Here is a 56,815-nt window from a genome sequence, read left to right on the forward strand (position 1 = left end):
TGATGCGCAATGTGCGCACCGAAAATGTCTCAGAACATAGTCTGCAGGTTGCAATGGTCGCGCATGCCCTTGCGGCCATTAAAAACCGCAAATTCAACGGTCAGGTCAATGCGGAACGTATCGCGCTGCTGGCGATGTATCACGATGCGTCCGAAGTGCTGACCGGGGATCTCCCCACGCCGGTGAAATACTTCAATTCGCAGATTGCACAGGAATATAAGGCCATTGAGAAGATTGCCCAGCAGAAACTGATTGAGATGGTCCCGGAAGAGCTACGTGACGTCTTTGAGCCGCTGATTGACGAACATCAGTATACGGAAGAGGAAAAGTCACTGGTGAAGCAGGCGGACGCGCTCTGCGCCTACCTGAAATGTCTGGAAGAGTTGTCTGCGGGGAATAACGAGTTTTTACTGGCCAAAACGCGTCTGGAAAAAACGCTGGAATCCCGCCGCAGCGAAGAGATGGATTATTTTATGCAGGTGTTTGTGCCGAGTTTCCATTTATCGCTGGATGAGATCAGCCAGGATTCTCCGTTGTAATTTTTCGCCGGGTGGCGGCTTCGCCTTACCCGGCCAACGTTTCTGCGCTCACGCTAAAACGGGAATAACACCGGAATCAGCACCACACATACCAGCATCACCAGTATGGTGAACGGTACGCCAATCTTCACGAAATCGCTAAAGCGGTAATTCCCCGGCCCCAGTACCAGCGTGTTAACCGGCGAAGAGACCGGCGTCATAAAAGCCGCAGAGGCCGCCATCGCCACCATCATCGCAAAGGGGTACGGCGACACGCCCATTGATTTCGCCATCGCCAGTGCAATGGGCGCCATCAGCACCGCCGTGGCGGTATTGGAAATGAACAGCCCTATCGTGGCGCACATCACGAACAGGCACACCATCATCATATACGGACCGTATCCCCCGCCGATGTCCATGAGCCCTTTAACCACTAAATCCACCCCACCGGTTTTTTGCAGGGCAAGGGCAAATGGCATCATCCCGACAATCAAAATGATGCTTGGCCAGTGAATTGCTTTATAGGCGCTCTCGGCATCAATACAGCGAAACTTGCCCATTAACAGGCAGGCAATAATCGCCGCCACCGGGTTCGGGATCTCGTCGGTGAGCATTAGTGCCACCATCAGCACCAGACAAAAAATGGCGTGAGGCGCCTGGCTGTGGGCCGGAGAGGCATCGCTCTCCTCAACGGGCATGTTGAGTACCACAAAATCGCGGCCTTTTTGGCCGAGCTGGCTGATAAGCTTCCAGTTACCCACCACGAGAAAAATATCGCCCAGCAGGATAGGTTCATCCACCACGGCCCCTTCCATCGCCACACCATCACGCTTCAGGCCGACGACATTAAGACCGTAGCGGGTACGGAACCCCATTTCACGCACGGTTTTGCCCAACAATTCCGATTCCGGGATCAGCGACACTTCCGCCATACCCACATCCAGCGCCTGGTCGGAGAAATACTCTCCGCGTAGCACCATCGGTTCCAGCAGCTGCTCACTGCAAAACTCACGCAGATCGACCTCTGCGGTGGACATATCGATCAGCAGAACGTCACGCGCCCGGAATTCGGACACCCCGTTCACGTTGACGATGACCCGGCGAAAGCGACGCCAGCGCTCCACGCCGATCACGTTCGCGCCATACCGCTCGCGCAGCTTCAGGTCATCCAGGCGCTGGCCGACCATTGGCGAACCGGGACGAATGGCCAGACGGCGGGCGCGGCCGGCCAGACGGTACTCTTTGATCAGATCGCGGAAGGTGCGTCGTTTCCAGCCATCTTTAGTTTTGTCCTGCTTCTCGCCTTTCAGGGCGAAGCGAGTCAGCAGCATATACACCACACCCATCAACAAAATGACCAGCCCAAGCGGGGTGACGCTGAAGAAGCTAAAGCCCTCCAGCCCTTCACGTATCAGCTCGCTGTTGACCACCAGGTTTGGCGGCGTGGCCACCAGGGTCATCATACCGCTGATGAGCCCGGCAAAGCTCAGGGGCATCATCAGGCGCGACGGTGAGGTTTGCATGCGCATGGAGACGCTCAACACCACCGGGATAAAGATGGCAACGACGCCCGTCGAGCTCATAAAGGCTCCCAGCCCGGCGACCGTTAGCATGAGGTAGATCAGCATTTTGGTTTCGCTGTTGCCAGCCACCCTCACCAGCCATGTCCCCACGAGGGTCGCCACGCCGGTGCGCACCAGCCCGTCGCCGATAATAAACAGCGCGGCAATCAGAATGACGTTGGGATCGCTAAACCCCGAGAAGGCTTCCGGCAGCGTGAGCGTACCGCTCAGTGCAAACGCAACGATAACAAACAAAGCGACGGCATCCATGCGCACTTTGCCTGTAGCAAACAGAATGATGGCGATTAAAAGCAGGCTGAGCACCCAGATCAGTTCACCGTTCACAACATGTCCTTGTCAGAGAGAGATGCGAAATTGTGCCATAAAAAAGCCCCAGCAGCGTGGGGCTAAATCATGGGATTACACTTTTAGCGAGACGGTTACAATACCGTCTGGCGCCTTAGCGATATCAAGCGCGGTCAGCGTATTGAGCACAAAGTCCGCTTCGTCCAGACGGGGAGAATTGGCCGGAACGTTGACGGCAATAACGTGGCTGCCGGCGTTCAATCCGGCCAGCACGCCCGCTGCCGCATCTTCCACCACCACGCACTCCGCCGGGGGGATGCCCAGCAGTTCTGCACCCAGCAAAAAGGCATCAGGTTCCGGTTTGCCGCGTTTCACGCGCTCAGCGGTAATGAACACGTCCGGCGTGGGTAAACCCGCCGCCTTATGACGAGCGTGGGCCACAGGAACCGAGCCGGAGGTGACAATGGCCCACGGAATTTGCGCTTCATTCAAATGCTCAAGCAGTTCACGAGCACCGGGTAACGCAGTAATGCCGTCCGTATCGGTGGCTTCAATGTGTTCCAGATATTTAAACTCCGCCTGAATTTCGTCCTCAGAGCGTCCCGCCAGAAAATGGCGGAGCGAGGTTATGGCCTGTTTGCCGTGGATAAAATTCAGCACGTCCTGATGGTCGATGCCATGTCTGTCCGCCCAATGGCACCATGAACGCTCTACAACCGGTAGCGAATCCACCAGCGTACCGTCCAGATCAAACAGAAAACCTCTACACTGCACACGCACCTCCGTCAGGCATTAATGATTTGTTGAATTTCGTTGCTGCTTAAGTGGTACTGGCGCGGGCAGGCGTGCCATGCGCTCAGCATGCGCTGGTATTTTTCCCACATAGGGGTCTGCGCGTTAAAGCCGTGGGTGCCCGCATCAAAGTGCGTATAACGCCCTTCTGTATTCACCATAAAGCGGACATAGCTCAGATAGCGCGCTTCCGTTGCGGCATCAAAGCCTAAGAAAGTGACGCGGCGCTCGTCAATGGACTGCTGATCTTTCAGGTTGGTCCAGGACACGTGAAGCGCGTGGTACATCTCCATAATGTCGATCACGATGCGGCAGGTTTCTTCTTTCAGCTCGCCAAACTCGCGGTCCAGTTCACGCATCTGCAAACCAAAGCCGCGTTCGACGATGGTCTGCAGGCGGCTGTAGCGCTCAGCGTTATCGGGATCAAGCATAGTCATCATTTTGTACTGGTTGGACAAAATCAGACGTTGAGCATGGGTCATTTCCATCTTTCGACTCCTGTAGCGCATGGCACTTGAAAAAAAAGACACGGTAACGGTGTGTTACTGTGCCTTCTTTTATTAGTCGTTTCGATGATCAATCACAAATCATCGAGGAATGTTTTATCAAGTTGCTTAAAAGCTCGCTTAAGCGTGTCAGCCAGCGCCTGATAATCGGGCTTGCCTTCAACCGGAGCGAGCGCCTGACCGGCTTCTTCCAGTTTCCCGCGAACATCATAAAACCAGTGTAAAATAGAAGGCGGCAGAGGCGTGATTGAACGCTTACCTAACCACCACAGCCCTTGCATCGGCAGGCTCAACGCAAAAAGCGCCGTCGCCACGGCAGGGCCGAGCTGTCCGCCCAGCGCAATTTGCCAGCAGAGGGTGAAAATAGCGACAGGAGGCATGAAGCGAATCGCGTAGCGCGTGGCGCGGATTGTGCGATTCTCAATGAACATGGGCGCAAGGCGTTTTTCCATCGGCCACGTCTTCGCGTAATGCTGTCCCCGACGAAACAGACTAAAAAAATTCACGGACGGGATCTCAGGTGTCGACATGGCATACCTCAACTTCACATATAAAAATTAAAATTTTCGTGCAAAACCACAACAAGCTATGACAACGTTCAAAATATTTTGTCATCACTACCCCGTATCGGGTATCCTGTGCCAGCCTGATAGGGCCGTAGACGAGAATCGTTAACTCGTCAAATTATCGCATATTATGCCATTGTCTGAAAAATGTTCAAAATGGCTTAAAATCATAGGTATTTCTTCCATCCTGCCAGAATGTTCGTTTGGCATGATGTTAATCATAAATGTCTGGGTCAGCATGCGTTACGCTTTTAGACTCTTTGACGTTTTTTTAGCCACGTATCAATTATAGGTACTTCCATGTCGAGTAAGTTAGTACTGGTTCTGAACTGCGGTAGCTCCTCACTGAAATTCGCCATCATCGATGCGCTCAACGGTGACGAGTACCTCTCTGGTTTGGCCGAATGTTTCCATCTGCCTGAAGCACGTATCAAGTGGAAGATGGACGGCAGCAAACAAGAAGCGGCTTTAGGTGCAGGCGCCGCTCACAGTGAAGCGCTGAACTTTATCGTTAACACTATTCTGGCACAAAAACCAGAACTGTCTGCTCAGCTGACTGCGATTGGTCACCGTATCGTCCATGGTGGCGAGAAATACACCAGTTCCGTCGTGATTGACGACTCTGTTATCCAGGGCATCAAAGACTCTGCATCTTTTGCACCGCTGCACAACCCGGCGCACCTGATCGGTATCGCTGAAGCGCTGAAATCCTTCCCGAATCTGAAAGACAAAAACGTGGCCGTGTTTGACACCGCGTTCCATCAGACCATGCCGGAAGAGTCTTACCTCTATGCCCTGCCATACAGCCTCTACAAAGAGCACGGTGTTCGTCGCTATGGCGCGCACGGCACCAGCCACTTCTATGTGACTCAGGAAGCGGCAAAAGTGCTGAACAAACCGGTTGAAGAAGTGAACATCATCACCTGCCACCTGGGCAACGGTGGTTCCGTTTCTGCAATCCGCAACGGTAAATGTGTTGATACCTCCATGGGTCTGACCCCGCTGGAAGGTCTGGTGATGGGTACGCGTTCCGGTGACATCGACCCGGCGATTATCTTCCACCTGCACGACACCCTGGGCATGAGCGTTGACCAGATCAACAAAATGCTGACCAAAGAGTCTGGCCTGCTGGGTCTGACCGAAGTCACCAGCGACTGCCGTTACGTTGAAGACAACTACGCAGAGAAAGAAGACGCTAAACGTGCAATGGACGTTTACTGCCACCGTCTGGCGAAATACATCGGCTCTTACACTGCGCTGATGGATGGCCGTCTGGACGCTGTTGTCTTCACCGGTGGTATCGGTGAGAACGCGGCAATGGTTCGCGAACTGTCCCTGGGCAAACTGGGCGTTCTGGGCTTTGAGGTTGATCACGAGCGTAACCTGGCTGCCCGCTTCGGCAAGTCTGGCTTCATCAACAAAGAAGGCACCCGCCCTGCTCTCGTTATTCCAACAAACGAAGAGCTGGTCATCGCGCAAGACGCGCACCGTCTGACTGCTTGATTCCACACCGCCAGCTCTGCTGGCGGTGCTGTTTTGTCACCCGCCACAATCAGGCGGTAACGAAAGAGGATAAACCGTGTCCCGTACTATTATGCTGATCCCTACCGGAACCAGCGTCGGCCTGACCAGCGTCAGCCTTGGCGTGATCCGTGCTATGGAACGCAAAGGCGTTCGTCTGAGCGTCTTTAAGCCAATCGCCCAGCCACGTGCCGGTGGCGATGCGCCAGACCAGACCACCACCATCGTTCGTAAGAACTCCAATCTGCCAGCGGCCGAACCGCTGAAGATGAACCACGTTGAATCTCTGCTCTCCAGCAACCAGAAAGACGTGCTGATGGAAGAGATCATCGCCAACTACCACGCCAATACAAAAGACGCGGAAGTGGTGCTGGTTGAAGGCCTGGTTCCGACCCGCAAACACCAGTTTGCCCAGTCGCTGAACTTCGAAATTGCGAAAACCCTGAACGCCGAGATCGTCTTTGTGATGTCTCAGGGCACAGATACCCCAGAGCAGCTGAAAGAGCGTATCGAACTGACCCGCAGCAGCTTCGGTGGTACTAAAAACACCAACATCACGGGCGTTATCGTCAACAAACTGAATGCGCCGGTGGATGAGCAGGGCCGTACGCGTCCTGACCTGTCCGAGATCTTCGACGACTCTTCCAAAGCGAAAGTCATTAAAGTTGACCCGGCTAAACTGCAGGAATCCAGCCCGCTGCCGGTTCTGGGCGCGGTGCCGTGGAGCTTCGATCTGATTGCCACCCGTGCCATCGATATGGCGCGTCACCTGAACGCCACCGTGATCAACGAAGGCGACATCAATACCCGCCGCGTGAAATCCGTGACCTTCTGCGCCCGCAGCATTCCGCACATGCTGGAGCACTTCCGTGCTGGTTCCCTGCTGGTGACCTCCGCAGACCGTCCAGACGTGCTGGTTGCTGCCTGCCTGGCCGCGATGAATGGCGTAGAAATCGGCGCTATCCTGCTGACCGGTGCTTACGAGATGGATCCACGCGTCAGCAAGCTGTGCGAACGCGCGTTCGCGACTGGCCTGCCGGTATTCATGGTCAACACCAACACCTGGCAGACCTCCCTGAGCCTGCAGAGCTTCAACCTGGAAGTGCCGGTTGATGACCACGAGCGTATCGAGAAAGTTCAGGAATACGTTGCAAGCTACATCAACGCAGACTGGATCGAATCCCTGACCGCAACCTCCGAGCGCAGCCGTCGTCTGTCTCCTCCGGCCTTCCGTTACCAACTGACCGAGCTGGCGCGTAAAGCGGGCAAACGTGTTGTTCTGCCAGAAGGCGACGAACCACGTACCGTGAAAGCGGCAGCTATCTGTGCAGAGCGCGGCATCGCGACCTGTGTGCTGCTGGGTAACCCGGATGAGATCAACCGCGTTGCGGCATCCCAGGGCGTTGAGCTGGGTGCTGGCATCGAAATCGTTGATCCAGAAGTGGTTCGCGAAAGCTACGTTGCCCGTCTGGTCGAACTGCGTAAGAACAAAGGCATGACCGAAGCCGTTGCGCGTGAGCAGTTGGAAGACAACGTGGTGCTGGGTACGCTGATGCTGGAGCAAGACGAAGTTGACGGCCTGGTGTCCGGTGCGGTTCATACTACCGCGAACACCATTCGTCCACCGCTGCAGCTGATCAAAACGGCTCCAGGCAGCTCTCTGGTTTCCTCCGTGTTCTTCATGCTGCTGCCTGAACAGGTTTACGTTTACGGCGACTGTGCGATCAACCCGGATCCAACCGCAGAGCAGCTGGCTGAAATCGCAATCCAGTCCGCGGACTCCGCGATTGCCTTCGGTATCGAACCACGCGTCGCGATGCTCTCCTACTCCACCGGCACCTCTGGTGCAGGTAGCGACGTAGAGAAAGTGCGTGAAGCGACCCGTATTGCACAGGAAAAACGCCCTGATCTGATGATCGACGGCCCGCTGCAGTACGATGCCGCAGTTATGGCTGACGTTGCGAAATCCAAAGCGCCAAACTCCCCGGTTGCAGGTCGCGCTACCGTGTTCATCTTCCCGGATCTGAACACCGGTAACACCACCTACAAAGCGGTACAGCGTTCAGCAGACCTGATCTCCATCGGGCCAATGCTGCAGGGTATGCGCAAACCTGTGAACGACCTGTCCCGTGGCGCGCTGGTAGACGATATCGTCTACACCATCGCGCTGACGGCGATCCAGTCTTCTCAGCAGCAGTAAATAAGGTCTTGCCGGATGGCGCTTCGCTTATCCGGCCTACAGGACCGTAGGCCCGGTAAGCGCTAGCGCCACCGGGCAACAAAAAGGCGACCGCTCACGGGTCGCCTTTTTTATTTACAGCAGCTCTCGCGCCGCTGAAACAATGTCATGCGCCGTCAGGCCATACTCCTTCTGCAGGAAGTCCTGCGTCCCTACCTGGCCGTAACGCTCCTTCACCCCCACGCGACGCATCGGCACCGGGCAGGTCTCCACCAGCACTTCCGCCACCGCCGAGCCCAGCCCGTTGTGAATGCTATGGTTTTCGCAGGTCACGATCCGCCCGGTTTTCTCGGCGTAGTTTTTCACCAGCATCCGGTCGATGGGCTTCAGGGTAAACATGTCTATCACTGCCGCGCTAACGCCCTCCTGCTCAAGCTGACGGGCCGCTTCCAGCGCTTCGGCCACCATAATGCCGTTGGCAATCAGGGTAATGTCGCTTCCTTCGCGCAGAACATTGCCTTTGCCGATGGTAAACGTTGAACCCGGGGCATACACGCTCGGCGCCTGCTTACGGATAGTACGTACCCAGTAGAACCCGTCGAGGTCGATAAGCTGGCGCAGTATGTCTTCAAACATCACCGCGTCAGTCACCTCCAGCACTACCGAATGCGCCAGACCGCGCACAATGCCCATATCCTCGAACGACATATGCGTCCCGCCGTTGTGGCAGGCCGTCACGCCCGCATCCGAGGCAATAACCTTCACGTTATTTCGCTGGTAGTCCAGGGACATAAACAGCTGGTCGAAGCAGCGACGGCTGGCAAAGGCGGTAAAGGTATGAACAAACGGCTTGCGGCCGGTGAGTGACAGCCCGGCCGCGGTACCGATCACGTTGGCCTCCATAATGCCGCAGTTGATCACATGTTGCGGATAATCGCGCGCCACGCCGTCCATCGCCATTGAGCTCATCAGATCCGCTTCCAGGGCGATGATCTCGCTCCCGGCTTCAATCTGTTTTGCCACAAAGCCCGCGTATATCTTACGCATCTCTATGGCATCTTTCTGTCCTGCAGGTGCAACCTTAATCATGAGTTACCTCCAGCTGGCGGATCGCCTCGTCGAGGGCCGCTTTGCTCTCCGGGGTCAATCGCAGATGGTGCGAGTTACCCAGCTGTTCCAGATACGCCACTCCCTGTCCTTTGATGCTGTCGAGGATCACCACCCGCGGACGCGCATCCGCTGGCGGAACCGGTGCGGTGACCTTCAGCAGTGCCGGGATGTCATCTCCTTTCACCGTCACCACGTCAAAACCAAAGGCGCGGAATTTCCCTTCCAGATCGAACGCGCAGATGATCTCATCCAGCTCGCCATCAAGCTGTTGTTTATTCCAGTCCACAAACACCGTCAGGTTGTTAAGACGATGGTGGGCAATAAACTGGAACGCTTCCCAGCACTGCCCTTCGTTCAGCTCGCCGTCACCGACGATGCAAAAGACCCGATTTGACCGCCCGGCCAGCTTGTGCGACAGCGCCATGCCGCCCGCGATGGAGATCCCCTGGCCAAGCGAACCGGTCGTGGCATCCACACCGCGTGTTTTTAGCCGGTCCGGATGGCTTGGCAGGCGTGTGCCGTTCTGGTTAAGCGTGCTCAGCTCTTCCATCGGGAAATAGCCCTTAATCGCCAGCGTACTGTACAGGGCCGGTCCCGCATGGCCCTTCGACAGGACAAAGTAGTCTCGTTCTGGCCAGTCCGGGTCTGCCGGGTCAATTTTCATTACCGCGCCGTACAGTACGGCCAGGGTTTCGACGACCGACATACTGCCGCCGTAGTGACCAAATCCCAGCTGCGTCAGCGATTTCAGGGTCTCGAGTCGAATTTGACGCGCGAGTTCGGTTATCTCATTCTCGTTCATGATTTGGCTCCGGTGTTTTCCTGCGCATTACCACCCGCAGATTTGTTTTTCGCGAACACGTTGTACGCCACCAGCAGCGCGAACAACGCAACGACAAGCCCGGTGATGGCCAGCGGTGACAGGAAGCGCGCCAGGTTGCCAAGCACAATCCCGACGGCGCCGAAGTCAGCGTCCGAGAAAGTGGTATTGGCAAAGCCAATGGCTCCCAGTACAGGCAGCAGCAGCACCGGCAGGAAGGTGATTAAGAGCCCGTTGGCAAAGGCGCCAATCATTGCCCCGCGACGTCCACCGGTGGCGTTTCCAAACACGCCCGCGGTTGCGCCGGTGAAGAAGTGCGGCACCACGCCCGGCAGGATCAGCACCCAGTTAAACTGGCCGCAGATAATTAACCCCACGATCCCCCCGAGGAAGCTGAACAGGAAGCCAATCAGCACCGCGTTGGGCGCATACGGATAGACCACCGGGCAGTCCAGGGCCGGACGCGCATTGGGCACCAGTTTTTCTGAGAAGCCGGTAAAGGCCGGGACGATTTCTGCCAGAATCAGGCGTACACCCTGCAGGATGATGAACACCCCTGCGGCGAAGGTGATTGCCATGATAATGGCGTAGACCAGGTAGTTCTGACCGCCGCTGAAGGTCGCCTCGACGTATTCACGCCCGGCGCTCACCGCCATGATCAGGTAGATAATCATCATGGTCAGAGAGATGGAGATCGAGCTGTCACGCAGGAAGCTCAGGTTCTTCGGCAGGTTCATCTCTTCGGTTGAACGTGAACCTTTGCCGACCTTGCTGCCAATCCAGCCGGACAGCACGTAGCCCAGGGTGCCGAAATGGCCGAAAGCAATATCATCGTTGCCGGTAATGCGCTTCATGTAACGCTGCGCAATCGCCGGGAAGAAGGCCATGACCAGCCCGAGGATCAGCGACCCCGTAAAGACCAGCCCTACCCCTTCAAAGCCCGCAACCGTGAGGATCACCCCAATCATGCACGCCATGTAGAACGTGTGGTGTCCGGTCAGGAAGATATACTTCAGACGGGTAAAGCGGGCGACGAGAATATTGGCCACCATCCCGAAGGCCATAATTAGCGCGGTCGAGGCCCCATATTTTTCCAGCGCAATGGAAACAATCGCTTCATTATTGGGAATAATGCCCTGAATATTAAAGGCGTGTTCAAACATACCGCCTAATGGATTTAATGACCCCACCAGCACGGTGGCGCCACCGCCCAGCACAATAAACCCGAGAATAGTTTTAATGGTCCCTTTTACAACGTCAGAAAAGGCTTTTTTCTGCGCAACGAGACCAATTAAGGCAATCAGGCCCACCAGCACGGAAGGGACTTTTAAAATATCGACAACGAAATTCAGCGTTTCAAGGATAAACATATCCACCTCGCCTTATCAGGGTTATTGTCTTTCGAACCAGGCACGCAGCTGCGCTTCAAGTTCGTTGATATCGATGATGTTGTTGATCACCACCAACTGGTTTTCCGGCACGCTGGCGCTGGAGGCAATATCTTTCGCCATCACGAAAAGATCGGCCGCACCGGGCGTGGCTGAAGAGAGATCGGAGTGCTCAACCTCGGCGTCAATGTCCAGCTTCTTAAGCACTTTTTTAATATTCATTTCGACCATAAAACTACTGCCCAGGCCAGAACCGCATATAGCCATGATTTTCATTGTTGTCCCCTTTTTTGCGTAGAGTATGTCCCATCACGCTTGCGCGTAATGTGTGTGACGAGTCGGATTAAATAATTAAATCAGAAGCGGTTGATTATCGTTTTAATTTCCTCCAGGGTATTCGCCTGATGTAATTCCGCCATATCCTCATCGCTTGAAAATAATTCAGCCAGCGCAGAGATCATTTCGATATGGCTGTGTTTATCCGGTGCCGCCAGCATAACGATCACATCGACGGGATCAAATTCGCCTGCACCGAATGAAACGCCCTTCCTGAGTTTTAATAATGAGAGGCCCAGTCCTTTTGCCCCCTCTTCCGGCCGCGCATGCGGCATGGCCAGCCCTGGTGCCAGCACATAATAGGGTCCTAAAGTGTGGTGCTGCTCAATGATGGCCGTTACGTATTCCGGCGCAATGACCTGCAGCTCCAGCAACGGTTTCGCGCATATCTCCAGCGCCTGCGGCCAACTCTCAACGCTATCCTGCAGCGTGATGGTTGTATCATATATCCACTTTTTGAGCATTTTCCCTCCCGACATCGCGCTAAAGATGAACAAACTTTATTCAACGCATAACGAATTGGCTGCGATCGGGATCACAAAGATAGCGCTACCAAGATCTAACATTCAGAAGTGTGATAGCGCTATCAAATTAACATCCTGGCGCGAAATCACAGCAAAAAAAGGGATTTAAGGCGTATACTGCCTGTCACGTTAAGCGAAGGATGAAATGAGTGGCGTCCTGTCAGCAGGAAGGTGTATGTCTCTAACCCGAAAACGGCGCAGTACCGGTAAAGTGACACTTGCCGATGTCGCACAGCTTGCCGGTGTGGGCACAATGACCGTGTCCCGTGCTCTCCGCACGCCTGAACAGGTTTCCGATAAACTGCGAGAAAAAATAGAAGCCGCGGTACAAGAGTTAGGCTATATGCCGAATCTTGCAGCCAGTGCGCTGGCTTCGGCCTCGTCATGGACGATCGCGATGGTCGTCCCCAATCTTTCCGAAGCCGGTTGTTCCGAAATGTTCGCCGGGCTCCAGCAGGTGTTACAGCCCGCCGGCTATCAGATCATGCTGGCCGAATCCCAGCATCGTCTTGAACAGGAAGAGAAATTGCTGGAAACGCTGCTGGCGTCAAATATCGCCGCAGCGATTTTGCTCAGCGTCGAACATACTGACACCGTGCGTCACTGGCTAAAAAACGCCTCGATTCCGGTGATGGAGATGGGCGCCATGCGCGCCGATCCTATCGATATGAATATCGGGATTGATAACGTCGCGGCCATGTATGAACTCACGGAAATGGTCATCAAACGCGGCTACCAGAACATAGGCCTGCTGTGTGCCAACCAGGAGCAGTGGATTTTCCAGCAGCATTTGCAGGGCTGGTACAAAGCGATGCTGCGCCACCATATGTCGCCTAACCGGGTGATTAACGCCGCCATGCCGCCGAGCTTTTCGACGGGGGCCGCACAACTTCCTGAATTTCTGCTGGCGTGGCCGGAGCTGGATGCGCTGGTTTGCGTTTCAGATGAACTGGCCTGTGGCGCGCTGTACGAGTGCCAGCGCAGGCGTATCAAGGTGCCGGACGATTTGGCCGTGGTCGGGTTTGGCGACAGCGACGTCAGCCGTGTCTGTCAGCCGCCGCTTACGACGATGGCAGTACCCCATCGTAAGATTGGTATTGAAGCGGGACGTGCATTGCTGGAACGTCTGAATGACGGAGACTGGCGCGATCAGAAACCCATCGCATCCAGTCTGTGTCTGAGGGAGAGCTGCTAAAGCTTATTCGGCCTCTTCTTCTTTCTCGGATTTGGTCGATTCGTTTTTGGCGTTGCGGGTCATCCACAGCGCCAGTGCTTTTAACGAATCCGGCGTGAACTCGTCACAACGCGCGGTGATCTCTTCCGGCGTCATCCAGCTCACTTCGCTTACTTCTTCTTCCTGCAGGGCGAACGGCCCGTGGGAAACGCAGCTAAACAGCCCGCCCCAGACACGGCAATGTTCGTCTTCAAAATAGAACTGTCCATGCTCGGCAAACGGTACGCCCGCAATGCCTAGCTCTTCTTCCGCTTCACGGCGTGCGGAATCCAGCAGGACCTCATCCGCCTGAACGACACCGCCCGCAGTGGCATCCAGCATACCAGGGAGAAAATCTTTGGTGTCCGTGCGGCGTTGAACCAAAATTTTGCCCATGCCGTCATGAACAACAATATACGTCGCACGATGACGCAGGCGTTCAGCGCGCATTTGTTCGCGGCTGGCCTGCGCGATCACTTCATTCTCTTCGTTGACAATGTCAACCCACTCTGTACTTGCCAAATGACTCTGCTCCACCATCGGGAAACCTTCTCGTCTAAGCGCTCTTACGGCGCGTTTACAGTTGAGGTGTAACTTACGGATTAATCGCTACCTGTGCAATAACTTGCTGATCATTAAGTGCGATAACGCTTAACGTATGCTCATCAAGCATGCCATAGCTCGCCGGGTATCCGCCTTTCGGAATGCTGACCGAACCTGGGTTGAAGTGATAAATCTCCCCGCGTTTTTCTGCTACCGGAATATGAGTATGGCCGTAAACCAGGACATCGCCAGCGGCCAGCGCCGGGAGATTATCCGGGCTAAAAAGATGACCATGGGTGAGGAACAGACGGCATTTTTCCAGCAGCACCTGTTGCCACGGAGCGGTCATGGGGAAGTGCAGCAGCATCTGGTCCACTTCGCTGTCGCAGTTACCGCGCACAGCAATAATGCGCGAGGCATACGGGTTGAGTTTTTCCGCCACCTGCGCAGGGGCATAGCCTTCCGGCAATGCGTTACGTGGGCCATGGTTCAACACGTCACCCAGAATAACCAGCCACTGCGCCCCACTTTGTGCGAACAGGGAAAGAACGCGCTCGGTCGCGGGCAGCGATCCATGGATATCCGACGCAAACATCAGTTTCATCAGTCACTCCTCAGAAAAACAGACTGCCCTTATCATACCTTAAGCGCCAGGGCTTATCAGCCGACGCGCTTAGCGGAGAGTGCCACATAGCGCTGCACCGACGCACGTTGCCACTGGAAAGTGGCGTAATCCACCAGCAGCTGGGGAACGTCATCGCCGTTAAGGATCAAGCGGTTCAGCATCAGCGCCAGGTCGGTATCGGCAATACACCATTCGCCAAACAGGTTCGGGTTACCGTGGGCCAGCAGCGAGGTGGCGGTGTCAATCAGCTTTTGCGCGCTCTGCGCCCCCTCAGTACTCAGGGCGGGCTTTTTCACACCCGCAAATACCACATCCGTGGAGCGTTCAACGCGAATCGGCACCAAATCGCTGCGTAGCCACGCCTGGATTTGCCGTGCCCGGGCCCGCTTTTGCAGATCGTGAGGATAAATACGCTCCCACTCTGGTGGCGCGAACCGATCTTCCAGGTATTCATCGATCGCCGACGATTCACTCAGCGCGAAGCCATCAATGTCCAGTACTGGCACGCGCCGGGTCAGATCGTAACCCTGCCACTGCGGTTTCAGGTGTTCACCGCCGTCCAGATCAACGGTTTTCAGGCTAAATGACAGCCCTTTTTCCGCCAGCGCCACGTACACGCTCATGACATAGGGTGAAAAGAATTGGGCATCGGACCACAACGTGATTACAGGCTGGTTCATAACATCCTCATCGGCTGATCGGTATTCCCTCAACATATAGTCTCTTTACGCCGCTGTCACTTGATGAAAACTCACGATTTTGCACAACCACCTATACTGATTGGTCATGGCATTACACTTCACACTGACAGGAGTTGAGAATGATCGACCTTTATTACGCCCCTACTCCAAACGGCCATAAGATCACCCTCTTTCTTGAAGAAGCCGAGCTGGAATACAGGATCATCCGCGTGGATATCAGCAAAGGCGATCAGTTCAGGCCTCTCTTTCTGGCCATCTCACCGAACAACAAAATCCCGGCCATCATCGATAACCTGCCAGCTGATGGCGGCAAACCGTTGAGCCTGTTTGAATCCGGGGAGATTTTGCTCTATCTGGCGGAGAAAACCGGCAAACTGCTGAGCGGGGAACTGCGCGAGCGTCACCACACGCTACAGTGGCTGTTCTGGCAGACAAGCGGCCTGGGCCCGATGCTGGGGCAGAACCACCACTTTACCGCTTACGCGCCACAACCCATCCCGTATGCGATAGAGCGCTATCAGGTGGAAACGCAGCGGCTGTACGGCGTACTGAACCGTCGGCTGGAAAAATCACCGTGGCTCGGGGGCGATCATTACAGTATCGCCGATATCGCCTGCTGGCCGTGGGTCAATACCCATGAACGTCACCGTATTGATTTAGCCTCTTACCCGGCGGTTAACAACTGGTTTGAACGTATCCGCACCCGCCCGGCGACCGAGCGTGCGATGAAAAAAATCCAGGAGATTTAGGCCTGCGCCCGGTTGGGCGCGTGTCAGGCTCTCATGTATTATGGGGAGGAAATACTGACACGGAGAAGACCAGCAATGTCGCAGCATGACGCTATTATTCGTATAAAAAATTTACGCTTACGTACTTTTATCGGTATCAAAGACGAGGAGATCGCCAACCGTCAGGATATCGTGATTAATGTGGTTATCCACTATCCGGCAGACAAGGCGAGAGGCAGTGAAGATATCAATGACGCGCTGAACTATCGCACGATTACGAAAAGCATCATTCAGTACGTGGAAAATAACCGATTCTCTCTGCTGGAAAAATTAACTCAGGATGTGCTCGACATCGCACGCGAACATCACTGGGTCACTTATGCTGAAGTAGAGATCGATAAACTTCACGCCCTGCGTTATGCCGACTCCGTCTCCATGACGTTAAGCTGGCAGCGCCGGGCGTAAACCTGGAGGTTGTATGAAGATTCTGCTGACCGGCGGTACAGGCCTGATTGGCCGTCATCTCATTGCGCGCCTGCAGGCGTTACATCACGACATTACCGTGGTAACGCGCAGCCCTGAGAAAGCGCGCCAGGTGCTGGGTGCCGGTATCGACATCTGGAAAAATCTGGCTGACCGGCAGAATCTGGACGGCTTTGACGCCGTCATCAACCTGGCCGGTGAACCCATCGCCGACAAACGCTGGACGGAAGAGCAAAAACAGCTGTTGTGCAGCAGCCGCTGGAACATCACCGAAAAGCTGGTCGAGCTGATCCGTAACAGCCATACCCCGCCATCGGTACTGATTTCCGGTTCTGCGGTAGGCTATTACGGCGATCTCGGTGAGGTGGTCGTGACCGAAGAAGAGCCGCCGCACAACGAGTTTACCCATAAGCTCTGCGCCCAGTGGGAACGTATTGCCTGTGCTGCCCAGAGCGATAATACCCGCGTGTGCCTGCTGCGTACCGGCGTCGTTCTCGCGCCGAAAGGCGGCATTCTGGCGAAAATGCTTCCTCCGTTCCGGCTCGGACTGGGCGGCCCCATCGGTAATGGCCGTCAGTATCTGCCGTGGATCCACATCGACGATATGGTCAACGGTATTCTCTGGCTGCTGGATAACGATCTACGTGGGCCGTTTAATATGGTTGCGCCGTACCCGGTACGTAACGAGCAGTTTGCCCACGCGCTGGGCCATGCTCTGCATCGCCCGGCGATTTTGCGCGTGCCCGCAACCGTGATTCGTCTGATGATGGGTGAAGCGTCCGTGCTGGTGCTGGGCGGGCAGCGTGCGCTACCGAAACGGCTTGAAGCGGCCGGGTTTGCGTTTCGCTGGTATGACTTAGAAGAGGCGTTGAGGGATGTGGTGGGATGAATATGTTACATTTGTACGCCATGTCCCGATGAAATGGCGTAACAATGGCAACCATTACCACACCCCGGCTTCACCTCACCCCTTTCGAACCCACTGACTGGGCCTTCTTCCGCTCGTTGCGGGAAGATCGCAATATCATGCGTTACATGGCCGCCATCGCGCCGGAAAAAGAGACCCGGCGCGTATTTGCTGCGCGCTTAACGGCGGCGCACGTTTTTGTGATTCGTTTTCATGATGATGACACGCCGCTGGGCGATATCGGCCTGCAGATCAGCCCGGAGAATCGAGAAGAGGCGGATATTGGCTATACGGTTGTGCCTGCCGCGCAGGGGCAAGGTATCGCCAGTGAGGCGTTGCGCGCGGTATGTGAATATGCGTTTAACCAGACCGGCGTGAAAGCGATTAACGCCTACGTACTGGCGGACAACGGCGGGTCGGTGCGGGTGCTGGAGAAAGCGGGGTTTGTGCGTACGCAGGTGCTGGAGAAGGCGTACGAGATTGACGGCGTACGGTATGACGACTGGGTGTATCGGCTGGAGTGCTGTGCGGTCTGATGCCCTCACCCCGGCCCTCTCCCACAGGAGAGGGAGAAAACCCAGCCTGTAGGCCCGGTAAGCGAAGCGCCACCGGGCGATTGGGCTGCACCGCAGCCTGATGCCCTCTCCCACAGGGAGAGGGAGAAGGGCAAAACCTACTTCAAAGAACCCTTCAGGAACTGCTGCAAACGCGGGCTTTGCGGATTCGCCAGCACCTCATCCGGATGTCCCTGCTCTTCGATTTTCCCCTGATGCAGGAAGATCACGTGGTTCGAGACGTTGCGGGCAAAGCCCATCTCGTGCGTTACCACAACCATGGTTTTACCCTCTTCGGCCAGCTTCTGCATGATGCGCAGCACTTCGCCAACCAGTTCCGGGTCAAGTGCTGAGGTCGGTTCGTCGAACAGCAATACTTCAGGCTCCATCGCCAGCGCACGGGCGATAGAGACACGCTGCTGCTGACCACCAGAGAGATGCACCGGGTACTTTATCTGCTGTCGCTCATCGATACCCACTTTCGCCAGGTATTTCACCGCGCGCTCACGGGCCTCCTGCTTGCTTAAACCCAGCACCTGAACCGGTGCTTCCATCACGTTCTCCAGCACCGTCATGTGGCTCCAGAGGTTGAAGTGCTGGAACACCATTGTCAGTCGCGTGCGCAGCAGGCGCAGCTGGTTCTTATCTGCCACCTTCAGCTGGCCGTCTTTATCCCTGGTCAGATTGATATTCTGCCCGCTCACCACAATTGAGCCTTCACTCGGCTTTTCGAGGAAGTTGATGCAGCGCAGGAAGGTACTTTTCCCCGAGCCAGATGACCCGATAATACTGATCACGTCGCCTGCATTTGCCTGCAGCGACACCCCTTTCAGCACTTCATGTTCGCCGTAGCGTTTGTGCAAATCAATTACGTTTAATTTGTTCTCAGCCATCATCATTCTCAGTGCGTCGAAGAGGGTTTTATATGCTGCAACCAGCGCTTTTCTGCCTTACGGAACAGGCTAATCAGGACGTATGAAATAATCAAATAGAGCACTGCCGCAATGCCAAACGCGGTAAACGGCTGATAGGTCGCAGAGTTGATATCGCGGGCGATTTTAAGCAGGTCCGGCACCGTGGCGGTAAAGGCCAGCGCGGTGGAGTGGAGCATTAAAATCACTTCGTTACTGTAGGCTGGCAATGCGATACGCAGCGCCGACGGCAGAATAATGCAACGGTACAGTTTCACCGACGAGAAGCCGTACGCGCGCGCCGCTTCGATTTCTCCGTAAGGAACGGAGCGGATGGCCCCGGCGAAAATCTCGGTGGTGTAGGCGCAGGTGTTGAGCGTCAACGCCAGTACCGTACAGTTCAGGCCGCTGCGGAAGAAGGCGTTCAGCATCTCGGTGCCTTTCACAATCTCCAGCGTATACATGCCCGAATAGAACACCAGCAGCTGTACGTACAGCGGTGTACCGCGGAATACGTAGGTAAACAACCAGATCGGGAACTGAATAAATTTATTGTTCGACACGCGGCCAATGGCAAGAAACACCGCCAGAATGCCACCCATCACCACCGAAGAGATCAGCAGCCACAGCGTAATGGCCACGCCGGTAAAGCGATAGCCGTCCGTCCACAGCAGCGATTTCCAGTATTCCTGAATAATCTCAATCACAGGTCAGCCCTCTTCACACCCACGGAGTAGCGACGTTCGAGCAGAAGCAGCACACCATTGGAGACGGTCGTAAAGACCAGATAGATCACGCCACACACCACCGCAAAGTAGAACGGCTCCCAGGTACTTTTACCGGCAAGCTGCGTGGCCTTTACCACATCTTCCAGACCCAGCAGAGAGACCAGCGCCGTGGCCTTGAGGATAACCTGCCAGTTGTTGCCAATGCCCGGAAGCGCGTAGCGCATCATGGCCGGGAACATAATCCGGCGAAACGTCTGGGAGGAGGTAAAACCGTAGGCGGTCGCCGCTTCTATGTGTCCTTTCGGTACCGCCATATAAGCGCCGCGGAAAGTTTCGGTAAAGTACGCGCCGTAGATAAAACCGAGAGTGATAATACCGGCCACCATCGGGTCGATATCGATCTGTCCCATTCCCATGGCGTCCGTCACGCTGTTAAGCGCGATCTGCAGCCCGTAAAAGATAAGCAGCATCAGCACCAGATCGGGAACGCCGCGAATCAGCGTGGTATAACCTTCAAAAATCAGCGCCAGCGGTTTGTTTGCCGAAAGCTTCGCCCCTGCGCCTGCCAGACCTATCAGCACCGCCAGCACCACGGAGCTGATAGCCAGCTCAAGGGTGACAAGCGCGCCCTGTAAAATAACGCCAGAAAATCCGTACAGCATACCGCGAGCCCTGTCGTATCGTGAGTGATGGACCGTGTCTTATCCCCTCCCTGAGCGGGAGGGGCCGCACGTTATTTGACGGGGCGATTAGCCGCCGTAAACATTAAAATCGAAGTACTTTTTCGCCAGTTTGTCGTACGTGCCATCCGCGCGCATTTCAGCGAATGCTTTGTTCAGCGCTTCGCGCAGCTCGTTGTCTTCTTTACGCAGACCCATACCGGTGCCGACACCAAACAACTTCACATCTTTAATGGATGGGCCGCCAAATTTGTAATCTTTACCTACCGGCGTCTTCAGGAAGCCTTCGCTCGCGGCGACTTCATCCTGGAAAGCGGCGTCGATACGGCCTGCCGTCAGATCAGCGTAGATATTTTCCTGGCCCTGATAAGAGACGATTTCAATCCCCTTCGGTGCCCAGTGTTCATTACCGTAGGTTTCCTGGGTAGTGCCCTGCAGCACGCCCACGCGTTTGCCTTTCAGTGATTCAAGGGTAGGCTGGATATCAGACGATTTAGCCACCACCAGACGAGAATCTGCCGCATAGAGTTTGTCGGTGAAGGCAATCTCCTGCTGACGTTTTTCAGTGATGGAAAGTGAGGACATGATAACGTCGATTTTTTTGGCTTTCAGCGATGGGATCAGTGCATCCAGCGGGTTCTCAACGTAGGTACACTGCGCTTTGATGCGTTTGCACAGCTCATTGGCCAGATCAATGTCAAAACCGACCAGTTCACCCTTCGAATTCTTAGATTCGAACGGGGCATAGGTAGGGTCGGTACCAATACGAATTTTCTGCGGAATTGCTGCGAACGCCGCGGTAGCGCTGGAAAAGGCCAGCACCAGAGATAACGACAACACGAGTTTTTTCATATCTGTCCTCAACAAACTGTCTTCTTACGTGATTTTTACGACGACGGGGTGGTGCTAATGTGCCATCAATCCACGCCATCAGGCAAAGATTAATGCCTTTCAGGCGAGATTTTTTGCATGATAAATGCGTAAGTATGCACACAGCGATCCAATACGGTGCACGAAACGCACCATATTGGATCAATCACACCCACAATGCACCAGAACAGTGCATCATCATCGAGTATCAATCACCGTAGACGTTGAAGTCGAAGTATTTCTTCGCCAGTTTGTCGTAGGTACCGTCTTTGCGCAGTTCTGCAAACGCTTTGTCGAAGGCGGCTTTCAGCTCGGTATCATCTTTACGCAGGCCAATACCGGTGCCGTCACCAAAGTATTTTTTGTCTTTCACGGACGGGCCAGCAAAGGCGTAGTCTTTACCTGCCGGCTGTTTCAGGAAGCCTTCACTTGCGGCAACCTCATCCTGGAATGCCGCATCCAGACGACCGGCCGCCAGGTCAGAATAAATCAGATCCTGGTTCTGGTAAGCCACCACGTCAACGCCCTTCTCACGCCAGTTTGCATTGGCATAACCTTCCTGAGTCGACCCCTGCAGCACGCCGACATGCTTGCCTTTCAGGGAGTCAATGGTTGGCTGAATGGGGGAGCCTTTTGCCGCAATCAGACGGGAATCCGCGGCGTAGAGCTTGTCAGAGAAGGCAATCTCCTGCTGACGTTTTTCGGTGATGGAAAGAGAAGAGATAATGGCGTCGATTTTCTTGGCTTTCAGCGACGGAATTAACGCGTCAAAGTCGCTGCCCACCCATGTGCATTTCACCGCAATGCGTTTGCACATCTCATTACCCAGATCGATATCAAACCCTACGAAATCGCCTTTCGCATCCTTGGAAGAGAATGGCGCGTAGGTTGCGTCTGTACCGATACGCACTGTCTGTGGAAGCGCTGCGTAGCTACCTGCTGCTGCACTTAACCCCACCAGCAAAGACAGAGCCAGAACCGTCTTCTTCATACATTTACCCTCAAGTACCGTGATTTTATTATGTATTGTGTTGTGTGTTGTGTTGCAGGCTTCTCTTGCAGGTCTTATGCCACATTGCCGTCGGGTCAAAACTTCGACGTTAAATATGTTAATAAAACGTTGCGATATTGCCTTAATGGTGAAAGATAGCAGGTCTGCCGAACGAACCGGAAAGAGAAAAAGGGAAAAAACGAATTAAATGTCGAGGATATGATCGCCGTTGCAATTTTGCCCTGAAACAGGGCATCGTCTCTGTTCATGCACGCTGTTTGTGCACAGAATCAGGCGCCCTGCCAGCGGGTGAAGAGGTCTTCGGGCAGGTCGATATCAAACTGATCCAGCACGCGGTTCACTGTCTGATTAATCACGTCATCGAGCGAGGCCGGACGATGATAAAACGCCGGCACCGGCGGCATGATCACCGCGCCCAGTTCAGCGGCCTGGGTCATTAAACGCAGATGCCCCAGATGCAGCGGCGTTTCGCGCACGCAAAGCACCAGAGGACGACGCTCCTTCAGCACCACGTCCGCCGCACGCGTCACCAGCGTGTCGGTATAGCTGTTAACAATGCCGGAGAGGGTCTTTATTGAACAGGGCAATATCACCATGCCCGCGGTTTTAAACGAGCCGGAGGAGATGCTGGCAGCGATATCGCGGGCATCGTGTACGACATCCGCCAGCGCCTGGACATCGCGCAGGGAGAGATCGGTTTCGAGGGAGAGGGTCTGACGCGCCGCCTGGCTCATCACCAGATGGGTTTCGACTTCCGCTACGTCACGCAGCACCTGCAACAGACGCACGCCGTAGATCGCGCCACTGGCGCCGCTAAGCCCAACAATGAGTCGTTTCATGATTTTCGCCCTTACTTATTTCAGGGCAGACTGTGCAGGATTTTGCGGGGAGTTGCAAGTGAGGGCGAAGGCCCTCACTTGCCTGCACAATTAACCTTCGTTGTGCATCTCTAAGCTTTCGAGATCGTTTTGCAGCTGGACGGCTTTCGCATCGTCGTTGCGCAGCGAATCGAGATAGTCCAGATACTGCTGATCAACATCTTTGGTGACGTAAACCCCGTTAAACACGGAACATTCAAACTGCTGAATATCCGGGTTCTCGGCGCGCACCGCGTCGATAAGATCGTTCAGATCCTGGAAAATCAGGCCATCGGCACCGATGATCTGGCGAATCTCGTCCACTTCACGGCCGTGGGCAATCAGCTCGTTCGCGGTAGGCATATCAATGCCATACACGTTCGGGAAGCGAATCTCTGGCGCCGCAGAGGCCAGATACACTTTCTTCGCACCGGCTTCACGCGCCATCTCGATAATCTGCTCTGAGGTGGTGCCACGTACAATGGAGTCATCCACCAGCAGCACGTTCTTGTCGCGGAACTCAGCACGGTTAGCGTTCAGTTTACGACGCACGGACTTACGGCGCAGCTGCTGACCCGGCATGATAAAGGTACGGCCAACGTAGCGGTTCTTCACGAAGCCCTGACGGTATGGCTTATCCAGGATGCGGGCGATTTCCAGCGCGATATCACAGGACGTTTCCGGGATAGGAATGACCACGTCGATGTCCAGATCGTCCCACTCGCGGGCAATCTTCTCACCCAGCTTGGTTCCCATGTTCACGCGGGCGCTGTAGACGGAGATCTTATCGATAAACGAGTCCGGACGGGCGAAATACACGTATTCGAACAGGCACGGGTTGCTGACCGGGTTGTCTGCACACTGGCGGGTAAACAGCTGGCCCTTCTCAGTGATATAGACCGCTTCGCCAGGGGCTACATCACGCAAGAATTCGAAGCCCAGGGTGTCCAGCGCCACGCTTTCAGAGGCAACCATATATTCGGTACGGCCATCACCCAGGTCACGCTTACCAAGCACCAGCGGGCGGATACCGTTTGGATCGCGGAAGGCGACCATTCCGTGACCAATAATCATCGCCACGCAGGCATAGGCACCGCGGATCTGGCGGTTTGTCGCAGCAACGGCGGCAAAGATATTGTCTGCTTCCAGCGGATAGTGGCGGAAGTTATCCAGCTCGCTCGCGAACACGTTGAGCAGGATTTCTGAATCAGAGGTGGTGTTAATGTGGCGACGTTTCTCTTCAAACAGCTTTTTACGCAGCTCATGCGCGTTGGTCAGGTTGCCGTTGTGAGCAAGCGTGATGCCATACGGTGAGTTGACGTAGAAAGGCTGTGCCTCAGAGGCGCTGGAACTGCCAGCAGTAGGATAACGAACGTGACCGATCCCCATATTACCTTGCAGACGCTGCATATGGCGGGCTTCAAACACATCGTTTACCAGGCCATTCGCCTTACGTAAACGGAAGCAGTTGTTTGCATCAATGGTGATGATACCCGCAGCATCCTGCCCACGGTGCTGAAGCACCGTTAACGCGTCATAAATCGACTGGTTTACCGGCATGAAACCGGCGATACCGACAATACCGCACATTCGTCTTTTCCTCGTTAAGCCACATCTCAGAGCGGGTTACGCTCTGGGCAAGAAACTCGACGAGCTTTGCAGATAGTCAAAGAACCACCTGATGATGAAGCTGAACTCTGGAATGAGCTGCGATTTCTGCCAGTCTTCACTTTTGGAGAACCCGGTAAAGGTATCCAGGAAGAACAGTATCGCGGCCACAATCAGCACGCCTCGTAATGCCCCGAAACAGATCCCGAGCACCCTGTCCGTTCCTGACAGACCGGTTTTCTCGACCAGCTGACCTATCACGTAATTTACGATAGCGCCGACAATCAGCGTCGCGATAAACAGCACCGCGATGGCGATTCCATTTCGGACCAGTTCATCTTCAAAGCCCGTGAACCAGACAGACAGGTAAGTGTAGTAATGACTGGCAACAAAGAAAGCACAACCCCAAGTCACCAGCGATAACGCTTCACGAACAAAGCCACGGATCAGGCTAACCAGACAGGAAAAACCAATCACCGCAATGATGGCGTAATCAATCCAGACCATATGTGTCCCACGATTTAACGCCCTGTCATCCAGTTCGGGGCGAATTCTAACAGAAAAAGAAAACGTTTGCGTAGGGATTTCCTTCCCGCGCGTAAATAAAAAAGGCGCTGAAAAAATGTTCAACGCCGTTGGCTTATTACGTCTCTTTGGACGTCTGCCACTCCCCCTCACCCTCTCCCCTTTGAGAAGAGGGCCGGGGTGAGGGGAACCTTATCAATTGGCGCTGTAGTTCATCACCACACCGCTCAGGCCAGAGATCTGCTTCAGCTCACCGAGCGAGCCTTTGAGCTTATCCTTAGACGCTTCTGGCCCCACAAGGATACGGGTGATTTTACCCTGCACCGGCGTGGAAGGTGAAGTGTAAACGCGATAACCCGCACTGCGCAGCTTACCCACTACCTCATTGACCTTATCGGCATTTTTCAGCGCACCCAACTGTACAACGTAGGCTTTACCCGTCGGTGCAGCCTCTTGCTGGGTCGGTTTTGCCGCAGGCGGCGTCTCTGAAGCCGCGGCCAGCTGTTCTGCTGCTTTATCCCGCTGCGGTTTCGGCTGTGTTTTTTCCACCGGCTTCGGTTTTTCAACCGGTTTCGGCTGCTCTACCGGCACCGGATCGATTTCGATGTTGTTATTCGCCGCCAGACGAGACGGATCGAGGGACGGCGCGGCCGCATCCCCGGCACGCACTTCTTCAGCCGCCCCTTCCGGCGGCTGAGCAGGCAGCGCCTGGGTCGCCGCAGGCAGCATATCCGGTTCGTCGCGATCGCCCGGCTTCGGCACCAGCGGAATGGCTGCAAATTCATCCTGGTAATGCTTTTTCTGCCCGTCGAGCAGACCCGGGAGGATAATCACCCCGAGCGCGACCAGCACAATGGTTCCTGTTAAACGGTTCTGAAACTTACTCGCCACCGGTTCTCCCCGCGTCCATCACTTCCATGACATGTGCCACCGTGTGGAACGAACCACACACCAGCACGGTATCTTCTGGTTTAGCATCCGCCATCGCGGCTTGCCAGGCCTGAGCCACGCTATTGTAGATTGCGCCTTTGCCGAGATGTTCCAGTAACTGCTCGGCCGTCGCACCGCGCGGCCCCTCCAGAGGAGCACAATACCAGCTATCGACCACACTCTCCATGCAGGCCAGCGTACCGCCGATATCTTTATCATGAAGCATACCGATAACCGCCAGCACGCGCCCGGTTTTTGGTAACGATTTGAGACGCGCGGCGAGATACGCCGCAGCATGCGGGTTATGTGCGACATCCAGTATCAGCCGCGGAGCGTCGCTGACAATCTGAAAACGCCCGGGCAGAATCGCATTCTGAATACCGTCGCGGATGGCCTGTTCGCTCACCGCCAGCCCGCTTGCGCGCAGTGCCGCCAGGGCGGTGGCGGCATTAGGTTGCGGTACCTGCGGCAGGGGCAGATTTTCCAGCGTTCCCTGCGCATCGCGATAGCGCCAGCCGTTGTTCTGAACCTCATACTGCCAGTCCACACCCTGGCGCAGCAGGTGAGCGCCCTTCTCTTTTGCCACGTCGGCAATAGTGTGCGGCATATCCGGCTCGCCAACCACCGCAGGCTTATTCGTGCGGAAAATACCGGCCTTCTCACGGCCAATACTTTCGCGATCGGGGCCCAGCCAGTCGGTATGATCCAGGGCAATGCTGGTGACCACCGCCACATCGGCATCCACCATATTGGTGGCATCCAGACGCCCGCCGAGGCCCACTTCCAGAATCACCACGTCCAGTTGCGCCTGTTTAAACAGCCACAGTGCCGACAGGGTGCCGTATTCGAAATAGGTTAATGAGATCTCACCGCGCGCCGCTTCAATTTCCGCGAACGACGCGGTATGCGCAGACTCTGGCAGTTCGCTGTTTTGTACGCGAACCCGCTCGGTATAACGTACCAGGTGCGGAGAGCTGTAGACACCAACCTTGTAACCGGCAGCCATCAGGACAGCTTCCAGCGTACGGCAGGTGGTGCCTTTACCGTTGGTTCCGGCGACGGTAAAAACAAACGGCGCAGGTTTCAGCACATCGAGACGCGCAGCAACCTGGCTTACGCGTTCAAGCCCCATATCAATGGTTTTACTGTGCAGGTTTTCCAGATAAGAAAGCCACGTGGCCAGGGGCGACGTGGCTTGGGGAATGCTTTTATTTTCCATGATGCCCGGTTGTCATTAACAGTTTATAAAGCAAAAGGGCAGCGCCAACCGGCCCTGCCCTTTTCAGTTATCAGGCCTCGGGTTCCTGATCCGGTACTACCACACCTTCGCGCGGCTCATCCGGGTTCGGCGCCGGCAGATTCATCAGCTTCGCCAGGATGCTCGCCAGTTTCAGGCGCATTTCCGGGCGGCGGACGATCATGTCAATCGCGCCTTTCTCAATAAGGAACTCACTGCGCTGGAAGCCCGGCGGCAGTTTTTCACGTACGGTCTGCTCGATAACGCGAGGACCAGCAAAGCCGATCAGCGCTTTTGGCTCAGCGATGTTCAGATCGCCCAGCATCGCAAAGCTTGCAGAAACGCCACCCATGGTTGGGTCGGTCAGTACAGAGATGTACGGCAGACCGCGCTCCTGCATTTTAGCCAGCGCAGCAGAGGTTTTCGCCATCTGCATCAGGGACATCAGCGCTTCTTGCATACGTGCACCGCCAGAGGCGGAGAAGCAGATCAGCGGGCAGTTGTCTTCCAGCGCCTGCTCAACAGCACGCACAAAGCGCGCACCGACCACGGAACCCATTGAGCCACCCATAAAGGAGAACTCAAACGCGGCGGCCACTACCGGCATCTCGTGCAGGGTGCCTTTCATCACGACCAGCGCGTCTTTCTCGCCGGTCTCTTTCTGTGCAGAGGCCAGACGATCTTTATATTTTTTGGAATCACGGAACTTGAGCACATCTTTTGGCTCAAGCTCGCTACCCAGTTCTACCAGAGAACCTTCGTCCAGCAGGCTGTGCAGGCGATTACGCGCCGTCATGCGCATGTGGTGGTCACACTTCGGACACACCTCAAGATTGCGTTCCAGTTCTGCGCGATACAGAACCTGACCACAGCTATCACACTTCGTCCATACCCCTTCAGGAATGCTCGCTTTACGCGTTGGGGTAATGTTGCTTTTAATTCGTTCAATCCAGCTCATTGATAACCTTTCTGCCTGAACCTGGTCGTATGCCAGTTTTGCTGTAAGAGGCGAATAATGCCATTTTTGCCTCCAACAGACCATGAATGTTGCACATTAAAACATAACAGCCCGAAACTTTGGATAAAAAAGTGGTCGAACCGCCTGCGTGCATTTACTTCGCTTGCTTTGCTGCCGCGCGCTTGTGACGAATAATTTCGATAACACCCGGTAAAACAGAAAGCACAATAATCGCTACAATCAGTAACTTAAGGTTTTCCTGAACTACAGGGAGATCGCCAAACAGGTAGCCTGCATAGGTAAAGAGCAGCACCCACAGCAGCGCGCCAATGACGTTGTATGCCGCAAAATGACGATAGGACATGTGCCCCATTCCCGCCACAAATGGCGCAAATGTACGCACAATAGGCACAAAACGCGCAAGGATAATGGTTTTTCCACCGTGGCGCTCATAAAACGCATGGGTTTTATCTAAATAGCTACGACGGAATATTTTTGAGTCCGGATTGCTGAATAAGCGCTCACCGAAGACCCGTCCAATTGTGTAGTTGACCGCGTCACCGACAATTGCGGCGATCACCATCAGCACCACCATTATGTGCACATTCAAATCGTTGCCAGGCAGCGCAGATAACGCCCCCGCGACGAACAGCAGCGAATCCCCCGGCAGAAATGGCGTGACTACCAGACCGGTTTCACAGAACAGAATGAGGAACAGAATGGCATACACCCAGACGCCATACTGCGCGACCAGCTCCGCCAGGTGAACATCAATATGCAGAATGAAATCAATCAGAAAACGTATTACGTCCATATTGTCTAAGCCTTAATTGCACCTTTGTTTAGTCCGCCAGGAACAGCGGGCCCATTGGCGGTTTTGGCAGGTCAAACCGGTCCGGATAGTCCACCGAGACCAGATACAGCCCTTCCGCTTTCGCCGTTGCTGCCGCAAGCGTTCTGTCCTTCGCTGCCAGCAGTTCTGCAATCCAGCTCTCCGGCTGGTGTCCGGCGCCCACTTCCATCAGGCTGCCCACAATATTCCGCACCATATGATGTACAAAGGCATTGGCTTTGATATCCACCACCACATACGCGCCAAAACGGCTGACATTTATGTGCATGACGTTACGCCACGGCGTGCGGGACTGACACTGCACCGCACGGAACGAGGTAAAGTCATTTTCACCAATCAGACACTGCGCCGCACGATGCATACGTTCTGCATCCAGCGGTTCATAAAAATGCGTCACGCCCTGGCTTAACACCGCCGGACGAAGACGCTGATTGTAGATGACATAGCGATAACGGCGCGCAGTGGCGCTGAAACGCGCATGAAAATCATCCGGCACAGCTTTCACCCAGCGCACCGCAATGTCACCAGGTAAATTCGCATTTACACCCAACGTCCAGGCAGCGTCCTTGCGCACGGCGGTGGTTTCAAAGTGAACCACCTGCCCCGTTCCGTGGACACCGGCGTCAGTGCGTCCTGCACACAGCACGTTAATCGGTTCGTTCGCCACCTGAGAGAGCGCTTTCTCCAGTTTTTCCTGGACACTGCGCACCTCATTTTGACGCTGCCAGCCATAATATTTACTGCCGTCGTACTCGATACCGAGGGCGACTTTATGAACCGGCTTTTGTTCCACGTCTGACATCAGTACAGATACTCCTGCACCAGTTTTTCAGCGATTTTGACCGCCATCAGCGCGCCGCCGAAGCGCACGTTATCGGCTACGGACCAGAACTGAACCTGCTCCGGCATACCGTAATCATTCCGTACGCAGCCCACCGAGAGGTGTGCGCTGCCGGTGGCATCGCCAACCTGCGTCGGGAATTCACTCTCTTCGGAGAGCACAATGTCTTCACCGCGGCCGAACGCATCACGCGCTTCTTCTGCGGCCAGCGGACGCAGGGCTTCGAAACCTACCATCTGCGCATGACCGTAAAAGACCGGCGACTGCACGACGTTTGCGGAGATCATCAGCCCCTCGTCCTGCAGAATTTTGCGCGCTTCGTCGACGATACGGCGCTCTTCACGCACGGAGCCTTCACGATCCGGCAGCAGCGGCAGCATATTGAATGCCAGCTGACGGCCGAAGAAATCGTCTTCGTCAATCGGGATGCCGTTCAGGAGCTTCGCACTCTGTCCGGCCAGCGCGTCGACGGCCTTTTTGCCTTGCGCAGAAGCGGAAAGCAGGCTGGTCACGGTGATACGCGACAGACCGCCATCGTCGATTAAAGGTTTAAGAGCGGTCAGCAGCTGGCTGGTCAGGCTATTGGGAACCGCAATGATATTGCGGTTACGGTAGTCGGCCAGGACAAACGGGTTCACGTCCGGCACCACCAGCGGGACATCCGGCTCCATCGAGAACAGGCCGCTCAGATCGATCACCAGACAGCCAGAATTCGTCGCGTCTTCAATGTACGACGCGGTGGCTTCAGCACCTGCCGCAAAAAAGGCCAGCTGCGCCTGCGTCCAGTCGAATTCGGCGGCATCCTGAACCATGACGGATTTGCCGCCAAAACGCAGATGCTCACCGGCGCTGTCAGTGCGCGCCAGTGCATAGATATCACCCACCGGGAACTGACGCTCAGCAAGGGTTTCGAGCAGGGCTTCACCCACGGCACCCGTGGCACCTAAAATGGCAATGTTCCAGCCTTCAGACATGGTGGTTTACTCCAGAAATAAAAAAGCGTCCCTGTCGGAGTATCCAACAGGGAGCGTTAAGAAGACATTAATGCGCCGGGTGATGAACGGCGTTAAAACCCAGTTTATGCAGCAGCGCTGCCGCCGCCGCGTCATCGCACATGACATACAGAGAAGACCATTCACGGCGCTCAACGTAATTCTTGCGCAGCTTGTCAAAGTCCCCCGGGATCCCCGCCACTTTACGCAGCAGCGCATCATCGCGGCGCACATCATACACCAAATGAACCAGCCTTTTCAGCGTTGCCTGATCGAGCGGGCCATGCAGGGTAATGCGGCCAAATTCAGGCGCGGGGAGTAAAGTGTCCAGCGCCACCTGCTGCGGACGGCCAATAAAGGCGCTATAGGCCTCAAAGACCTGGGTGGTGCCACGGGCCTTTCCTTCGAGCGTGTAACCCGCTATATGCGCGGTTGCAACGTCGACCTTGTTCAGCAGCGCAACGTTGAGATCGGGCTCCGGCTCCCAGACGTCCAGCACCACGCTGAGATCCTGCCCCTCTTCCAGACATTTCAGCAACGCGGCGTTATCGACGACCGGGCCACGACAGGCATTTATCAGAATAGTGCCAGCCTTCAGACGACGGATCAGCGCCTCGTCAGCAAGATGGAGCGTCTTATAGGCCCCCTCTTTGAAGAGGGGCGTATGGAATGTGATGACGTCACATGCTTCAACCAGTTCATCCAGGGGGCGGAAGTCGCCTTCATCACCGTTGTCTTTACGCGGCGGATCACACAGCAGGGTGCGAATGCCTAACGCCTCAAGGCGTTTTTGCAGGCGTCCTCCCACGTTGCCCACCCCGACAATGCCTACGGTGCGGTCTTTCAGCGCAAAACCGTCGCGCTCTGCCAGCATCAGCAGAGAAGAGAAAACGTATTCCACTACCGCAATGGCGTTACAGCCAGGCGCGGCGGAAAACCCGATCCCCGCCTGCTTAAGCCATTTGTCATCCACATGATCCGTCCCGGCCGTTGCGGTTCCGACGAATTTAATCGCTTTGCCGGAGAGCAACGCCTCATTTACTTTGGTCACCGAGCGCACCATCAGGGCATCGGCATCATCCAGCTCGTTTACCGGAATGGGTCGACCAGGGACAGCCTTAACATTACCAAGGCGGCTAAAGAGCTCGCGGGCGTAAGGCATATTTTCATCAACGAGGATTTTCACGTCTGAGTACCTGTTTGAGAGGAAGAAAACCTGCCAAGTGTGCCATAATCTGGCCGCCAGGCATATATGCATGCCGGGTTTACGCTGAGTTTTGACTTTAAGGATTTTTGACGATGCAGCCTATTTCAGGTACGCCACCACGCCCTCCGGGTGAAGGCCCTGTCACGCCAAACGTTGCAGGTGAACAACCGCTTTCCACGCAACAGCGCACCGTGCTGGAGCGCCTGATCACGCGCCTGATCGCGCTCACTTCACAGCAAAATGCGGAAGTCTGGGCCGGGGTAAAGCATGATTTAGGCGTCCGCAACGATGCACCGTTGCAGTCGCGCCACTTCCCTGCGGCCGAGCAAAATCTGAATCAGCGTATTACCACCGCACAGCAAAATCACACCACTCGCCAGATTGTCGCGCAACTGACCGAGCTGTTGGGCCAGGGCAACAACCGTCAGGCAGTCAGTGATTTCATTCGCCAGCAGTTTGGCCAGACCGCCCTGAGCCAGCTAACGCCAGACCAGTTGAAAACCGTGCTGACACTGCTGCAAACCAATCAGCTGACCATCCCGCAACCGCAACAGCGTCCGTCAACCGAGCGTCCGCTGCTGCCTGCTGAACACAATACGTTGAATCAGATGGTGACCAGGCTGGCCGCCGCCACCGGCGAATCAACAAAGCTCATCTGGCAGTCGATGCTCGAGCTTTCAGGCGTGAAGGCGGGCGAGCTGATCCCGGCCAAACAGTTTACGCATCTGGTCACCTGGCTACAGGCTCGCCAGACGCTGAGCACCCAAAGTACCCCTACCCTGCATACGCTACAGGCGGCACTGAAGCAGCCGCTGGAGCCGCATGAATTTGAGGTGATTAGGGATTACGCCCAGCAGACCTGGCAGGCCACGCCGCAAACGGTACTGACCACCGCGCAGGTGCAAGATTTGCTGAATCAGATCTTTATTCGCCGCGCCGAGCGCGAAGGCGGCGTACCGGAAGTCAGGGATATTCAGCCGATCTACAGCCCGCTGTTTGCGCCGGTGGTGGAGACCTTCAGAACCCTCTCTGCGCGTCCGGGATTGCTGTTTATTGCGTTACTGATTGCGCTGGCGATTTTCTGGCTGGTTGCCTGATGTTTTGCCCGGTGGCGCTGCGCTTACCGGGCCTACAACGACCCGAACCGTAGGCCGGGTAAGGCGAAGCCGCCACCCGGCGACAACGGCTCAAGGCCTGCGAAACGCCACCAGCGTCACAACAATCCCCACCACCGCTGAAACGGCTCCCGCAAGGAAGACAGAGGGATAGCCAAACGACGTGGCCAGGAGCCCCGCCAGCGGTCCGGTGACACCGTATGAGATGTCCTGAAACGCCGCATAACCGCCCAACGCCGTACCGCGCACCTGTGGCGCGACGCGTTTTACCACCTCAACCCCCAGCGCCGGGAAGATCAGGGAACAGCCGCAGCCGGTCAGTGCCGCTCCGAGAAGGGCAACGGAGGCCACAGGGGCATACCACAGCAGCAGCAAACCGAGGGTCTCAATCACCAGCGACGCCACGGCCACCTTCACGCCACCAAAGCGATCCGGCATCCAGCCGAACATAACGCGCATCAGGACAAACGCACCACCAAAGGCGGTTAGCGTAAAGCCCGCCATCGCCCAGCCGCGGCTCATAAAGTACAGCGAAACGAATGTCCCAATCACCGCGAAGCCCACGCCCTGTAGCGCCAGCCCCAGCCCCGGCTGCCAGATTTGACCTATTACGCTCCACAGGGAAGGACGCTCACCTTTATGGGCAGGTACTTTGCGCACCGAGCCATTAAACGCCCATGCCAGCAGCGGTAACAGCATGGTGGTGGCCGCCAGCGCGGCAAAACCGAACTGGCTGTGGATCAACAGCCCCAGCGGCGCACCTGCCGCGAGTGCGCCATAGATAGCCATACCGTTCCAGGACATCACTTTGCCCGAGCGCGCTGGGCCTACCAGCCCCATTCCCCAGGTCAGGGTGCCGGTCAGCAGCTGGCTTTCACCAAAGCCGAGAATCAAACGTCCCACCACCAGCAGGGCAAATTTATACGCTGCGTCGACCGGCAGAAGCGCGGCAAGCAGCCACGCTGCGCCCGCCAGCCCGCAGGCAAACATGCCCTGCAGCGCTGAGCGTTTGGCACCGTGCTGGTCCGCCAGACGCCCGGCGTAGCCGCGGGTTAATACGGTAGCTAAAAACTGAATACCCACGGCGATGCCAACCAGGGTATTGCCGTAGCCCAGCTCCTGGTGAACAAACAGCGGGATAACAGGCAGCGGCAGGCCAACGGTCATGTAGGTCAGAAATACCGCAAAGGCGATACGGAAAAGGGAAAGATTCCCGGAAGGGGTACTCTTCTCAGGGATAACGGCCTTCATGCGTAACTCCGTGTTCAGGCATAAAAAAAGGGAGCCTCGCGGCTCCCTTCTACTATACCTTCAAACGCTTACGCTTTCAGCTTGCGCATCACCAGCGTGGCGTTGGTGCCGCCAAAACCGAAGCTGTTGGACATCACGGTCGTCAGCTCACGTTCGGTGGTTTCGGTCACGATGTTCAGGCCCGCTGCCTGCTCGTCCATCTCTTCGATGTTGATGCTTGGCGCGATAAAGCCATTTTCCAGCATCAGCAGAGAGTAGATTGCTTCCTGCACGCCAGCTGCACCCAGAGAGTGACCGGTCATGGCTTTGGTCGCGGAGATTGCCGGGCTGTTGTCGCCGAAGACTTCACGGATCGCACCCAGTTCTTTCACATCGCCTACCGGCGTAGAAGTCCCGTGGGAGTTCAGGTAGTCGATTGGGGTATCAACGCCGTGCATCGCCATCTTCATGCAGCGCACCGCGCCTTCGCCGGATGGAGCAACCATGTCAGCGCCGTCAGACGTTGCACCGTAGCCCACGATCTCAGCGTAGATGTGCGCGCCACGTGCCAGAGCGTGTTCCAGCTCTTCAACCACAACCATACCGCCGCCGCCTGCGATAACAAAACCGTCACGGTGCGCATCATAGGTACGGGATGCTTTAGCCGGGGTTTCATTGTATTTGGTAGACAGGGCACCCATTGCGTCGAATTCACAAGCCATTTCCCAGCCCAGCTCTTCGCCGCCGCCAGCAAATACGATGTCCTGTTTACCCAGTTGGATCTGCTCAACAGCATTACCGATGCAGTGTGCGGACGTCGCACATGCAGAGCTGATGGAGTAGTTCACACCGTGAATTTTGAATGGGGTTGCCAGGCACGCGGAGACCGCAGAACCCATGGCTTTGGTTACCACGTACGGACCTACTGCTTTCAGACCACGCGGGCTACGCATGGCGTCAGCACCGAATACCTGCGCTTTGGATGAACCACCGGAACCGGCAATCAGACCCACGCGCGGGTTGTTCTGGTAAACCTCTTCGCTCAGGCCAGAATCTTTGATCGCTTCCTGCATGGAGAGATAAGCATAAATAGAGGCATCGTTCATGAAACGAACCACTTTACGGTCAATCAAACCGGTGGTGTCCAGTTTGACGTTACCCCATACGTGGCTACGCATACCTGAATCTTTAAACTCTTCAGAGAAAGTGATCCCGGAGCGTCCTTCACGCAGAGATGCCAGGACTTCCTGCTGGTTATTACCGATGCTGGAAACAATGCCCAGGCCAGTAATCACTGCACGTTTCATTCAATACCTCTGTAAGTCGCACTATAGTAAGTTTCGAGTCGCACAATAGCGTACACTTGTACGCCGAACAAGTCCGATCAGACATTTTCTGCGGAAATTTGCACCGATGGACTCACATCGTTAAGATCGTGCCACTGCCTGTCAGACGAGTAACTTACGTGAAACAAAACGCTATACAACCCGCCAACCTCGAATTCAACGCTGAGGGTACACCTGTTTCCCGAGATTTTGATGACGTCTATTTTTCTAATGATAACGGACTGGAAGAAACCCGCTATGTTTTCCTCGACGGAAATCAGCTCAGCGCACGCTTTCCCGCCCATCCGCGCAGTCTGTTTGTCGTCGCAGAGAGCGGGTTCGGTACCGGCCTGAATTTTTTGACCCTCTGGCAGGCTTTCGACCAGTTTCACGCTGCCCATCCTGAGGCTACGCTACAAAGATTACATTTCATCAGTTTCGAAAAATTTCCACTCACCGCGCACGACCTGCACCTGGCGCACCAGCGCTGGCCGGAGCTTGCCCCTTGGGCTGAACAGCTTCAGGCGCAGTGGCCGCCCGCCATCGGCGGTTGCCATCGTCTGCTGCTGGACGGTGGACGCGTCACGCTGGACTTATGGCTCGGCGATATAAACGAACTGACCGATAAGCTTGATGATTCGATGAACCAGAAGGTGGACGCGTGGTTCCTTGACGGGTTTGCGCCAGCCAAAAACCCGGAGATGTGGAGTCAGCATCTGTTTAGCGCCATGGCGCGTCTGGCGCGGCCTGGCGCAACGCTCGCGACCTTTACCTCGGCGGGGTTTGTCCGCCGCGGCTTACAGGAAGCAGGCTTTACGATGCGAAAAACCAAAGGGTTTGGCCGCAAGCGCGACATGCTGGTCGGGACGATGGAGCAGACGCTGGCGATCCCCGCCCGGGCGCCCTGGTTTGCACGCCGCGCCAGCGCCTCCCGTGAGGTGGCGATAATCGGCGGAGGGATTGCCAGCGCACTGCTTTCGCTCGCGCTTTTACACCGTGGCTGGCAGGTGACGCTCTACTGTGCTGACCCGGCTCCGGCAAACGGCGCCTCCGGCAACCGTCAGGGAGCCCTTTATCCGCTTTTAAGCGCGCACGACCCGGCGCTGTTCCAGTTTTTCCCCGCGGCCTTTACCTTCGCCCGTCGCGTATACGACACTCTTCCGGTGGCATTCGACCATGACTGGTGCGGCGTGACGCAGCTCGGCTGGGATGAAAAGAGCCAGCAAAAAATCGCGCAGATGCTGTCGCTGGGCCTGCCGGAAGAGATTGCCCGCGCGGTAAGTGCGCAAACGGTGACAGACACCACAGGCGTTGAGACAGGCTGTGGCGGTATTCAGTATCCGCTCGGCGGCTGGCTGTGCCCTGCCGAACTGACCACTGCGGCGATTACCCTGGCACAGTCACGCGGGTTGACGGTGCATTATGCTCATAAGGTTGCATCGCTTAGCCGGACAGCCCACTGGACCCTGCGCTTTGCCGATGGCAAAGAGGCCACGCATGTCACCGTTGTGCTGGCAAACGGACATCACATCAGTCAGTTTGTCCAGACAGAGACATTGCCCGTTTATCCGGTTGGCGGCCAGGTGAGCCATATTCCGACCGCGCCTGCACTGAGCCAACTGCGCCAGGTGCTGTGCTATGACGGCTACCTGACGCCGCAAAATCCGTCTAACGCTCATCACTGCATTGGTGCCAGTTACCATCGCGGTGAAACAGACACGCATTACCGCGAGGAGGATCAGCAGCAAAACCGCCAGCGCCTGATTGACTGCTTCCCGGACGCGGCGTGGGCGAGAGAGGTTGACGTCAGCGAGGGCGAAGCGCGCTGCGGCGTACGCTGCGCCACCCGCGATCATCTGCCCATGGCGGGAAATGTACCGGACTATGAGGCAACGCTTGATGCGTATCAGGATCTGGCTGAACACAAGGAGACGGCTGTGGTCTCACCGGTCTATCCGGAGCTGTTTATGCTGGGCGGGCTGGGCTCGCGCGGGTTATGTTCTGCACCACTGCTGGCGGAAGCGTTAGCCGCGCAAATGAGCGATGAGCCCATTCCGCTGGACAGCACCACGCTCGCAGGGCTGAATCCGAATCGTTTGTGGGTGCGGAAATTGCTGAAGGGGAAGCAGGTTAAATAGGGTGCCCTCTCCCACCGGGAGAGGGAGGTGAAACGCTTACTTCGCTTTCGCCTGCTGGAACAGGTTGTCCCACATACCCAGCACCAGAGACTGGTCGCGGGGAGAAAGCTCGCCCGCCTGGATGGCTTTTTCCAGGCTGCGGCTCACTTCATCATGAATGGCCTCGGCAGAGTGATCGTCCCCGGCTTCCAGCTCGGCAACGGCCAGCGTCAGGTGACCACGCAGATAACCGCTGGCGAACAGCTCATCATCACTGGCGTGTTCCACCATGTCATCAATTAACGCCAGAATGCGTGATTCAAATTCTGCGATCATCTTCTTTCCTCTGTTAAAGATCTTCCGGCCACGGGAAGCATTCCGCCGTGATCTCCGGCGTATGGTAATAATTCTGTAAAGCCTTGATCAGGCGTGCCGGGCGTTCCGGGATGCCTTTCTCAAGATACTCCATCACCTGCGCATGTACGCGGCGCTGGAAGAGAATACGGTCTGGCTCGAAATCCCCTTCGAGATTGTCACAGCTGACGTTGAACGGGAAACCCGCCGCCACGCAGAACAGCCACTCCAGCGCCTGCGGTTTGACTTCCACATCTTCAAACTGACCCTGCGTGGCCGCGTCACGTCCGTCCGGACAGTACCAGTAACCAAAGTCCACCAGCTCGCGACGCGCTTTTCCCGCAATGCACCAGTGTGAAATCTCATGCAGGCCACTGGCGTAAAAACCATGCGCAAACACGATGCGGTTATAGGGCACCTCTGCATCAGCAGGAAGATAGATCGGTTCGTCGTCGCCTTTAATCAGACGGGTATTAAAATCATCAGCAAAACAGCCGTCAAAAATCTCAATCAGCTGTTCATAGTTATGCGTACTGTTCATGCGTTCATCCCCAGCCAGGTGAGGATCTCCTGTCCATGGCTGTCATAAAGAAGCTTGGCGCTCATCACCGCCGAGACGATGACGATCATCGGGCGAATCAGCTTCTGTCCTTTGCTTAATACCAGACGCGAGCCCGCGCGCGCGCCTAAAAACTGCCCCGCCATCATCACAAACCCGGTTGCCCAGATAACCTTGCCGCCGATGATAAACAGCAGCAGACCGCCGACGTTCGAGGTGGCATTCAGCACTTTAGCGTGGGCGGTAGATTTGGCGAGGTTAAATCCGGCCAGCGTGACAAACGCCAGGGCATAGAACGACCCGGCGCCTGGGCCAAAGAAGCCATCGTAAAACCCGACGCAGCCGCCTGCGATAAGCGCGAACGGCAGACCATGCAGCCGACGCTGCCTGTCCTCTTCACCAAGCTTTGGCATCAGCAGAAAGTAGAGGCCAATACAGATGACCAGCACCGGCAGGATCTGACGCAGAATGTCAGACTGTACGTGCTGAACCAACAGCGCACCGGAGGTTGAGCCGATGAAGGTCATCAGAATATTGAGCTTCTGGTCGGCAAGATTAACCACCTTACGGCGAATAAAATAGAGCGACGCAGAAAGGGACCCGCCGCAGGCCTGAAGCTTGTTGGTGGCAAGCGCCTGAGCCGGGCTCATGCCCGCCGCCAGCAGCGCCGGAACGGTAAGCAATCCGCCACCGCCCGCGAGGGCATCGATAAAACCGGCCAGCATTGCCACAAAGAACAGCACCACCAGCAGCAGCGGTGACACCATAAACAGGTCGACGAAATTATCCATTAAAGTACATGCTCATCCAGTAGCGCCTGGCAGGAAGGCGGCAACGGAGGCGGTGTCTTCTTCTCAGGCTTAGAGGTTCCAGGTTTTGCCGGTTCAAACCAGCTTTGCAGTTCCGCACCGCAGCCATCGCCTGGCGGTGGTAGCGGCTGATCTTCACATTCCAGACTGTTTGCCGGGCAGCGCAGACGTACGTGCATATGCGCACGATGCTGGAACCACGGACGCACTTTGCGCAGCCAGTCGCGATCGGTTCCCTCATCCAGGCAGAGCTGCTGCTTGATGGCCGGGTTAACGAAGATCCGCGTGACCTCGTTGTCCTTCGCTGCCAGCTTAATCAGGCTGAAAACATCCGGGGTCCACAGCGACGGCACAACGCTTTTGCCGTCGCGCGCCACCAGATCCAGCGCCTGCGGCTTCAGCAGTTGGGCCGAGGTCCAGCGCGTTTTAGGCAACTGCAGGAAAATATCCACATCCAGCCCGGTCTGGTGACTGGCGTGCCCACCGTTGAAACGACCGCCAGCAGGCATACCCATATCGCCAATCAGCATCGTACCCAGCCCCAGGTTATGCACCTGGTTACCCAGACGCTGGATAAACAGCACCAGATCCGGGTGGCCGAAGTAACGACGCTGGTCGGTACGCATCACCTGATAAGTATCCGACTGCAGAGGAAGTTCCTGCGCACCAACGATACAGCCATTGGAGAACGCACCAATCGACTGCGCGCTTCCCGCCACCGGGTGAGTGATTTTTTGCCATGGCGTGGCGGCCAGACTGGCCCCACTGGCGAGTAGCGCCAGCAGAACAATTGCGGTTTTTTTCATAGTTACCAGCGTGGAATGGTGGTCGTCACATCCGCATTCTGCGCACGCTGGCGCAGGAAGTGATCCATCAACACGATTGCCAGCATGGCTTCTGCGATCGGCACCGCGCGGATCCCGACACACGGATCGTGACGTCCTTTGGTGATCATCTCAACTTCTTCACCAGAGCGGTTAATTGTGTGGCCCGGCACGGTAATGCTGGACGTTGGCTTCAGCGCGATATTGGCAATAATTTGCTGCCCGCTGCTGATGCCGCCGAGAATGCCACCCGCATGATTGCTCTGGAAGCCCTCTTTTGTAATTTCGTCACGGTTCTGGCTGCCGCGAAGCTGAACCACGTCAAAACCGTCGCCAATTTCGACGCCCTTCACTGCATTGATGCTCATCAGCGCGTGGGCAATGTCCGCGTCCAGACGGTCAAATACAGGCTCACCCCAGCCTGGCGGTACGCCGTCAGCCACCACGGTCACTTTTGCACCGATAGAGTCGCCCTCTTTTTTCAGGCCACGCATCAGCTCGTCCAGCGCCTCCAGTTTCTCAACATCAGCACAGAAGAACGGGTTTTGTTCAACCTGCTCCCAGTCTTTAATGGCCAGCGGAATGTCACCCATCTGGGTCAGGCAACCGCGGATCACGATGCCAAATTTCTGCTGCAGGTATTTCTTAGCAATCGCCCCTGCGGCGACGCGCATCGCAGTTTCACGGGCGGAGGAGCGTCCACCGCCGCGATAGTCGCGAAAACCGTACTTTTGTTCGTAGGTGTAGTCAGCGTGGCCCGGACGGAACACATCTTTGATGGCACCGTAGTCCTGAGAACGTTGGTCGGTGTTTTCAATCAGCAGACCAATACTGGTCCCGGTGGTACGGCCTTCAAAAACGCCTGAGAGAATTTTGACCTGGTCCGGCTCGCGACGCTGCGTGGTGTAGCGAGAGGTGCCCGGACGACGACGGTCAAGGTCGTGCTGTAAATCGGCTTCGGTGAGTTCGATGCCTGGCGGTACGCCGTCAACAATACAGCCCAGTGCCAGCCCGTGCGACTCACCAAAGGTGGTCACGCGGAATATTTGTCCAATACTGTTTCCTGCCATCACGGCTCCGATGTCGTTATTTGTGTGTGAGCGTTGTGAAACGGGCCGAAGCCCGCTGGATTAATCTTTGTAGATGCTGAAATGTTCGCGCGCGTCGAGCAGCTGCGCTTTGGTCAGCATAAAGACGCCGTCACCGCCGTTGTCGAACTCGAGCCAGGTGAACGGCACATCCGGGTACTGCTCTATCAGATGTACCATGCTGTTGCCCACTTCACAAATCAGAACGCCGTCGTCGGTCAGATAATCCGGTGCGCAGGCCAGAATGCGACGGGTCAGCTTCAGGCCGTCAGAACCCGATGCCAGGCCCAATTCTGGCTCGTGACGATATTCGTTCGGCAGATCGGACATATCTTCCGCATCCACGTACGGCGGGTTGGTTACGATCAGATCGTACTGCAGCGTCGGCAGGTCACGGAACAGATCGGAGCGGATAGGCGTAACATGGTGGATCAGCCCGTGTTCTTCAATGTTGTGCTCGGTTACCGCCAGTGCGTCGGTGGAGATGTCCACCGCGTCCACTTCCGCTTCCGGGAAGGCATAAGCGCAGGCAATGGCAATGCAGCCGCTGCCGGTACACATATCCAGAATGTGCTGCGGTTGACGGTTAATCAGCCCTTCGAAGTGGTTGTTGATCAGCTCACCAATCGGCGAGCGCGGCACCAGCACGCGTTCATCAACATAGAATTCGTGACCGCAGAACCAGGCTTTGTTGGTCAGATAGGCTACCGGAATACGCTCGTTCACGCGGCGGATCACACGCTCAACGATGCGGTGCTTTTCGCTGGAGGTCAGACGCGCGGTGCGCATGTCTTCCGGAATATCGAGCGGCAGGTAGAGAGAAGGCAGCACCAGTTGAACAGCTTCATCCCACGGGTTATCCGTGCCGTGTCCGTACCAGATATTGGCGGCGCTGAAGCGGCTAACCGACCAGCGCAACATGTCCTGTATGGTATGCAGCTCGTTTACTGCTTCATCGACAAAAATTTTATCCACTCTTTCCTCCAGGGCATGCTCGCATAATTTTCGGCGGCTAGTTTGCCATGAAGACGGCGATAAATCAGCAATGACGCGTACCGCTTGAGGTTAAAAAATGCGTTTAGTCGGGTACACTATCGGAAATACGAGATGAGAACGACGAATGAAAAAGAAAACATCGCTCAGCGAGGAGGATCAGGCGCTCTTCCGTCAGCTCATGACCGGGACGCGTCAAATCAAGCAGGACACGATTGTCCACCGGCCGATGCGCAAAAAAGTCAGCGAAGTACCGGTCAAAAGGCTATTGCAGGAGCAGGCGGATAATAGCCACTATTTTTCCGATGAGTTTCAGCCGCTGCTTAACACGCAGGGTGCGGTCAAGTACGTTCGCGAAGATGTCAGCCACTTTGAGCTGAAAAAATTACGCCGGGGAGATTATTCACCCGAGCTGTTTCTCGATTTGCATGGTTTGACGCAGATGCAGGCGAAACAGGAGCTGGGGGCGTTGATTGCCGCCTGTCGCCGCGAACATGTGTTTTGTGCCTGCGTGATGCACGGTCACGGTAAACATGTTCTTAAGCAACAAACGCCGCTGTGGCTGGCTCAGCATCCACACGTGATGGCGTTTCATCAGGCGCCCAAAGAGTACGGCGGAGATGCCGCCTTGCTGGTGTTGATTGAAGTTGAAGAGTGGCAACCGCCAGAACTGCCCTGAGAACATGGCGGGAGGCATAGTGGCTCCCGCCTTATCGCACGTCACCTCAGATTGCTTTCGCCATCCGGAGATTGCATGGACTCATTTGCCAGTTGAAGACCCCTTTGCCGGTTTCGTCGAGGGTGACGTTGGCAATGGCGGAGGTTGTAAACATCGGTGGCGTCTCGCCCGGGCACAGTTCAGATACCAGATAGCCAACCAGTGGCAGGTGGGAAATGACCAGTGCAGAAGCGACACCTTCATTGCACAGCGCCTGCAGGTAGGCACTGACAAGGCCGACATCACCACACGGCGTGAGTTCAGGGAGAACATCCACGCTGGTCGGCAGGTTCATACACTCCCCTACCACATCCAGCGTCTGTTCAGCACGCAGGAACGGACTCACCAGAACGCGTTCAATGTCCACTTTTTGACCTTTAAGCCAGTTCGCCATCTGACGAGATTCGTCGCAGCCGCAGACGGTTAAAGGACGTACTGAGTCACTGGCGGCATCGAGTGCCGCGTCGCCGTGACGCATGATAAAAACTTGCATATTGCACCGCTTTTGTTAACCAGAATCACCGGCGTTAACTACCCGCGATTGATGCTTGAGGTAGAAAACCCGATGGCCGGGCATTGTGCCTGATCCATTCGGTGAATGAAACGCTGTTTTTTACCTCAATGGCGTAAGTATAGTCAATCTCTGTTTACAAAATCGCCAAATCAGATTCATTCACCGCCGGATTTACCCTTCTTTGACCTCAACTTACGAGGACAGTTTCCCTTGCTGGCCAAAATGTCTGGCCCCGTTCCGCCATCTGCAATAATTCGTCACAGGGTGTAAACCGGGGACCATACTGCGTGGCAAGACGTTGCAGAATCGCAACCACTTCACCCGCTCCGAGGGTGTCCATGTAACGGAACGGGCCGCCAAGGAACGGCGGGAAACCAATACCAAATACGGCGCCAATATCGCCATCGCGTGCGCTTTTAATCACCTGCTCGCCAAAACAGCGTGCGGCTTCATTAAGCATCATCATCACACAGCGTTCAGCACACTGAACGGCAGACAGTTTCGCCTGTCCGGTTGTTGGGATAAGCCCATAGACCGAAGGGTCGACCTGTTTCTTGCTTTTACGCCCTTTTGCACCGTAAAGATAGAAACCGCGTTCATTTTTTCTGCCTTTGCGATCGTCCTTCAAAATTGCAGAAACAATGTTTGCAGGCGGGCTAAAACGCTCGCCGTATGCGGCCTCCAGCACAGGTATAATTTTAGTGCCGGTGTCTATTCCTACCTCATCCAAAAGTTGGATGGGCCCAACGGGGAAACCAAACTTGACCAGCGCCTCGTCGACGTGTTCGATCTTCTCCCCTTCCACCAGCAGGCGCATCGCTTCGTTGATATACGGCGCCAGAATGCGGTTGACGTAGAAACCCGCTTTATCCGCCACGACGATCGGGGTTTTGCCCTGCTTTTTCGCCAGTTTCACTACCGTAGAGACAGTCTGCGGGCTGGTTGACGCGTGTGGAATAACCTCAACCAGCGGCATTTTTTCAACCGGACTAAAAAAGTGCAGGCCAATCACCTGCTCAGGACGCGCGGCTTTCGCTGCGATATCACCAATCGGTAATGAAGAGGTGTTCGAGGCGAAAATCGTGTGCGGCGCACAATGTTGCTCAACGTCCGCAACCATCTGCTGCTTAAGCGCCAGGTCTTCAAACACCGCTTCAATCACCAGATCGCGATGGGCAAAACCACGGTAGTCCGTAGTGCCGCTGATCATGGCCACGGTTTTATCCCGCTCGCTTGCCTTGATATGGCGGCGTTTAACCTTCCGATCAAGGTTCTGCCAGCTGTACTGCAGCGCGTGGTTGATCCCTTTCGGGTTGATGTCTTTGATACGTACGGGCAATTTGGCTTTGCTGGCTGTGACAAACGCAATACCACCGCCCATCAGTCCGCCCCCGAGGACGCCAACAGCATTGAGCGGCGCAGGTTCAGCGTCACTGCCCGGATCTTTTTTAACGTCAGTGCTGGCAAAGAAGATGCTGCGCAACGCCTGCGATTGCGGCGTCATCGCCAGTTCACCAAAGGCTTTTGCCTCTGCGGCATAACCGCTGCTGCTGCCCTGCGACAACCCGGTTTCAATCACCTCAAGAATGCGCTTCGCCGCCGGATAGTTGCCTTTGGTCTTTTGTTCGGTTTTCTTGCCCACCATGCTAAACAGCAGCGCCCGCCCCAGCGGCCCGGCCAGGACGCGCTCACGTACCGGCAGAACACGTCTTGCCTGACGTCCCTTCAGCGCCAGCTCTACGGCGGCTTCCAGCAAAATGGAATGCGGAACGACGTCATCAACCAGCCCCGCTTTCAGCGCCTGACGGGCGCGCAGCTGTTTGCCGGTTAAGATCATCTCCAGCGCTGTACTAACGCCAACCAGCCGCGGCAGACGCTGCGTTCCACCGGAGCCGGGAAGCAGCCCAAGCTGTACTTCCGGCAACCCAAGAACGGTTTTCGCGTCGTCAGTACAAATACGACTGTGACAGGCCAGCGCCAGCTCCAGCCCACCGCCCAGGCATGCACCGTGGATCGCGGCGATCGCCGGGATCGGCAGCGAATGGATCTCTGCCATCACCTGCTGCCCCTGGCGCGCCAGCTCTTCCGCCTCCTGCGCGCTTTGCGCCCGGGCGATCATGTTGATATCGGCCCCGGCAATAAAGTTGTCTGGCTTTGCCGAGATAAACACCAGGCCGCGAATCGCTTTGTTCTCGCGGATCTGCTTTAACATCTCGCGCACCTGAACGCCAAATTCCGCCTTCAGGGTATTCATCTTTTCGTCGGGGACATCAATGGTAATCACAGCCACGTTATCGAGGCGAACCGTCAGATTAAATGCAGATGCCATTGCCATTATTCAGCCTCCAGAACCATTGCTGCCCCAAGACCGCCCGCCGCGCAGGCGGTGACGAGGCCAAAACCGCCGCCACGGCGACGTAACTCATGTAATGTTTGGGTGATCATCCTTGCGCCCGTTGCCGCAAACGGATGACCGTAGGCGATAGAGCCGCCCAGTACGTTAAATTTGCTTTGGTCCACTTCTCCAGTGGCATGGGCGCGGCCAAGCACATCGCGAGCAAAACGTTCGCTGGCCAGTAGCTGGACGTTGGCCAGGGTTTGTGCGGCAAAGGCCTCGTGCATATCAATCAGCGTTAAATCAGCGAGGGTCAACCCTGCGCGATCCAGCGCCAGCGGCGTGGACCAGGCCGGGCCTAACAGCATGTCCTGCCAGACGTCGATCGCCGTGAACGCGTAGCTGCGCAGATAACCGAGCGGGGTAAGGCCCAGCTCTTTGGCTCGCGATTCGGTCATCAGGATCACCGCGGCAGCACCATCGGTCAGCGGAGTACTGTTGGCGGCCGTAACGGTGCCGTGTTTGCGGTCGAATGCCGGACGCAGTCTGGCATAGTCCGCCAGCGTCGAGGTGCCACGAATGTTGTTATCTTCCACCAGCGGTTCGCGGTAAGGCGGGATATACGCGGTCATCACCTCGTCGTTAAGTTTGCCTTCCGACCAGGCTTTCGCCGCCAGCTGATGGGAACGGTGAGCCAGCGCATCCTGCTGCTCCCGGGTAATGCCGTAGGTTTTGGCCATCTGCTCGGCGGTGTCGCCCATGCGCAGGCCGGTGGAGTATTCAGCCACCGCAGGTGGAACCGGCATCAGGTCACGAAGGCGTAAACGCGAGAAGAGTTTAAGTTTTTGCCCGGCGGTGCGCGCTTTATTTGCATCCACCAGAATGCGGGCCAGCTTTTTACTGACCCCTATCGGCAGCACGGAGGATGAGTCTGCCCCGCCGGCGATCCCGGCGCGGATGGTGCCCGCCATCAGGCTTTCGGCCACGTTTGCCACTGCCTGAAAGCTGGTTGCACACGCACGGCTGACGCTGTAAGCATCCGTATGCACGTTCATTCCGGTGCCAAGGACAATTTCTCGTGCAATGTTCGGGGCTTCTGGCATCTGAACAACCTGGCCAAAAACCAGCTGCTCAATGACGTCAGGCGGTATTTCGCTGCGAGCCAGCATCTCCCCCACCACCATTTTCCCCAGGTCAACGGCCGGTATGCCGTGAAACGCTGTCGCCTGACGCGCAAACGGCGTACGCAATCCACTGACAATGGCAATGCGGTCACCTTGTCGGGTGATAAGCGGTAATGCCTGACTCATAACATTCCCCTGTAAAAATTTTGCAAACATAAAGTGGTCTGACCTGATAAATAGTCTTAACCATTTTTTTACATTCAGCCAATTGGGGAAACGAAAAAATGCGAACTAAAACACAGAGAAGAAAAAAGAAAATGCCCCGAGGTAAAAACAAAACGGTAACCCAGAGGTTACCGTTTTGAGTGTTTGCACCCTCACCCGTAGGAGAGGGCATCAGGCCGCGGAGATTAACGCAGACCGAGTTGGAAAATCAGCGTTTCAGCTTCGCAGGCGAAGACAAAGTCGATATCCAGCTTCACGCCGCCGTCCACTTCCGTGAAGGTGGACTTGATTTCACACGGATCGGATTCTACGTCGCGCGCGCGCTTGCTCAGCGCCGCCAGGGTTTCTTCCGCTTCGGCACGGTTGGTGAACACGCGGCTGTAAGAGGCGGTGCAATCGGAGTTGTCCATGATGGTACCAACATCCATACAGCAGCAAACCGGGGTTTCATCAGCACTGCATTTACTCATATCTCAATTTCCTCTGTATTCGCGCAGGACGCGAGACAAACACGATGCTGATATTTTACGCCCCGATGCAGACGCTCTCCAGCCGTTAATGGCGCAAAACGGGATAAGTGACCAATATCACACTAAAAAATGATCTAAAACAAAATTCGCCCTTTTGGGTGAGTCGGGATGGTCACATTTTTGCCAACCAGATCTCGTTTCAAGAAACATGTTTGAAAATATTAATAAACAAACTTGCAACATTCTAGCTGGTCAGACCTATACTCTGGCCACTGGTCTGATTTGTATGTCATACCTCAGACCCTACACTTCGCGCTCCTGTTACGGTATGTAACAATTATTGAATAAAAATAACTCAATGAGGTTATGGTCATGAGCCAGAAAACCCTGTTCAACAAGACTGCGCTGGCAGTCGCAGTGGCAATCGTCTCTACGTCCGCCTGGTCAGCGGGCTTCCAGTTAAACGAATTTTCTTCCTCTGGCCTTGGCCGTGCGTATTCCGGGGAAGGTGCAATTGCTGATGATGCAGGTAACGCCAGTCGTAACCCTGCGCTGATCATGATGTTTGATCGCCCAACGTTCTCAGCGGGCGCCATCTTTGTTGATCCGGGTGTGGATATTACGGGCCGTTCCCCAAGCGGAGCCAGCCTGAATTCCGATAACATCGCGCCAACGGCATGGGTGCCAAACCTGCACTTCGTCGCGCCAATCAACGACCAGTTTGGCTGGGGTGCATCCGTAACCTCTAACTATGGTTTAGCGACCGAGTTTAATAACGACTACGCAGCAGGAGCCTATGGCGGTAAAACCGACCTTGAGACTCTGAACCTGAACCTGAGCGGTGCTTACCGTCTGAACAGTAACTGGAGCTTCGGCGTTGGCTTTGATGCCGTTTACGCTAAAGCGAAAATCGAACGTTACGCGGGCGATCTCGGCAAAATCGTTGCGGGCTCCGGCGCACTGCCGCCGCCTCTGGCACAACAGGTTGCAGGGATCCCGGCAGACACCCAGATCGCCTATCTGAAGGGTGACGAGTGGGGCTTTGGCTGGAACGCCGGTATCCTTTATGAACTCGATAAAAACAACCGTTACGGTTTCACCTACCGTTCCGAAGTGAAAATCGACTTTGACGGCGACTACAAGAGCAGCCTGCCTTCTGCTTATAACCAGATCCTCGGCACCTTCGGCCTGCCAATGGGCACCGATGGCCGTACCACTGGCGGTTCTCTGAGCCTGCACTTACCGGAAATGTGGGAATTGTCCGGTTATAACCGCGTGGCACCACAGTGGGCGATTCACTATAGCCTGACCTACACCAGCTGGAGCCAGTTCCAGGAGCTGAAAGCGACCAACAGCAAAGGCGACACGCTGTTCTATAAAGATGAAAGCTTCCGTGATGCCTACCGCATCGCGCTGGGTACCACCTACTATATGGATGACAACTGGACGTTCCGTACCGGTATTGCCTTCGATGATAGCCCGGTTCCGGCTGACAAACGTTCTATCTCCATTCCGGATCAGGACCGCTTCTGGCTGAGCGCCGGTGCGACCTATGCATTCAACAAAGATGCCTCTGTCGATGCAGGTGTTTCGTATATGCACGGTCAAAAAGTCAGCTTCAAGGAAGGTCCGTATGAGTTCTCTTCCGAAGGTAAAGCCTGGCTGTATGGCCTGAACTTCAACTACGCGTTCTAATTCGCGCAGGGATCAAAAAAGGTGAGCATCGCTCACCTTTTTTATTTATTCCGAATCGATATCTTTTAATTCGTTCTCGATTGCCTTCGCGTTTGGATTCTCTTCCGGCTTCAGCTTGCCACCATTGGCAATAAAGTCATGATTCTGGAAGTAAGCTTCACGCACCATGATGTATGGATCGGAAGACTGACGCAGCAGACCGTCGGAATCGAGCAGTTGCGCACGTGTTTCAATCCCTTCTACCGTCCATTTACCAATCGACAGCGGCCAGGTCAGCCACGAAAGAACCGGATACAGCGTATCCACCATATCACCGCCATCATCACGCACGGTGAAGCTGCCATAGAACGGCAGATGAACGTACGGGCCGTAACCGACGCCATAATGACCCAGCGTACTCCCGAAGCGGTGCGGCTGTTCACGCTGCAGTTTCGGGTTCGCCATGCCGGCGACATCGATAAAGCCCCCCATCCCCAGCAGGGAGTTCAGGAAGAAGCGAGTAAAGTGCACCATCCCCTGATACGGATCGCCTTGCAGGAAGTAGTTGACCATCACCGCTGGCTCTTCAAGGTTACTGGTGAAATTGCTCAACCCGTTACGCGCAGGCTGGGGAACATAATCACGCCATGCAACCGCCACCGGGCGAACCACATACGGATCCAGCACGTTATAGTTGAAGCTATACATTGAGCGGTTAAATCCTTCGAGAGGATCGGAGCGTCCCGTTTGCTCCCCGGAGCTGGCGCAGCCCACAAGCATCGTCGCGCCCAGCGCAAGCGCCGACAGCCGAAGTTTCATAAAATTCTCCCTGTTCAGTATGGCTATCGTTGATTGCCATCCGTAACGGAGCATTTGATGCTCCGTCTGTAAACGTGCAAGTGATTGTATCAGCACGTTTACCGATGTCTATGAGCACAATTACGGGTAGTAACCACCGTCACTCTGATCTCAGCATAGCCTGTCTTTTAGAATTCGTTTCGCTGGCAATTTTATAATGGCTTTGAATGAGATGTCTCACCTTTGTTGCCATAACCCTCACTTTAAGAGCATCCCCACGGGCATTTTGTTAAAAGCCGCTACGCTTAAAAGAAAGAACACCCAACTGGAGCGGTTATGAAAGACGTGGGCGAAGAGAAAATTGGCGAGAGCAATGAAGAACTTGAAATTGAGAGCGAGGAAAAAGAGCGCGGTGAAAAGATAGAGATTGATGAAGATCGCCTTCCCTCCCGTGCTATGGCGATCCATGAACATATCCGTCAGGATGGGGAAAAGGAGATGGAGCGCGATGCCATGGCCCTGCTGTGGTCCGCTATCGCGGCAGGCCTCTCGATGGGGGCATCGCTACTTGCGAAGGGCATTTTCCATGTGCAGCTTGAAGGTGTACCCGGTGGCTTTTTGCTGGAGAATCTGGGCTACACCTTCGGCTTTATCATCGTCATTATGGCCCGCCAGCAGCTTTTTACTGAAAACACCGTTACCGCCGTTCTGCCTGTCATGCAAAACCCGACTCTGGGTAACTTTGGCTTACTGATGCGTCTGTGGAGCGTGGTCCTGCTGGGCAACCTTATCGGCACAGGTATCGCCGCCTGGGCGTTTGAATATATGCCGATATTTGATGAACCCACCCGGGATGCGTTTGTGAAAATCGGTATGGATGTGATGAAAAACACGCCCGTGGAGATGTTCTCTAACGCCATTATCTCTGGCTGGATTATCGCGACAATGGTCTGGATGTTCCCTTCCGCAGGCAGCGCCAAAATTGTGGTAATCATATTAATGACGTGGCTGATTGCGCTGGCCGACACCACCCATATCGTGGTGGGTACTGTAGAAATCCTCTATCTGGTGTTTAACGGCACGCTTCACTGGACCGATTTCTTCTGGCCATTTGCACTGCCCACGCTTGCGGGCAACATCTGCGGCGGAACCTTTATTTTTGCGCTGTTGAGTCATGCCCAGATCCGTAACGACATGTCTAATAAGCGTAAAGCCGAGATGAAAGCGCAGGAAAATGATGAAAAGTCGGCAAATAAATCGGCCTGAATGGTGACTCTTTGAGCAGTCGGGCGGCAATGCGCTTAACGCAAAGTGTAAATAACGGTATACTCGTGCCGCCTCGTCCCCTTAGTTAAATGGATATAACGAGCCCCTCCTAAGGGCTAGTTGCAGGTTCGATTCCTGCAGGGGACACTTTGATAGTAAACATCACTGCGCTTTCCATAACTCCACGCAGTTTCGCCCCCGTCGTTTTGCCCCATACAACGCCTCATCCGCAGCCTGAATCAGACGTTCGTAGTCAGGATGACCATTAAACATGGCCGCCCCAATCGAAAGCGACAACGGTATCGGCTCGCCAGTCGGGGAATGAACCTTAATTTTTTCCACGCGTCGGCGGATCCGCTCGGCAATGCGCAGGGTATCGGCTTCGGTGATTTCCGTTAGCACAATCAAAAACTCATCTCCGCCGTAGCGGAAGACATAGTCACAGGTGCGAACGTTGTCATAAAACGCCCCGGCAACCTTTCTTAATATTTCATCTCCCGTGTTGTGCCCCCAGGTATCGTTGATTTGCTTGAACTTATCGACATCAATAAGCAACACCGACAGCGGCGTACCAGAACGACTTGCCTGGGTAATTTCACGTTTAAAAATGGTTGGCAGGAAGCGACGGTTGAGCAGACGCGTGAGCACATCCACGCCCACCTCGTGCCGGGCTACCTCATCAAACAGCTCATGCAGCAGGGTCACGATTTGCGAGAAGGTCGTTCGCGTCAGCCGCAAAAATTGCACCTGCCGCAGCCTGTCGTGAAGGGCATCGTCTGTCTGACGAACGTCATGAAAAGCCGCGTCGAACTCCTGGATGAGACGAGAGATATGCCCTGCTTCGGCAATACCACTGAAGTAGTGACGTCCCTTATGACTGAACCACAGCCCAAAGTCGGACTGCCCGAGCGGCCGGCTATTGTCGATGCTGGAGTCCAGCATCACTTTATAGAGCAGCGACAGTTCCCACGTCAGTAATGCGGCGGTCTGCCGCTCCTTCTCGACTTCCGCATTTTCCATCAGCGAGAAGATTCGATAGTTCTCGTCCTCTTTTGCCGCATTGTTCTCGCTGAAGACATAGGCGCGCGACATCACCTCCATTGCCAGATCAATGCTGTTAATGGCGTAGTGATAGATGCTTAACTTGGTCTCAGAAGGGTGTGGTGTGGCATTAATAAGGGGTAACAACAGCTTTTTCAGGATCCGAAAACCCATCTCAACCAGGTCGACTGATATACCTATTCGGGCGTGAACATCGGCGGCGCGCTGCTGAGCCCGCATCTGTTCATCAACCTGTTCAACCCGGCAGGAGAGAACATCAACAAGCCAACGGCGCAGCGCTTCCTGCAGCTGCCTTTCAACCTGCTCAGTGGTCAGAAACTCCGCTGCATGAGGGTCGGCCAGGACCACACGATAAAACTCCGTAATCAGACCAGAAGCATGATCGCTGGCCAGTTGCGCAGTAAGTTGATGAACGAGGGGATCCGTTTCATTGATTAACTGAATCCACTCATCCCTTACGGTTTGTAAATAGGTTTCCATTTACACCCTCCAGGGGAGATCGTTAGCTTGTCCGACGGGAATGAGCGCACGGATTCACCGTCTGGCATGCGTGATAATCAACAACAGCAACAAAATCAACACCCTTTCCAGGTGCCGCTTTTTTAATCAAAAACGAGTAATAGCACATATCGTATAACGGTGCTACATTACGCCGCCCACCCAACGTCAGCAGTGGTCAGGCAACGCCGTAAAGATCGGTAAAGCCTGCAACCATGACCTTGTCCAACGGTCTAATTGGCACGTGGTATCGCTTTATGCGTTACTTTCAAAGGCTTTACATAGGTTCACTATTTTGTCTCAATCCCACTTCAAACGTGCGTTTTTACACCCGCGTTACTGGTTTACATGGTTTGGTCTTGGCGTACTCTGGCTTCTGGTTCAACTTCCTTATCCTGTGATCCGCGTACTGGGCTCCAGGCTCGGCAGCGTGTCCCGCCACTTCCTCAAACGTCGTGAATCTATTGCCCGTAAAAATCTCGAACTGTGCTTTCCCCAGTATAATGCGCAGCAGCGCGAAACACTGATTGCTGAGAACTTTAAATCTATCGGCATGGCGTTGCTTGAAACCGGCATGGCCTGGTTCTGGCCTGATGAGCGCGTCCGCAAATGGTTTGACGTTGAAGGTCTCGAAAACCTGAAACGCGCGCAAATGCAAAACCGTGGCGTGATGGTGGTTGGTGTCCACTTTATGTCGCTGGAGCTGGGCGGCCGAGTAATGGGGCTTTGTCAGCCGATGATGGCCACCTACCGCCCGCACAACAGTCCGCTGATGGAGTGGGTACAAACCCGTGGTCGCATGCGTTCCAATAAGGCGATGATCAGCCGTAACAATCTGCGCGGTATGGTCGGCGCCCTGAAGAAAGGCGAAGCCGTCTGGTTTGCACCCGATCAGGATTACGGACGTAAAGGCAGCAGTTTTGCGCCCTTCTTTGCGGTTAAAAATGTCGCCACCACCAACGGCACGTTCGTGATTTCGCGTCTGTCAGGCGCCGCAATGCTGACCGTGACAATGGTAAGAAAGGTTGATAAATCTGGCTATCGTCTGCACATCTCACCAGAGATGGCAAACTATCCGGAAAATGAATGCGAAGCCGCAGCGTTCATCAATAAAGTTATCGAGACCGAAATTATGCGCGCGCCGGAGCAGTATCTGTGGATGCATCGCCGTTTCAAAACGCGGCCGCATGGCGAAGCGTCTCTCTATATTTAATGTGGAGAAAGGTTAGTTTTGCTAAGAAACTAACCTTTTCAATCACCTGTAATCACCCTGAGTAATTGTCTTTTCTTGCCGTCGCTCAACGTGGATTTATTGCGCTCTGAAATCAAACTGTCGCCGTTCCACGACACCCGTAAGTTACGGAAAGTATTTAAAAAAATGCCTCTTGTCACCCCTCATTTTTAGGCGTACATTAGCGCCGTCTGGCAACAGGAAAGCACAGAATTCTGAGCTGGAGTTTGCATCGTAACGGGATAATTCTCATTTCCGTCTCGGGCAAATGTCAGTTCTCTATAATCAGGTGGACTCTGTTTTTAAGTGCGTACCAGAAGATACGCGGAGCGATGAAACGTGAAATATTTCTTTATGGGCATTTCGGTGATTGTTTTAGTGTGGGCCGGAACCTTCGCCCTGATGATCTAGCGAAGAACATGCAGTCAAAAAAACAGGAGCCGTTGGCTCCTGTTTTTTTATGTTATTAAGATTCGTGCTGTTCAACGGCACTCTTTGATGCGAGAAGCCCGTCGGCGCGGAACATACTCTTAATGCCCCTCACCGCCTGACGAATACGGTCGCTGTTTTCAATCAGCGCGAACCGTACATGGGTATCGCCATAATCACCGAAGCCAATGCCCGGCGAGACGCAGACTTTCGCGTCCTGCAACAGCTTTTTGGCAAACTCCAGTGACCCCATCGCCGCGTAAGGCTCAGGGATTTTTGCCCAGACATACATTGACGCTTTCGGCATTTCCACCATCCAGCCAGCCTCATGCAGCCCTTTCACCAGCACATCGCGACGGCGTTTATACTGGGCGGCAATATCATGAACACACTGCTGATCGCCTTCCAGCGCGGCGATAGCGGCCACCTGCAGTGGGGTAAAGGTGCCGTAATCGTGGTAACTCTTAATACGCGCCAGTGCACTCACCAGCGTTTTGTTACCCACCATAAAGCCAATACGCCACCCCGCCATGTTGTAGCTTTTCGACAGGGTAAAGAATTCCACCGCCACATCACGTGCGCCCGGAACCTGCATAATGGAAGGCGCTTTCCAGCCGTCGTACACAATATCGGCGTAGGCTAAGTCGTGTACCACCAGCACATCGTAACGCTTCGCCAGTGCGACGACTTTCTCAAAGAAGTCGAGTTCTACGCACTGCGCCGTAGGGTTAGACGGGAAGCCGAGGATCATCATCTTCGGTTTCGGATAGCTTTCACGAATCGCACGTTCCAGCTCGTTAAAGAAATCGACCCCTTCCACCAGCGGCACAGAGCGAACCTGCGCGCCGGCAATCACCGCGCCGTAAATATGGATGGGATAGCTTGGATTAGGCACCAGCACCGTATCACCATGATCCAGCGTAGCCAGCATCAGGTGCGCCAGCCCCTCTTTCGAGCCAATGGTGACAATGGCTTCACTTTCCGGATCGATGTCAACCTGATAGCGATCCTGGTACCAGCGAGAGATCGCGCGACGTAATCGAGGAATGCCGCGAGAGGTGGAGTAACCGTGCGTATCCGGGCGCTGGGCGACCGTGCAGAGCTTCTCAACAATATGCGCAGGCGTTGGGCCGTCAGGGTTACCCATGCTGAAATCGATAATATCTTCGCCGCGACGACGCGCAGCCATCTTCAGTTCAGCAGTGATATTGAAAACATAAGGGGGGAGACGATCGATACGCGTAAAACGGCGTTCAGGACTGAATTCAGCCATAGATTCCTCAGATTAACGTTAGCGCCCGGACCGTCCGAGCGACGCTGCCACCGATGTGGCGTGTTTAGAAAATAACCTGAAAAAAAACATGCTGTCGAGGGGTTAAGCAAAAAAAAGATGTCGCGTTAAAAACGGGAACCTTCAGATACCGAAAGCGGAAGCGTCCCTGCTTATTGTGCAATTTTAACACCCAGTCTTTAACATGATGATATCAAAACTGTTACCTTGTCGTTCTCCAGGAGTAAAAAAACTGGCATCTTCAGGAAGCCACTCTCAATCCCCTTTGAAGATTATGGTTTTTCCTCATTTGATAAACACGACGGATAGCTGGTCAACAGGCGTCAGGTTTTTTATCATTGGGCTTTCCTCTTTTCGCTGGTCGACTCGTGCACGAAATATTCGATATGCTGCTGGCGGTTTTTGACCGTGCGGCATTAATGCTGATTTGCCTGTTTTTCCTCATTCGTATTCGCCTGTTCCGCGAGCTTTTGCACAAGTCCGCCCACTCGGCAAAAGAGCTGCTGGCCGTTACCGCCATCTTTTCACTGTTCGCCCTGTTCAGCACCTGGTCCGGGGTACCGGTAGAAGGGTCGCTGGTCAACGTGCGTGTTATCGCCGTGATGTCCGGTGGGATCTTGTTTGGCCCCTGGGTGGGCATTATTACGGGTCTCATTGCCGGGACACATCGTTACC

The 56,815-nt window shown here is 55.1% G+C and carries 58 protein-coding genes and 1 tRNA gene (2 of these 59 only partly in view); 17 read left to right on the forward strand and 42 right to left on the reverse strand.

From position 1 onward, the window contains the following. A protein-coding gene (gene yfbR / locus AK59_RS0100235) for a 5'-deoxynucleotidase (RefSeq protein WP_013098110.1) crosses the window boundary here: on the forward strand, positions 1-539 show its 3' portion. The gene continues 61 nt to the left of window position 1, outside the view; the window shows 539 of its 600 coding nt (coding positions 62-600); the start codon falls outside the window, past its left edge; the stop codon is at positions 537-539. A 53-nt stretch (positions 540-592) separates the two neighbouring features. Here the strand turns inward: yfbR and AK59_RS0100240 are convergent, their stop codons facing one another. From AK59_RS0100240 to yfbV, 4 genes are all read right to left on the reverse strand, one after another. Continuing rightward, positions 593-2,425, reverse strand: coding sequence for an SLC13 family permease (locus tag AK59_RS0100240; RefSeq protein WP_029881735.1), 1,833 nt, complete (start codon positions 2,423-2,425; stop codon positions 593-595). A gap of 75 nt (positions 2,426-2,500) precedes the next feature. Then, complete coding sequence (locus tag AK59_RS0100245) at positions 2,501-3,160, reverse strand: sugar phosphatase (protein WP_029881736.1); 660 nt, start codon at positions 3,158-3,160, stop codon at positions 2,501-2,503. A gap of 11 nt (positions 3,161-3,171) precedes the next feature. Next, a complete protein-coding gene (locus AK59_RS0100250) occupies positions 3,172-3,666 on the reverse strand; it encodes a YfbU family protein (RefSeq protein ID WP_013098113.1) in 495 nt (164 codons plus the stop codon). A 92-nt stretch (positions 3,667-3,758) separates the two neighbouring features. After that, complete coding sequence (gene yfbV / locus AK59_RS0100255; protein WP_020690637.1) at positions 3,759-4,214, reverse strand: terminus macrodomain insulation protein YfbV; 456 nt, start codon at positions 4,212-4,214, stop codon at positions 3,759-3,761. Between the two features lie 336 nt (positions 4,215-4,550). On the opposite strand from yfbV, the gene ackA reads away from it, so the two are divergent. Then, the gene (ackA, locus tag AK59_RS0100260; RefSeq protein ID WP_013098115.1) at positions 4,551-5,753 is read left to right on the forward strand and encodes an acetate kinase; all 1,203 of its coding nucleotides are present in this window, start codon (positions 4,551-4,553) and stop codon (positions 5,751-5,753) included. 76 nt (positions 5,754-5,829) lie between these two features. Further along, positions 5,830-7,971, forward strand: a complete 2,142-nt coding sequence (gene pta / locus AK59_RS0100265) for a phosphate acetyltransferase (RefSeq protein WP_013098116.1) — start codon at positions 5,830-5,832, stop codon at positions 7,969-7,971. A gap of 114 nt (positions 7,972-8,085) precedes the next feature. Here the strand turns inward: pta and AK59_RS0100270 are convergent, their stop codons facing one another. The 5 genes from AK59_RS0100270 to AK59_RS0100290 form a co-directional block, all read right to left on the reverse strand. Next, positions 8,086-9,039, reverse strand: a complete 954-nt coding sequence (locus tag AK59_RS0100270) for a transketolase family protein (RefSeq protein ID WP_013098117.1) — start codon at positions 9,037-9,039, stop codon at positions 8,086-8,088. Then, the gene (locus AK59_RS0100275) at positions 9,032-9,862 is read right to left on the reverse strand and encodes a transketolase (protein ID WP_029881737.1); all 831 of its coding nucleotides are present in this window, start codon (positions 9,860-9,862) and stop codon (positions 9,032-9,034) included. Before AK59_RS0100275 ends, AK59_RS0100270 begins: the two co-directional genes overlap by 8 nt. Continuing rightward, complete coding sequence (locus AK59_RS0100280) at positions 9,859-11,250, reverse strand: PTS ascorbate transporter subunit IIC (RefSeq protein WP_023622509.1); 1,392 nt, start codon at positions 11,248-11,250, stop codon at positions 9,859-9,861. Before AK59_RS0100280 ends, AK59_RS0100275 begins: the two co-directional genes overlap by 4 nt. A 21-nt stretch (positions 11,251-11,271) precedes the next feature. Further along, a complete protein-coding gene (locus tag AK59_RS0100285; protein WP_013098120.1) occupies positions 11,272-11,544 on the reverse strand; it encodes a PTS sugar transporter subunit IIB in 273 nt (90 codons plus the stop codon). Between the two features lie 80 nt (positions 11,545-11,624). Beyond that, positions 11,625-12,068, reverse strand: coding sequence for a PTS sugar transporter subunit IIA (locus AK59_RS0100290; RefSeq protein WP_029881738.1), 444 nt, complete (start codon positions 12,066-12,068; stop codon positions 11,625-11,627). A 235-nt stretch (positions 12,069-12,303) separates the two neighbouring features. On the opposite strand from AK59_RS0100290, the gene AK59_RS0100295 reads away from it, so the two are divergent. Further along, a complete protein-coding gene (locus AK59_RS0100295) occupies positions 12,304-13,323 on the forward strand; it encodes a LacI family DNA-binding transcriptional regulator (protein WP_013098122.1) in 1,020 nt (339 codons plus the stop codon). 3 nt (positions 13,324-13,326) lie between these two features. On the opposite strand, the gene yfcD is transcribed toward AK59_RS0100295, so the two are convergent. Genes yfcD through yfcF form a run of 3 tightly spaced genes read right to left on the reverse strand, consistent with a single transcriptional unit; the run spans position 13,327 to position 15,189 of the window. Beyond that, positions 13,327-13,881 carry an NUDIX hydrolase YfcD gene (gene yfcD, locus AK59_RS0100300; RefSeq protein ID WP_013098123.1) on the reverse strand — a complete coding sequence of 185 codons (555 nt, stop codon included), beginning with the start codon at positions 13,879-13,881 and terminating at the stop codon, positions 13,327-13,329. Positions 13,882-13,936: 55 nt separating this feature from the next. Continuing rightward, entirely contained in the window at positions 13,937-14,488 is a 552-nt protein-coding gene (gene yfcE / locus AK59_RS0100305) for a phosphodiesterase (RefSeq protein WP_013098124.1), read from the reverse strand. Between the two features lie 56 nt (positions 14,489-14,544). After that, positions 14,545-15,189 (reverse strand): glutathione transferase, encoded by a 645-nt coding sequence (gene yfcF / locus AK59_RS0100310; protein WP_013098125.1) that lies wholly within the window; start codon positions 15,187-15,189, stop codon positions 14,545-14,547. Positions 15,190-15,329: 140 nt separating this feature from the next. Here yfcF and yfcG point away from each other — a divergent pair, with 140 nt between their 5' ends. The 4 genes from yfcG to AK59_RS0100330 all read left to right on the forward strand — a co-directional run bounded on the left by yfcG (position 15,330) and on the right by AK59_RS0100330 (position 17,864). Beyond that, complete coding sequence (gene yfcG / locus AK59_RS0100315) at positions 15,330-15,959, forward strand: GSH-dependent disulfide bond oxidoreductase (protein WP_023621684.1); 630 nt, start codon at positions 15,330-15,332, stop codon at positions 15,957-15,959. 75 nt (positions 15,960-16,034) lie between these two features. Then, positions 16,035-16,403, forward strand: a complete 369-nt coding sequence (gene folX, locus AK59_RS0100320) for a dihydroneopterin triphosphate 2'-epimerase (protein WP_013098127.1) — start codon at positions 16,035-16,037, stop codon at positions 16,401-16,403. Between the two features lie 13 nt (positions 16,404-16,416). Beyond that, on the forward strand, positions 16,417-17,310 hold the full coding sequence (locus tag AK59_RS0100325; protein ID WP_013098128.1) for a TIGR01777 family oxidoreductase: 894 nt from the start codon (positions 16,417-16,419) through the stop codon (positions 17,308-17,310). A 44-nt stretch (positions 17,311-17,354) separates the two neighbouring features. Then, a complete protein-coding gene (locus AK59_RS0100330) occupies positions 17,355-17,864 on the forward strand; it encodes a GNAT family N-acetyltransferase (protein WP_029881739.1) in 510 nt (169 codons plus the stop codon). A gap of 137 nt (positions 17,865-18,001) precedes the next feature. Here AK59_RS0100330 and hisP read toward each other — a convergent pair whose 3' ends face one another. From hisP to pdxB, 15 genes are all read right to left on the reverse strand, one after another. Continuing rightward, the gene (hisP, locus tag AK59_RS0100335) at positions 18,002-18,775 is read right to left on the reverse strand and encodes a histidine ABC transporter ATP-binding protein HisP (protein WP_020690627.1); all 774 of its coding nucleotides are present in this window, start codon (positions 18,773-18,775) and stop codon (positions 18,002-18,004) included. An 8-nt stretch (positions 18,776-18,783) separates the two neighbouring features. Beyond that, a complete protein-coding gene (locus AK59_RS0100340) occupies positions 18,784-19,500 on the reverse strand; it encodes an ABC transporter permease (RefSeq protein WP_008502590.1) in 717 nt (238 codons plus the stop codon). Continuing rightward, the gene (locus AK59_RS0100345; protein WP_013098131.1) at positions 19,497-20,183 is read right to left on the reverse strand and encodes a histidine ABC transporter permease HisQ; all 687 of its coding nucleotides are present in this window, start codon (positions 20,181-20,183) and stop codon (positions 19,497-19,499) included. The genes AK59_RS0100340 and AK59_RS0100345 overlap by 4 nt, the downstream gene beginning before the upstream one ends. Before the next feature lie 87 nt (positions 20,184-20,270). After that, the gene (gene hisJ, locus AK59_RS0100350) at positions 20,271-21,053 is read right to left on the reverse strand and encodes a histidine ABC transporter substrate-binding protein HisJ (RefSeq protein ID WP_008502592.1); all 783 of its coding nucleotides are present in this window, start codon (positions 21,051-21,053) and stop codon (positions 20,271-20,273) included. Positions 21,054-21,279: 226 nt separating this feature from the next. Beyond that, the gene (gene argT / locus AK59_RS0100355; protein ID WP_013098132.1) at positions 21,280-22,062 is read right to left on the reverse strand and encodes a lysine/arginine/ornithine ABC transporter substrate-binding protein ArgT; all 783 of its coding nucleotides are present in this window, start codon (positions 22,060-22,062) and stop codon (positions 21,280-21,282) included. A 290-nt stretch (positions 22,063-22,352) separates the two neighbouring features. Further along, a complete protein-coding gene (locus AK59_RS0100360) occupies positions 22,353-22,922 on the reverse strand; it encodes a UbiX family flavin prenyltransferase (protein WP_020690624.1) in 570 nt (189 codons plus the stop codon). A 90-nt stretch (positions 22,923-23,012) separates the two neighbouring features. After that, positions 23,013-24,530: an amidophosphoribosyltransferase gene (gene purF, locus AK59_RS0100365; RefSeq protein ID WP_014832786.1), complete on the reverse strand. Its 1,518-nt coding sequence runs from the start codon at positions 24,528-24,530 to the stop codon at positions 23,013-23,015. Between the two features lie 36 nt (positions 24,531-24,566). Beyond that, complete coding sequence (gene cvpA, locus AK59_RS0100370; RefSeq protein WP_000262116.1) at positions 24,567-25,055, reverse strand: colicin V production protein; 489 nt, start codon at positions 25,053-25,055, stop codon at positions 24,567-24,569. Positions 25,056-25,268: 213 nt separating this feature from the next. Next, positions 25,269-25,964: a cell division protein DedD gene (gene dedD, locus AK59_RS0100375; protein WP_029881740.1), complete on the reverse strand. Its 696-nt coding sequence runs from the start codon at positions 25,962-25,964 to the stop codon at positions 25,269-25,271. Further along, positions 25,954-27,222 carry a bifunctional tetrahydrofolate synthase/dihydrofolate synthase gene (gene folC, locus AK59_RS0100380; protein WP_029881741.1) on the reverse strand — a complete coding sequence of 423 codons (1,269 nt, stop codon included), beginning with the start codon at positions 27,220-27,222 and terminating at the stop codon, positions 25,954-25,956. Before folC ends, dedD begins: the two co-directional genes overlap by 11 nt. A gap of 70 nt (positions 27,223-27,292) precedes the next feature. Beyond that, positions 27,293-28,198, reverse strand: coding sequence for an acetyl-CoA carboxylase, carboxyltransferase subunit beta (gene accD / locus AK59_RS0100385; protein ID WP_013098138.1), 906 nt, complete (start codon positions 28,196-28,198; stop codon positions 27,293-27,295). A gap of 154 nt (positions 28,199-28,352) precedes the next feature. After that, a complete protein-coding gene (locus AK59_RS0100390) occupies positions 28,353-29,012 on the reverse strand; it encodes a DedA family protein (protein ID WP_013098139.1) in 660 nt (219 codons plus the stop codon). Positions 29,013-29,040: 28 nt separating this feature from the next. Further along, complete coding sequence (gene truA / locus AK59_RS0100395; protein ID WP_013098140.1) at positions 29,041-29,853, reverse strand: tRNA pseudouridine(38-40) synthase TruA; 813 nt, start codon at positions 29,851-29,853, stop codon at positions 29,041-29,043. Further along, positions 29,853-30,866 (reverse strand): aspartate-semialdehyde dehydrogenase, encoded by a 1,014-nt coding sequence (locus AK59_RS0100400; protein ID WP_013098141.1) that lies wholly within the window; start codon positions 30,864-30,866, stop codon positions 29,853-29,855. Before AK59_RS0100400 ends, truA begins: the two co-directional genes overlap by 1 nt. Before the next feature lie 67 nt (positions 30,867-30,933). Further along, a complete protein-coding gene (gene pdxB / locus AK59_RS0100405) occupies positions 30,934-32,070 on the reverse strand; it encodes a 4-phosphoerythronate dehydrogenase PdxB (protein WP_029881742.1) in 1,137 nt (378 codons plus the stop codon). 113 nt (positions 32,071-32,183) lie between these two features. Between pdxB and flk the strand changes: the two genes are divergently transcribed. Then, positions 32,184-33,188, forward strand: coding sequence for a flagella biosynthesis regulator Flk (gene flk / locus AK59_RS0100410; RefSeq protein WP_029881743.1), 1,005 nt, complete (start codon positions 32,184-32,186; stop codon positions 33,186-33,188). 90 nt (positions 33,189-33,278) lie between these two features. Here the strand turns inward: flk and AK59_RS0100415 are convergent, their stop codons facing one another. Both AK59_RS0100415 and fabB read right to left on the reverse strand, forming a co-directional pair. Continuing rightward, positions 33,279-34,457 carry an MFS transporter gene (locus AK59_RS0100415; RefSeq protein ID WP_029881744.1) on the reverse strand — a complete coding sequence of 393 codons (1,179 nt, stop codon included), beginning with the start codon at positions 34,455-34,457 and terminating at the stop codon, positions 33,279-33,281. Between the two features lie 68 nt (positions 34,458-34,525). Further along, positions 34,526-35,743 carry a beta-ketoacyl-ACP synthase I gene (gene fabB, locus AK59_RS0100420; protein WP_013098145.1) on the reverse strand — a complete coding sequence of 406 codons (1,218 nt, stop codon included), beginning with the start codon at positions 35,741-35,743 and terminating at the stop codon, positions 34,526-34,528. Between the two features lie 158 nt (positions 35,744-35,901). Between fabB and mnmC the strand changes: the two genes are divergently transcribed. After that, positions 35,902-37,899, forward strand: a complete 1,998-nt coding sequence (gene mnmC / locus AK59_RS0100425) for a bifunctional tRNA (5-methylaminomethyl-2-thiouridine)(34)-methyltransferase MnmD/FAD-dependent 5-carboxymethylaminomethyl-2-thiouridine(34) oxidoreductase MnmC (RefSeq protein WP_029881745.1) — start codon at positions 35,902-35,904, stop codon at positions 37,897-37,899. A 36-nt stretch (positions 37,900-37,935) separates the two neighbouring features. On the opposite strand, the gene AK59_RS0100430 is transcribed toward mnmC, so the two are convergent. Genes AK59_RS0100430 through prmB form a run of 6 tightly spaced genes read right to left on the reverse strand, consistent with a single transcriptional unit; the run spans position 37,936 to position 42,487 of the window. Next, the gene (locus tag AK59_RS0100430; RefSeq protein ID WP_013098147.1) at positions 37,936-38,214 is read right to left on the reverse strand and encodes a YfcL family protein; all 279 of its coding nucleotides are present in this window, start codon (positions 38,212-38,214) and stop codon (positions 37,936-37,938) included. Positions 38,215-38,227: 13 nt separating this feature from the next. Further along, positions 38,228-38,773 carry an elongation factor P hydroxylase gene (locus tag AK59_RS0100435; RefSeq protein ID WP_013098148.1) on the reverse strand — a complete coding sequence of 182 codons (546 nt, stop codon included), beginning with the start codon at positions 38,771-38,773 and terminating at the stop codon, positions 38,228-38,230. Then, positions 38,770-39,582: a sulfite exporter TauE/SafE family protein gene (locus AK59_RS0100440; RefSeq protein ID WP_013098149.1), complete on the reverse strand. Its 813-nt coding sequence runs from the start codon at positions 39,580-39,582 to the stop codon at positions 38,770-38,772. The genes AK59_RS0100435 and AK59_RS0100440 overlap by 4 nt, the downstream gene beginning before the upstream one ends. Beyond that, positions 39,582-40,406, reverse strand: coding sequence for a penicillin-insensitive murein endopeptidase (mepA, locus tag AK59_RS0100445; RefSeq protein ID WP_029881746.1), 825 nt, complete (start codon positions 40,404-40,406; stop codon positions 39,582-39,584). Before mepA ends, AK59_RS0100440 begins: the two co-directional genes overlap by 1 nt. A gap of 2 nt (positions 40,407-40,408) precedes the next feature. Next, a complete protein-coding gene (gene aroC / locus AK59_RS0100450) occupies positions 40,409-41,494 on the reverse strand; it encodes a chorismate synthase (RefSeq protein ID WP_023619788.1) in 1,086 nt (361 codons plus the stop codon). Positions 41,495-41,554: 60 nt separating this feature from the next. After that, on the reverse strand, positions 41,555-42,487 hold the full coding sequence (gene prmB / locus AK59_RS0100455) for a 50S ribosomal protein L3 N(5)-glutamine methyltransferase (protein ID WP_013098152.1): 933 nt from the start codon (positions 42,485-42,487) through the stop codon (positions 41,555-41,557). Positions 42,488-42,632: 145 nt separating this feature from the next. On the opposite strand from prmB, the gene smrB reads away from it, so the two are divergent. Further along, positions 42,633-43,184 (forward strand): endonuclease SmrB, encoded by a 552-nt coding sequence (gene smrB / locus AK59_RS0100460; RefSeq protein ID WP_013098153.1) that lies wholly within the window; start codon positions 42,633-42,635, stop codon positions 43,182-43,184. Between the two features lie 46 nt (positions 43,185-43,230). Here the strand turns inward: smrB and sixA are convergent, their stop codons facing one another. The 4 genes from sixA to AK59_RS0100480 form a co-directional block, all read right to left on the reverse strand. Next, positions 43,231-43,716 (reverse strand): phosphohistidine phosphatase SixA, encoded by a 486-nt coding sequence (gene sixA, locus AK59_RS0100465; RefSeq protein ID WP_014832802.1) that lies wholly within the window; start codon positions 43,714-43,716, stop codon positions 43,231-43,233. Between the two features lie 208 nt (positions 43,717-43,924). Next, a complete protein-coding gene (gene fadJ / locus AK59_RS0100470; protein WP_029881747.1) occupies positions 43,925-46,072 on the reverse strand; it encodes a fatty acid oxidation complex subunit alpha FadJ in 2,148 nt (715 codons plus the stop codon). Next, a complete protein-coding gene (gene fadI / locus AK59_RS0100475) occupies positions 46,072-47,382 on the reverse strand; it encodes an acetyl-CoA C-acyltransferase FadI (RefSeq protein WP_020690612.1) in 1,311 nt (436 codons plus the stop codon). Before fadI ends, fadJ begins: the two co-directional genes overlap by 1 nt. Before the next feature lie 224 nt (positions 47,383-47,606). After that, on the reverse strand, positions 47,607-47,891 hold the full coding sequence (locus tag AK59_RS0100480; protein ID WP_014832805.1) for a YfcZ/YiiS family protein: 285 nt from the start codon (positions 47,889-47,891) through the stop codon (positions 47,607-47,609). Positions 47,892-48,263: 372 nt separating this feature from the next. Here AK59_RS0100480 and fadL point away from each other — a divergent pair, with 372 nt between their 5' ends. Continuing rightward, positions 48,264-49,586, forward strand: a complete 1,323-nt coding sequence (fadL, locus tag AK59_RS0100485) for a long-chain fatty acid transporter FadL (protein ID WP_014832806.1) — start codon at positions 48,264-48,266, stop codon at positions 49,584-49,586. 45 nt (positions 49,587-49,631) lie between these two features. Here fadL and mlaA read toward each other — a convergent pair whose 3' ends face one another. Continuing rightward, on the reverse strand, positions 49,632-50,384 hold the full coding sequence (mlaA, locus tag AK59_RS0100490; RefSeq protein WP_013098159.1) for a phospholipid-binding lipoprotein MlaA: 753 nt from the start codon (positions 50,382-50,384) through the stop codon (positions 49,632-49,634). Positions 50,385-50,699: 315 nt separating this feature from the next. Between mlaA and AK59_RS0100495 the strand changes: the two genes are divergently transcribed. Beyond that, positions 50,700-51,629 (forward strand): formate/nitrite transporter family protein, encoded by a 930-nt coding sequence (locus AK59_RS0100495; protein ID WP_029881748.1) that lies wholly within the window; start codon positions 50,700-50,702, stop codon positions 51,627-51,629. A 75-nt stretch (positions 51,630-51,704) separates the two neighbouring features. Then, a tRNA-Arg gene (locus AK59_RS0100500) sits at positions 51,705-51,776 on the forward strand. 15 nt (positions 51,777-51,791) lie between these two features. On the opposite strand, the gene AK59_RS0100505 is transcribed toward AK59_RS0100500, so the two are convergent. Beyond that, positions 51,792-53,171 (reverse strand): diguanylate cyclase, encoded by a 1,380-nt coding sequence (locus AK59_RS0100505; RefSeq protein ID WP_013098174.1) that lies wholly within the window; start codon positions 53,169-53,171, stop codon positions 51,792-51,794. 310 nt (positions 53,172-53,481) lie between these two features. On the opposite strand from AK59_RS0100505, the gene lpxP reads away from it, so the two are divergent. Beyond that, on the forward strand, positions 53,482-54,402 hold the full coding sequence (gene lpxP / locus AK59_RS0100510; RefSeq protein ID WP_168733726.1) for a kdo(2)-lipid IV(A) palmitoleoyltransferase: 921 nt from the start codon (positions 53,482-53,484) through the stop codon (positions 54,400-54,402). A gap of 357 nt (positions 54,403-54,759) precedes the next feature. Beyond that, a complete protein-coding gene (gene ypdK, locus AK59_RS1000000124865; RefSeq protein WP_099458937.1) occupies positions 54,760-54,831 on the forward strand; it encodes a membrane protein YpdK in 72 nt (23 codons plus the stop codon). Positions 54,832-54,886: 55 nt separating this feature from the next. On the opposite strand, the gene alaC is transcribed toward ypdK, so the two are convergent. Then, positions 54,887-56,122 carry an alanine transaminase gene (gene alaC / locus AK59_RS0100515; protein ID WP_020690608.1) on the reverse strand — a complete coding sequence of 412 codons (1,236 nt, stop codon included), beginning with the start codon at positions 56,120-56,122 and terminating at the stop codon, positions 54,887-54,889. 386 nt (positions 56,123-56,508) lie between these two features. Between alaC and AK59_RS0100520 the strand changes: the two genes are divergently transcribed. After that, positions 56,509-56,815, forward strand: the 5' portion of a protein-coding gene (locus AK59_RS0100520) for a sensor histidine kinase (RefSeq protein WP_032618314.1). Its footprint extends 1,391 nt past the window's final position; only the first 307 of its 1,698 coding nucleotides appear in the window; its start codon is at positions 56,509-56,511; its stop codon lies off the right edge, out of view.

Source organism: Enterobacter sp. T1-1, from assembly GCF_000710795.1.
Taxonomy (GTDB): Bacteria; Pseudomonadota; Gammaproteobacteria; order Enterobacterales; family Enterobacteriaceae; genus Enterobacter; species Enterobacter cloacae.

What these genes read in the sequence shown, in the direction of transcription:
- AK59_RS0100430 (WP_013098147.1), bottom strand. Translation starts at nt 38,214, where the DNA reads ATGATCGCAGAATTTGAATCACGCATTCTGGCGTTAATTGATGACATG.
- yfcE (WP_013098124.1), bottom strand. Translation starts at nt 14,488, where the DNA reads ATGAAACTGATGTTTGCGTCGGATATCCATGGATCGCTGCCCGCGACC.
- aroC (WP_023619788.1), bottom strand. Translation starts at nt 41,494, where the DNA reads ATGGCAGGAAACAGTATTGGACAAATATTCCGCGTGACCACCTTTGGT.
- argT (WP_013098132.1), bottom strand. Translation starts at nt 22,062, where the DNA reads ATGAAGAAGACGGTTCTGGCTCTGTCTTTGCTGGTGGGGTTAAGTGCA.
- AK59_RS0100325 (WP_013098128.1), top strand. Translation starts at nt 16,417, where the DNA reads ATGAAGATTCTGCTGACCGGCGGTACAGGCCTGATTGGCCGTCATCTC.
- truA (WP_013098140.1), bottom strand. Translation starts at nt 29,853, where the DNA reads ATGTCAGACGTGGAACAAAAGCCGGTTCATAAAGTCGCCCTCGGTATC.
- AK59_RS0100345 (WP_013098131.1), bottom strand. Translation starts at nt 20,183, where the DNA reads ATGCTGTACGGATTTTCTGGCGTTATTTTACAGGGCGCGCTTGTCACC.
- folC (WP_029881741.1), bottom strand. Translation starts at nt 27,222, where the DNA reads ATGGAAAATAAAAGCATTCCCCAAGCCACGTCGCCCCTGGCCACGTGG.
- AK59_RS0100360 (WP_020690624.1), bottom strand. Translation starts at nt 22,922, where the DNA reads ATGAAACGACTCATTGTTGGGCTTAGCGGCGCCAGTGGCGCGATCTAC.
- AK59_RS0100415 (WP_029881744.1), bottom strand. Translation starts at nt 34,457, where the DNA reads ATGAAGGCCGTTATCCCTGAGAAGAGTACCCCTTCCGGGAATCTTTCC.
- AK59_RS0100495 (WP_029881748.1), top strand. Translation starts at nt 50,700, where the DNA reads ATGAAAGACGTGGGCGAAGAGAAAATTGGCGAGAGCAATGAAGAACTT.
- AK59_RS0100275 (WP_029881737.1), bottom strand. Translation starts at nt 9,862, where the DNA reads ATGAACGAGAATGAGATAACCGAACTCGCGCGTCAAATTCGACTCGAG.
- accD (WP_013098138.1), bottom strand. Translation starts at nt 28,198, where the DNA reads ATGAGCTGGATTGAACGAATTAAAAGCAACATTACCCCAACGCGTAAA.
- AK59_RS0100400 (WP_013098141.1), bottom strand. Translation starts at nt 30,866, where the DNA reads ATGTCTGAAGGCTGGAACATTGCCATTTTAGGTGCCACGGGTGCCGTG.
- AK59_RS0100480 (WP_014832805.1), bottom strand. Translation starts at nt 47,891, where the DNA reads ATGAGTAAATGCAGTGCTGATGAAACCCCGGTTTGCTGCTGTATGGAT.
- AK59_RS0100440 (WP_013098149.1), bottom strand. Translation starts at nt 39,582, where the DNA reads ATGGATAATTTCGTCGACCTGTTTATGGTGTCACCGCTGCTGCTGGTG.
- ackA (WP_013098115.1), top strand. Translation starts at nt 4,551, where the DNA reads ATGTCGAGTAAGTTAGTACTGGTTCTGAACTGCGGTAGCTCCTCACTG.
- mepA (WP_029881746.1), bottom strand. Translation starts at nt 40,406, where the DNA reads ATGAAAAAAACCGCAATTGTTCTGCTGGCGCTACTCGCCAGTGGGGCC.
- hisP (WP_020690627.1), bottom strand. Translation starts at nt 18,775, where the DNA reads ATGGCTGAGAACAAATTAAACGTAATTGATTTGCACAAACGCTACGGC.
- fadI (WP_020690612.1), bottom strand. Translation starts at nt 47,382, where the DNA reads ATGAGTCAGGCATTACCGCTTATCACCCGACAAGGTGACCGCATTGCC.
- fadJ (WP_029881747.1), bottom strand. Translation starts at nt 46,072, where the DNA reads ATGGCAATGGCATCTGCATTTAATCTGACGGTTCGCCTCGATAACGTG.
- AK59_RS0100505 (WP_013098174.1), bottom strand. Translation starts at nt 53,171, where the DNA reads ATGGAAACCTATTTACAAACCGTAAGGGATGAGTGGATTCAGTTAATC.
- sixA (WP_014832802.1), bottom strand. Translation starts at nt 43,716, where the DNA reads ATGCAAGTTTTTATCATGCGTCACGGCGACGCGGCACTCGATGCCGCC.
- flk (WP_029881743.1), top strand. Translation starts at nt 32,184, where the DNA reads ATGCAGCCTATTTCAGGTACGCCACCACGCCCTCCGGGTGAAGGCCCT.
- yfcF (WP_013098125.1), bottom strand. Translation starts at nt 15,189, where the DNA reads ATGAACCAGCCTGTAATCACGTTGTGGTCCGATGCCCAATTCTTTTCA.
- AK59_RS0100280 (WP_023622509.1), bottom strand. Translation starts at nt 11,250, where the DNA reads ATGTTTATCCTTGAAACGCTGAATTTCGTTGTCGATATTTTAAAAGTC.
- AK59_RS0100295 (WP_013098122.1), top strand. Translation starts at nt 12,304, where the DNA reads ATGTCTCTAACCCGAAAACGGCGCAGTACCGGTAAAGTGACACTTGCC.
- AK59_RS0100270 (WP_013098117.1), bottom strand. Translation starts at nt 9,039, where the DNA reads ATGATTAAGGTTGCACCTGCAGGACAGAAAGATGCCATAGAGATGCGT.
- AK59_RS0100285 (WP_013098120.1), bottom strand. Translation starts at nt 11,544, where the DNA reads ATGAAAATCATGGCTATATGCGGTTCTGGCCTGGGCAGTAGTTTTATG.
- smrB (WP_013098153.1), top strand. Translation starts at nt 42,633, where the DNA reads ATGAAAAAGAAAACATCGCTCAGCGAGGAGGATCAGGCGCTCTTCCGT.
- yfcD (WP_013098123.1), bottom strand. Translation starts at nt 13,881, where the DNA reads ATGGTGGAGCAGAGTCATTTGGCAAGTACAGAGTGGGTTGACATTGTC.
- cvpA (WP_000262116.1), bottom strand. Translation starts at nt 25,055, where the DNA reads ATGGTCTGGATTGATTACGCCATCATTGCGGTGATTGGTTTTTCCTGT.
- fadL (WP_014832806.1), top strand. Translation starts at nt 48,264, where the DNA reads ATGAGCCAGAAAACCCTGTTCAACAAGACTGCGCTGGCAGTCGCAGTG.
- fabB (WP_013098145.1), bottom strand. Translation starts at nt 35,743, where the DNA reads ATGAAACGTGCAGTGATTACTGGCCTGGGCATTGTTTCCAGCATCGGT.
- yfbV (WP_020690637.1), bottom strand. Translation starts at nt 4,214, where the DNA reads ATGTCGACACCTGAGATCCCGTCCGTGAATTTTTTTAGTCTGTTTCGT.
- AK59_RS0100330 (WP_029881739.1), top strand. Translation starts at nt 17,355, where the DNA reads ATGGCAACCATTACCACACCCCGGCTTCACCTCACCCCTTTCGAACCC.
- alaC (WP_020690608.1), bottom strand. Translation starts at nt 56,122, where the DNA reads ATGGCTGAATTCAGTCCTGAACGCCGTTTTACGCGTATCGATCGTCTC.
- AK59_RS0100435 (WP_013098148.1), bottom strand. Translation starts at nt 38,773, where the DNA reads ATGAACAGTACGCATAACTATGAACAGCTGATTGAGATTTTTGACGGC.
- AK59_RS0100390 (WP_013098139.1), bottom strand. Translation starts at nt 29,012, where the DNA reads ATGGACGTAATACGTTTTCTGATTGATTTCATTCTGCATATTGATGTT.
- AK59_RS0100290 (WP_029881738.1), bottom strand. Translation starts at nt 12,068, where the DNA reads ATGCTCAAAAAGTGGATATATGATACAACCATCACGCTGCAGGATAGC.
- mlaA (WP_013098159.1), bottom strand. Translation starts at nt 50,384, where the DNA reads ATGAAACTTCGGCTGTCGGCGCTTGCGCTGGGCGCGACGATGCTTGTG.
- yfcG (WP_023621684.1), top strand. Translation starts at nt 15,330, where the DNA reads ATGATCGACCTTTATTACGCCCCTACTCCAAACGGCCATAAGATCACC.
- folX (WP_013098127.1), top strand. Translation starts at nt 16,035, where the DNA reads ATGTCGCAGCATGACGCTATTATTCGTATAAAAAATTTACGCTTACGT.
- purF (WP_014832786.1), bottom strand. Translation starts at nt 24,530, where the DNA reads ATGTGCGGTATTGTCGGTATCGCCGGTTTCATGCCGGTAAACCAGTCG.
- hisJ (WP_008502592.1), bottom strand. Translation starts at nt 21,053, where the DNA reads ATGAAAAAACTCGTGTTGTCGTTATCTCTGGTGCTGGCCTTTTCCAGC.
- AK59_RS0100250 (WP_013098113.1), bottom strand. Translation starts at nt 3,666, where the DNA reads ATGGAAATGACCCATGCTCAACGTCTGATTTTGTCCAACCAGTACAAA.